This is a genomic window from Streptomyces sp. NPDC086519, assembly GCF_040686075.1.
Taxonomy (GTDB): Bacteria; Actinomycetota; Actinomycetes; order Streptomycetales; family Streptomycetaceae; genus Streptomyces; species Streptomyces shenzhenensis.
In genome coordinates this window covers 286787-344457 of the sequence record NZ_JBFBJL010000002.1, presented here as the reverse complement: position 1 = coordinate 344457, position 57671 = coordinate 286787, and the positions used below count along the sequence as shown (strand labels likewise).

Annotated in this window: 44 protein-coding genes, 1 tRNA gene and 2 pseudogenes (2 of these 47 running past the window's edge); 19 read left to right on the top strand and 28 right to left on the bottom strand. The window is 71.7% G+C overall.

From position 1 onward, the window contains the following. Window positions 1–135, bottom strand: partial view of a hypothetical protein gene (locus AB0P24_RS03785; RefSeq protein WP_365790555.1) — the 5' end (the start) only. It extends 1311 nt beyond the left edge of the window; 135 of the gene's 1446 nt are visible here — the first part of the coding sequence; it begins with the start codon at window positions 133–135; the stop codon falls past the left edge of the window. A gap of 160 nt (window positions 136–295) precedes the next feature. Here AB0P24_RS03785 and AB0P24_RS03780 point away from each other — a divergent pair, with 160 nt between their 5' ends. From AB0P24_RS03780 to AB0P24_RS03770, 3 genes are all read left to right on the top strand, one after another. Then, a complete protein-coding gene (locus tag AB0P24_RS03780) occupies window positions 296–2407 on the top strand; it encodes a hypothetical protein (protein ID WP_365790554.1) in 2112 nt (703 codons plus the stop codon). A gap of 70 nt (window positions 2408–2477) precedes the next feature. After that, window positions 2478–2771 carry a WXG100 family type VII secretion target gene (locus AB0P24_RS03775; protein ID WP_062036124.1) on the top strand — a complete coding sequence of 98 codons (294 nt, stop codon included), beginning with the start codon at window positions 2478–2480 and terminating at the stop codon, window positions 2769–2771. A 71-nt stretch (window positions 2772–2842) separates the two neighbouring features. Then, window positions 2843–7249: an FtsK/SpoIIIE domain-containing protein gene (locus tag AB0P24_RS03770; RefSeq protein WP_365790553.1), complete on the top strand. Its 4407-nt coding sequence runs from the start codon at window positions 2843–2845 to the stop codon at window positions 7247–7249. An 81-nt stretch (window positions 7250–7330) separates the two neighbouring features. On the opposite strand, the gene AB0P24_RS03765 is transcribed toward AB0P24_RS03770, so the two are convergent. Continuing rightward, window positions 7331–7981: a hypothetical protein gene (locus tag AB0P24_RS03765; RefSeq protein WP_365790552.1), complete on the bottom strand. Its 651-nt coding sequence runs from the start codon at window positions 7979–7981 to the stop codon at window positions 7331–7333. A gap of 31 nt (window positions 7982–8012) precedes the next feature. Next, window positions 8013–8333: a hypothetical protein gene (locus tag AB0P24_RS03760; protein ID WP_365790551.1), complete on the bottom strand. Its 321-nt coding sequence runs from the start codon at window positions 8331–8333 to the stop codon at window positions 8013–8015. A 113-nt stretch (window positions 8334–8446) separates the two neighbouring features. On the opposite strand from AB0P24_RS03760, the gene AB0P24_RS03755 reads away from it, so the two are divergent. The 3 genes from AB0P24_RS03755 to AB0P24_RS03745 all read left to right on the top strand — a co-directional run bounded on the left by AB0P24_RS03755 (window position 8447) and on the right by AB0P24_RS03745 (window position 14860). Then, window positions 8447–9130: a hypothetical protein gene (locus AB0P24_RS03755; RefSeq protein WP_365790550.1), complete on the top strand. Its 684-nt coding sequence runs from the start codon at window positions 8447–8449 to the stop codon at window positions 9128–9130. Window positions 9131–9268: 138 nt separating this feature from the next. Further along, window positions 9269–11983, top strand: coding sequence for an AAA family ATPase (locus AB0P24_RS03750; RefSeq protein WP_365790549.1), 2715 nt, complete (start codon window positions 9269–9271; stop codon window positions 11981–11983). A 93-nt stretch (window positions 11984–12076) separates the two neighbouring features. Further along, a complete protein-coding gene (locus tag AB0P24_RS03745) occupies window positions 12077–14860 on the top strand; it encodes an AAA family ATPase (protein ID WP_365790548.1) in 2784 nt (927 codons plus the stop codon). Between the two features lie 18 nt (window positions 14861–14878). Here AB0P24_RS03745 and AB0P24_RS03740 read toward each other — a convergent pair whose 3' ends face one another. From AB0P24_RS03740 to AB0P24_RS03710, 7 genes are all read right to left on the bottom strand, one after another. Next, a complete protein-coding gene (locus AB0P24_RS03740; protein WP_365790547.1) occupies window positions 14879–15427 on the bottom strand; it encodes a sigma-70 family RNA polymerase sigma factor in 549 nt (182 codons plus the stop codon). Window positions 15428–15765: 338 nt separating this feature from the next. Beyond that, window positions 15766–18579 (bottom strand): BTAD domain-containing putative transcriptional regulator, encoded by a 2814-nt coding sequence (locus AB0P24_RS03735; protein ID WP_365790546.1) that lies wholly within the window; start codon window positions 18577–18579, stop codon window positions 15766–15768. A gap of 190 nt (window positions 18580–18769) precedes the next feature. Beyond that, the gene (locus AB0P24_RS03730; protein WP_365790545.1) at window positions 18770–19669 is read right to left on the bottom strand and encodes an alpha/beta hydrolase; all 900 of its coding nucleotides are present in this window, start codon (window positions 19667–19669) and stop codon (window positions 18770–18772) included. A 215-nt stretch (window positions 19670–19884) separates the two neighbouring features. Further along, window positions 19885–20364, bottom strand: coding sequence for a cupin domain-containing protein (locus tag AB0P24_RS03725; protein WP_365790544.1), 480 nt, complete (start codon window positions 20362–20364; stop codon window positions 19885–19887). A gap of 14 nt (window positions 20365–20378) precedes the next feature. Continuing rightward, window positions 20379–21401 (bottom strand): alpha/beta hydrolase, encoded by a 1023-nt coding sequence (locus tag AB0P24_RS03720; RefSeq protein WP_365790543.1) that lies wholly within the window; start codon window positions 21399–21401, stop codon window positions 20379–20381. A gap of 71 nt (window positions 21402–21472) precedes the next feature. Continuing rightward, a complete protein-coding gene (locus tag AB0P24_RS03715; protein WP_365790542.1) occupies window positions 21473–22303 on the bottom strand; it encodes an oxidoreductase in 831 nt (276 codons plus the stop codon). Next, on the bottom strand, window positions 22300–23109 hold the full coding sequence (locus AB0P24_RS03710) for an alpha/beta fold hydrolase (protein WP_365790541.1): 810 nt from the start codon (window positions 23107–23109) through the stop codon (window positions 22300–22302). The genes AB0P24_RS03715 and AB0P24_RS03710 overlap by 4 nt, the downstream gene beginning before the upstream one ends. A 584-nt stretch (window positions 23110–23693) precedes the next feature. Here AB0P24_RS03710 and AB0P24_RS03705 point away from each other — a divergent pair. Next, a complete protein-coding gene (locus tag AB0P24_RS03705; protein WP_365790540.1) occupies window positions 23694–26714 on the top strand; it encodes a S53 family peptidase in 3021 nt (1006 codons plus the stop codon). 427 nt (window positions 26715–27141) lie between these two features. Here the strand turns inward: AB0P24_RS03705 and AB0P24_RS03700 are convergent. The 4 genes from AB0P24_RS03700 to AB0P24_RS03685 form a co-directional block, all read right to left on the bottom strand. Continuing rightward, window positions 27142–27217: transfer RNA gene (locus AB0P24_RS03700), tRNA-His, on the bottom strand. A gap of 114 nt (window positions 27218–27331) precedes the next feature. After that, window positions 27332–27934, bottom strand: a complete 603-nt coding sequence (gene orn, locus AB0P24_RS03695; RefSeq protein ID WP_365790539.1) for an oligoribonuclease — start codon at window positions 27932–27934, stop codon at window positions 27332–27334. Window positions 27935–28190: 256 nt separating this feature from the next. Further along, on the bottom strand, window positions 28191–29363 hold the full coding sequence (locus AB0P24_RS03690) for a helix-turn-helix domain-containing protein (RefSeq protein ID WP_365790538.1): 1173 nt from the start codon (window positions 29361–29363) through the stop codon (window positions 28191–28193). A gap of 377 nt (window positions 29364–29740) precedes the next feature. Next, the gene (locus AB0P24_RS03685) at window positions 29741–29995 is read right to left on the bottom strand and encodes a hypothetical protein (protein WP_365790537.1); all 255 of its coding nucleotides are present in this window, start codon (window positions 29993–29995) and stop codon (window positions 29741–29743) included. Window positions 29996–30520: 525 nt separating this feature from the next. Between AB0P24_RS03685 and AB0P24_RS03680 the strand changes: the two genes are divergently transcribed. The 7 genes from AB0P24_RS03680 (at window position 30521) to AB0P24_RS03650 (ending at window position 39095) form a co-directional block, all read left to right on the top strand. After that, window positions 30521–31048, top strand: coding sequence for a universal stress protein (locus AB0P24_RS03680; RefSeq protein WP_089105170.1), 528 nt, complete (start codon window positions 30521–30523; stop codon window positions 31046–31048). 153 nt (window positions 31049–31201) lie between these two features. After that, window positions 31202–31768 (top strand): GPR1/FUN34/YaaH family transporter, encoded by a 567-nt coding sequence (locus tag AB0P24_RS03675; protein ID WP_365790536.1) that lies wholly within the window; start codon window positions 31202–31204, stop codon window positions 31766–31768. 310 nt (window positions 31769–32078) lie between these two features. Next, the gene (locus AB0P24_RS03670) at window positions 32079–34112 is read left to right on the top strand and encodes an Hsp70 family protein (RefSeq protein ID WP_365790535.1); all 2034 of its coding nucleotides are present in this window, start codon (window positions 32079–32081) and stop codon (window positions 34110–34112) included. Then, on the top strand, window positions 34109–35458 hold the full coding sequence (locus tag AB0P24_RS03665; protein WP_365790534.1) for a GTPase: 1350 nt from the start codon (window positions 34109–34111) through the stop codon (window positions 35456–35458). Before AB0P24_RS03670 ends, AB0P24_RS03665 begins: the two co-directional genes overlap by 4 nt. 14 nt (window positions 35459–35472) lie before the next feature. Continuing rightward, the gene (locus tag AB0P24_RS03660) at window positions 35473–36024 is read left to right on the top strand and encodes a hypothetical protein (protein WP_365790533.1); all 552 of its coding nucleotides are present in this window, start codon (window positions 35473–35475) and stop codon (window positions 36022–36024) included. Next, on the top strand, window positions 36021–37928 hold the full coding sequence (locus AB0P24_RS03655; protein WP_365790532.1) for a dynamin family protein: 1908 nt from the start codon (window positions 36021–36023) through the stop codon (window positions 37926–37928). The genes AB0P24_RS03660 and AB0P24_RS03655 overlap by 4 nt, the downstream gene beginning before the upstream one ends. Window positions 37929–38009: 81 nt before the next feature. Further along, the gene (locus AB0P24_RS03650; RefSeq protein ID WP_365790531.1) at window positions 38010–39095 is read left to right on the top strand and encodes a 5'-methylthioadenosine/S-adenosylhomocysteine nucleosidase; all 1086 of its coding nucleotides are present in this window, start codon (window positions 38010–38012) and stop codon (window positions 39093–39095) included. Between the two features lie 51 nt (window positions 39096–39146). On the opposite strand, the gene glmS is transcribed toward AB0P24_RS03650, so the two are convergent. Both glmS and AB0P24_RS03640 read right to left on the bottom strand, forming a co-directional pair. Continuing rightward, complete coding sequence (gene glmS, locus AB0P24_RS03645) at window positions 39147–40964, bottom strand: glutamine--fructose-6-phosphate transaminase (isomerizing) (protein WP_365790530.1); 1818 nt, start codon at window positions 40962–40964, stop codon at window positions 39147–39149. A 30-nt stretch (window positions 40965–40994) separates the two neighbouring features. Next, window positions 40995–41252: a hypothetical protein gene (locus AB0P24_RS03640; protein WP_089105178.1), complete on the bottom strand. Its 258-nt coding sequence runs from the start codon at window positions 41250–41252 to the stop codon at window positions 40995–40997. Between the two features lie 165 nt (window positions 41253–41417). Between AB0P24_RS03640 and AB0P24_RS03635 the strand changes: the two genes are divergently transcribed. Further along, window positions 41418–42983, top strand: coding sequence for a metallophosphoesterase family protein (locus tag AB0P24_RS03635; protein WP_365790529.1), 1566 nt, complete (start codon window positions 41418–41420; stop codon window positions 42981–42983). A gap of 70 nt (window positions 42984–43053) precedes the next feature. Here the strand turns inward: AB0P24_RS03635 and AB0P24_RS03630 are convergent, their stop codons facing one another. Next, a complete protein-coding gene (locus AB0P24_RS03630; protein WP_365790528.1) occupies window positions 43054–43932 on the bottom strand; it encodes a DUF4429 domain-containing protein in 879 nt (292 codons plus the stop codon). Window positions 43933–44101: 169 nt separating this feature from the next. Here AB0P24_RS03630 and AB0P24_RS03625 point away from each other — a divergent pair. Further along, a pseudogene (locus tag AB0P24_RS03625) lies at window positions 44102–44353 on the top strand (family 20 glycosylhydrolase); the annotation flags it as partial. Between the two features lie 67 nt (window positions 44354–44420). On the opposite strand, the gene AB0P24_RS03620 reads toward AB0P24_RS03625, so the two are convergent. The 7 genes and pseudogenes from AB0P24_RS03620 to AB0P24_RS03590 form a co-directional block, all read right to left on the bottom strand. Then, window positions 44421–46190: an IucA/IucC family siderophore biosynthesis protein gene (locus tag AB0P24_RS03620; protein WP_365790527.1), complete on the bottom strand. Its 1770-nt coding sequence runs from the start codon at window positions 46188–46190 to the stop codon at window positions 44421–44423. Beyond that, window positions 46187–46750, bottom strand: a complete 564-nt coding sequence (locus tag AB0P24_RS03615; RefSeq protein WP_365790526.1) for a GNAT family N-acetyltransferase — start codon at window positions 46748–46750, stop codon at window positions 46187–46189. The genes AB0P24_RS03620 and AB0P24_RS03615 overlap by 4 nt, the downstream gene beginning before the upstream one ends. After that, window positions 46747–48024, bottom strand: a complete 1278-nt coding sequence (locus tag AB0P24_RS03610) for a SidA/IucD/PvdA family monooxygenase (RefSeq protein ID WP_365790525.1) — start codon at window positions 48022–48024, stop codon at window positions 46747–46749. Before AB0P24_RS03610 ends, AB0P24_RS03615 begins: the two co-directional genes overlap by 4 nt. After that, the gene (gene desA, locus AB0P24_RS03605) at window positions 48008–49450 is read right to left on the bottom strand and encodes a lysine decarboxylase DesA (RefSeq protein WP_365790524.1); all 1443 of its coding nucleotides are present in this window, start codon (window positions 49448–49450) and stop codon (window positions 48008–48010) included. The genes AB0P24_RS03610 and desA overlap by 17 nt, the downstream gene beginning before the upstream one ends. A 178-nt stretch (window positions 49451–49628) precedes the next feature. Next, window positions 49629–49727: pseudogene (locus AB0P24_RS03600) on the bottom strand (siderophore-interacting protein); the annotation flags it as partial. 62 nt (window positions 49728–49789) lie between these two features. Beyond that, window positions 49790–50836 (bottom strand): ABC transporter substrate-binding protein, encoded by a 1047-nt coding sequence (locus AB0P24_RS03595; protein ID WP_365790523.1) that lies wholly within the window; start codon window positions 50834–50836, stop codon window positions 49790–49792. Window positions 50837–51104: 268 nt separating this feature from the next. After that, window positions 51105–51473 (bottom strand): VOC family protein, encoded by a 369-nt coding sequence (locus AB0P24_RS03590; protein ID WP_365790676.1) that lies wholly within the window; start codon window positions 51471–51473, stop codon window positions 51105–51107. A gap of 63 nt (window positions 51474–51536) precedes the next feature. Between AB0P24_RS03590 and AB0P24_RS03585 the strand changes: the two genes are divergently transcribed. Continuing rightward, entirely contained in the window at window positions 51537–51998 is a 462-nt protein-coding gene (locus AB0P24_RS03585) for a MarR family transcriptional regulator (protein WP_365790522.1), read from the top strand. 140 nt (window positions 51999–52138) lie between these two features. Here the strand turns inward: AB0P24_RS03585 and AB0P24_RS03580 are convergent, their stop codons facing one another. From AB0P24_RS03580 to AB0P24_RS03570, 3 genes are all read right to left on the bottom strand, one after another. Continuing rightward, complete coding sequence (locus AB0P24_RS03580) at window positions 52139–53014, bottom strand: hypothetical protein (protein ID WP_365790521.1); 876 nt, start codon at window positions 53012–53014, stop codon at window positions 52139–52141. Window positions 53015–53278: 264 nt separating this feature from the next. Then, window positions 53279–53923 carry a dihydrofolate reductase family protein gene (locus AB0P24_RS03575; protein ID WP_365790520.1) on the bottom strand — a complete coding sequence of 215 codons (645 nt, stop codon included), beginning with the start codon at window positions 53921–53923 and terminating at the stop codon, window positions 53279–53281. Between the two features lie 343 nt (window positions 53924–54266). Continuing rightward, window positions 54267–54647 (bottom strand): hypothetical protein, encoded by a 381-nt coding sequence (locus tag AB0P24_RS03570; RefSeq protein ID WP_365790519.1) that lies wholly within the window; start codon window positions 54645–54647, stop codon window positions 54267–54269. A gap of 428 nt (window positions 54648–55075) precedes the next feature. Here AB0P24_RS03570 and AB0P24_RS03565 point away from each other — a divergent pair, with 428 nt between their 5' ends. Both AB0P24_RS03565 and AB0P24_RS03560 read left to right on the top strand, forming a co-directional pair. Then, on the top strand, window positions 55076–55795 hold the full coding sequence (locus AB0P24_RS03565) for a peptidoglycan-binding protein (RefSeq protein WP_365790518.1): 720 nt from the start codon (window positions 55076–55078) through the stop codon (window positions 55793–55795). 27 nt (window positions 55796–55822) lie between these two features. After that, the gene (locus tag AB0P24_RS03560; RefSeq protein ID WP_365790517.1) at window positions 55823–56713 is read left to right on the top strand and encodes a helix-turn-helix domain-containing protein; all 891 of its coding nucleotides are present in this window, start codon (window positions 55823–55825) and stop codon (window positions 56711–56713) included. 39 nt (window positions 56714–56752) lie between these two features. On the opposite strand, the gene AB0P24_RS03555 is transcribed toward AB0P24_RS03560, so the two are convergent. Then, window positions 56753–57671 carry the 3' portion of an acyl-CoA dehydrogenase family protein gene (locus AB0P24_RS03555; protein ID WP_365790516.1) on the bottom strand. It continues 242 nt past the right edge of the window, so 919 of the gene's 1161 nt are visible here — the last part of the coding sequence; the start codon falls outside the window, past its right edge — the gene reads right to left on this strand; it ends in the stop codon at window positions 56753–56755.

Genomic DNA, 57671 nt, shown 5'->3' with positions numbered 1-57671 from the left:
GGAACCGGCCGCGCCGGCCGCCGCCAGGAACGCCGCCAGCAGAGCTGTCAGGGCGTACCGCAGTACCTGCCGGAGGCGGTGTGCCGTGACCGTTCTCGGCCGATGGTCGGGCACCTGGCCCGCGCCGTTGCTCATCGTGTCCACCCATGTCGTCCGGTGTTGCGTTGCACCGACTACACGGGGCCGCCCGGCCGGAAAGTTCGAACCTGACGCGGAATTTGTTGAACGTTCCGCGAGTCCGGCCCCGTGTACCTCGCGATCGCACGTCACACGCACCGGACCGGGGGGCATCGCAATGGCACGTCGGCACTCCAGCCCCGAGGACTTCCAGCTTCTCGGGATGGACTCGGACCCGGCACCGGGCGACCCCGACATCATCTTGAAGATCGTGCAGCGCTACCAGGGCATCGGAGACGACGCGGAGCGGGCGCTGAACATCGTCAAGCAGGACGGGGCGATCTCCGAGGGCACCGGTGACGCGATGGACGCGCTCCGGGCGAAGGTCGGCGACGACCTGCCGGACAAGCTGACCAGGACCAGGACGTCGTACCACGACGCGGCCGAGGCCTACCGCGAGTACGTTCCCCGGCTGGAGGAGGCGCAGGGCGTCTTCGACCAGGCGGTGGACCGGGCACGGGCCGCCGCGCCGCAGGCGAACCAGACCGCGCGGGTGTTGGGCGCCGACGCGACCGACGAGGAGAGGGCGCAGGCGCGTTCGGCCCAGGACTCCATCGACGCGGGCCAGGCCGAGATGGGTGCGGCCCGGAGCCTGGCGGAGCAGGCGAGGACGCTGCGGGAGAGCGCGCAGCGCAGGCTCGCGCAGGTGCTGGACCAGGCAGCGGAGGAGGCGATCCCGGAGCGGAACGTCTTCCAGAAGATCGCCGACTTCTTCAAGGAATTTCCGTTCGTGCAGGTCCTGGTGGCCGCCTTCGTGGCGATTCTCGCGGTCTTCTTCCCTGTGGTCGGAGCCCTGCTCGGTGGCCTGTTGTTCGTCTTCAACCAAGTGGTCGCAAGTCAGACAGGCGGAATCAAGGCCGGTGACTTCGTGACCGGCCTGCTGGGCATCATCCCCGGTGGCGCACTCCTCAAGTTCGGCGGCCGGCTCGCGGAGGCCATCAGTCCCGCCCTCGCCGCCACGGTGAAGAACCTCCCCTTGATCAAGAAAGCCACGGGCAGCATCGGCGACATCGGCGAGTCGCTCGCCGGCAACAAGGTCGTCGGAGGCTTTCTCGGCAGTCCCATCGGCAAGTTCATCGGCGATGCCCTCGTTGACGCCGGCAAGAAATTCGTCGTCGACGCCGGCATCGAGGCGGCCGCCAAGGGTGCCAACCACGACCCGCTCACGGCTGCCGGCGTGCTCGGCGGTGCCGCGGCCGGTGCTGTCGCCGGGGCCGTCTTCAAGGGCGCGGTGGGCGCCATCGGCAAGGGCCGAGGCGTCCCGTCGGTGGAAGAGGGCCAGAGCGGCCGGTTCGGCAACACGACGAAGCCGGCGCTGGGCGACTCCCGCGGCAAGACGGTGTCCGACCAGCTGGGCAGCTTCTTCGAGGAGGGCGCAAGCGTCGGGACGAAGATCGGGGTCGGCGTCGCTCAGGGCGGCGACCCCGGGGAGGTCGCGGCCGGGGAGATCGCCAACGGCGCCTCGAAACTCGCCGTCGGCGCGGTCGGCAAAGCCGGCCTGGGCCGTGGCGTCGACGGCCTCACCGACAAGATCCCCTTCAAGGGCCACCCCCGACCGAACACCGCCCCCGCGACACCTCCGCCCGACCCCACCCCGCCGCCGTCCCCGACCACCCCACACCCTGCGACGCCTCCTCCGGGGTCGCCGGTGGATACGCGGCCTGGGAGTCCGGTGGTTCCTCCGCCGTCGCCGGTGGATACGGGTCCCGCGAGTCCGGTGGCTTCTCCGCCGTCTCCTGTGGATGCGCGGCCGACGAGTCCGGTGGCTTCTCCGCCGTCGCCGGTGGATACGGGTCCCGCGAGTCCGGTGGTTCCTCCGTCGTCGCCGGTGGATGCGCGGCCTGGGAGTCCTGTGGTTCCTCCGTCGTCGCCGGTGGATGCGCGGCCTGGGAGTCCGGTGGCTTCTCCGTCGTCGCCGGTGGATGCGCGGCCTGGGAGTCCGGTGGCTTCTCCGTCGTCGCCGGTGGATACGGGTCCCGCGAGTCCGGTGGTTCCTCCGTCGTCGCCGGTGGATACGGGTCCCGCGAGTCCGGTGGTTCCTCCGCCGTCGCCGGTGGATGCGCGTCCCGCGAGCCCGGTGGTTCCTCCGCCGCCCCCCGCGGAGCCGCGGCCCGCCAGTCCGGTCCCGGTGAACCCTGTCGACGTCCCGCTGCCGCCGTCGCCCACCGTCCCGGACGGTGCGTCCGCGGTGCGGCCCGTCGGCCCCCCGGCCGACGGCGAAGCCGGCTAGGCCGCACGCACTTCCAGTTCTCCATCCCTGAACGGATGGACGGCACCAACCACCAGCGAGGAGTACTTCCATGCCCAACTACAGCGTCAACTCCGACACCACCTCGTCGACGTCGCAGGCTCTGCTGAACGACTTCTCCCAGCTCCAGGACAAGCTGAACGAGGTCCGGGGCAAGATCACCAACCTGCTCGCCGACGGTTACAGCACCCCGGCCGCCCAGCAGAAGTTCTCGCCGTTCTTCGACGAGTTCGCCAAGGGCTTCGAGCAGGTCAACCAGGGCCTGCAGGGCATCGGCCAGTACGTGAAGACCGTCGGTGAGGCCTTCGACCAGACCGACAACCAGCTCGGCTCCGCCCTGTCCTGACCCCTCCGGCCCGGTCCGCCGCCCCGGCGTGCGGGGCCGCACCCACCACTAGTCGAGAAGGACGATGAGTAGTGCGACTGACCGTCAGCGTTCGTGACGCACGGGCCGAGGGGGTGTCCACCACCGTCTCCGTGCAGACCGAACCCACCGCCACCGCGGGGAGCTTCGCGTCCGAGCTGGCACGCGCCGTCGGGTACGCGGGGGCCGACGGCACCGCGCCGCCGGAGCCGGCCCTGTACATCGGCTCGGCGCTCGTCGACCCGCGCAGCACTCTGCAGGTGGCGGGTGTCCGGGACGGCATGGACCTGGGGCTCGGCGCTCCCGTTCCCGGGGAGGCCGAGCCCGAGGGCCGCACCGAGGTCCGGATCGTCTCCGGGCCGGGCGCGGGCACCACCTACCGCCTGGTCCCCGGCGACTACGTCATCGGCACCGCCCCGGGCTGCCGTATCCGTCTGGCCGAGGGCGCCCCGGCGCTCGCGGCACGGGTCCGCGTGCATCTCGACGGCCGCGCCGAACTGTTCGAGACCGAGAACGCGCTGCTCGACGGCAGACCCGCGCGCCGTCCGTCGCCATGGCGCGAGGGCAGCCAGCTCGCCGTCGGCGACATCCTGCTGGAGCTCACCTCCAGGCGAACGGCGCGCGCTCCGCTGGTCGCGGCGGAGGACGGGCTCGGTCTGGAGTTCAACCGGCCGCCGAGGTTCCTGCCGCCGGCGGCGGGTGCGAAGTTCCGGCTGCCCACGCCTCCCGTCAAGCCGGACAAGCGGCCCGTTCCGCTGCTGCCGATCCTGCTGCTGCCGGCCGGCAGCGCCGCGATCGCCATCTTCGTCACCCACCGGTGGTCGTTCGTCTTCATCGCCCTGCTCTCGCCGATCGCCGCCCTGGTCACCCAGTTCGGCGGGCGCAAGCAGGCGATGCTGAAGTACCTGGAGAAGAAGGAGGAGTACGACCGGGCCGTGGCCGGCGTCCGCGCCGACATAGACGCCGCCGTTCTGGACGAACAGCACAACCTCCGTCTCTCCCTGCCCGATCCGGCCGCACTGCTGCAGATGGCCGCCCAGCCGTCGGAGCGGCTGTGGGAACGCCGCTGGCAGGACCCCGACTTCCTGTCCGTGCGCGCGGGCACCGCCGATCTGCCGTCGTCGGTCGGCGTCGACGACCCGGAACAGGACGAGCACCGCCGCAACACCGTGCCCTGGCTGAACCAGGTACCGGTGGCACTGCCCCTGCGCCGGGCCGGTGTCGCGGGCGTCGCCGGACCGGGCGCGTCCCGGCTGGCGGGATGGCTGACCGCTCAGGCCGCCGCCCTGCACAGCCCCACGGACCTGCGCATCGTCGTCCTCGCCGGACCGGCCGGCGAACGCGACTGGTCCTGGACCCGCTGGCTGCCGCACAGCCAGGCGCAGGGCGAGGACGCCTACGCCCTGATCGGCAGCACCGCGGACTCGCTGGCCCGCCGTATCGGCGAACTCGGCCAGATCGTCGCCGCCCGCGGCGCGGCCGGCCCCGACATGACGCGCGGCGGCGCGGCCGGCTACCCCGACATCCTCGTCGTCCTGGCGGAGGCGCGCCGGGCCCGCTCCCTGCCCGGCGTGATCGCCCTGCTGCGCGACGGCCCGGCGGTGGGCGTGTACACCGTCTGCATCGACCGGGAGGAGCGACTGCTGCCCGAGGAGTGCGGCGCCGTCGTCGTCACCGAGGCCGGCAGCGGCACCGCCAAGGTCCGCACCGGTTCCGCCACCGCACTGGAGAACGTACGCGGCGACTCCCCGGAGCCCGCCTGGTACGAGGACTTCGCACGGGCGCTCGCCCCGTTGCGAGGTGTCGGCGACAGCGACGAGAGCGCGCTGCCCGGATCCGTACGGCTGCTGGACCTGCTGGGGATCGAGCCGCCCACCGCACCGGCGCTGGCGGCGGGCTGGTCCCTGGGCGGCCGCTCCACGAAGGCGGTGCTCGGCGTCGGCTACGACGGTGAGTTCGCCGTCGACCTGGTACGGGACGGCCCGCACGCGCTCATCGCCGGCACCACCGGCTCCGGCAAGTCCGAGCTGTTGCAGACCCTCGTCGCCACCCTCGCCGTGGTCAACCGGCCCGACGAGATGACGTTCGTCCTCGTCGACTACAAGGGCGGCAGCGCCTTCGCCGAGTGCGCCGACCTGCCGCACACCGTCGGCCTGGTCACCGACCTCGACACCCGGCTGGTGGAGCGGGCGCTGGTCTCCCTCGGCGCCGAACTGCGCCGCCGTGAGACGCAGCTGGCCCAGGCGGGCGCCAAGGACATCGAGGACTACCTCGACAAACGCGCACGGGGCGGCAACGTCCTGCCGCCCCTGCCACGACTGCTGCTCGTCATCGACGAGTTCGCCTCCATGGTGCGCGAACTGCCCGACTTCATCGCCGGCCTGGTGAACATCGCGCAGCGCGGCCGGTCCCTGGGCATCCATCTCGTGCTGGCCACCCAGCGGCCGGGCGGCGCGGTCACCCCGGACATCCGGGCCAACACCAACCTGCGGATCGCCCTGCGCACCACCGACACCGGCGAGAGCCGCGACATCATCGACGCTCCCGACTCCGGTGACATCTCCCCGGCCAACCCCGGCCGCGCCTATGCCCGGTTGGGTCCGTCGGCGCTCCTGCCCTTCCAGGCCGGACGCGTCGGCGGCCGCCGGCCCGGCGGCCTCCCCGCCGCAGAGACGGAGGCGGCCGTCAGCGCGACGGCGGTGTCCTGGAACGACCTCGGAGGCCCGCTGCCGAACCCGCGCGCACGCGCCGGGTCCCCGGCGGCGCGGACCGAGGCCGTCACCGATCTCGCCGTGCTCGTCGCGGCCGTCGCCGAGGCCGCCGCGCTCGCCGGGGTGCCGCGCCAGCCCAGCCCGTGGCTGCCGCCCCTGCCCGCGGTGCTGCCGTGGACGGCGGCACCCGCGCCGAAGCCCGCCGCCGAACGCCCGGCAGCGCTGCCCCCGGTCGCGTACGGCATGGTCGACCTGCCCGCCCGGCAGAGCCGGGCGCCGCTGACGTTCGACCTCGACCGGACCGGCCATCTGCACATCATCGGCTCGCCGCGCAGCGGACGCTCCCAGACGCTGCGCACCCTGGCCGCGGCGATCGGCCAGGCCCACGGGGCCGACGACGTGCACCTGTACGGCATCGACTGCGGCAACGGCGCGCTCAACGTGCTCACCGAACTGCCGCACTGCGGTGCCGTCGTCGACCGCACCCAGATCGAGCGGCTGGGCCGGCTGCTGGACCGCCTCGGTGCCGAACTCACCGCGCGCCAGGGCATCCTGGGCTCGCGCGGCACCGCCGACCTGGCCGAACTGCGCCGCGCCCGGCCCGCGCACGAGCGCCTCGCGCACATCGTGCTTCTGGTCGACCGGTTCGAGGTCTTCGAGCGCGAGTTCACCTCGTACGACAACGGCAGTTACCTGGAGCGCATGCTGCGTCTGCTGCGCGACGGTGCGGGCGTGGGCATCCACGTCGTGCCGGCCGGTGACCGGGTGCTCGGCGGCAGCCGCTTCTCCGGCACCACCGAGGACAAGATCGTCCTCAGGCTCAACGACCGCCAGGACTACTCCGGCGTCGGAATCCCCACCAAGTCGGCGCCGTCCGACCCCGCGCCCGGCCGGGGCATCCGCCCTCAGGACCTCAGCGAGGCGCAGATCGCCGTGCTCGGCGAGGACCTCGCGGGCACCGCGCAGGCCGAGGCCCTGGCCGCGCTGGGGCGGCGGCTGACCGAGCGTGAGGCCGCGGTCCCCGCCGCCCGCCGCGCGCTCCGGCTGGACGTCCTGCCCGACCGGATCGGCTACGCCGACGCCCTCGCCCTGCACACCGCGGGGGGACCGATGCGCCCGCTGGTCGCCGTCGGCGGGGACACCCTCACCTCGCTCGGCCCCGACCTCACGGACGTGCCGACCTTCGTGATCGCCGGGCCGCCGCGCACCGGACGCAGCTCCGCCCTGCTCACGGCGGCACAGTCGCTGCTGGCGGCCGGCACGGGCCTGATCGTGCTGGCGCCGCGGCGCTCACCCCTGCGCGAGCTGCGAGGACGGCCGGGCGTGGTCGGCGTCATCACCGACGCGGAGGTGCCGGTGGGTGACTTCCGGCAGGCGCTCAACAACGTCTCGCAGGAGTACGGCGTGATCGTCGTCGACGACGCCGAACTCCTCATGGGCGCCGAGATCGACCCCGACCTCGCGCTGCTCGCCCGCGGCGGCGCGGGAACCGGCTGGGGCGTGCTCGCGGCCGGCAACGCCGAGTCGCTGTCGCTGAGCCTGGCCGGATGGATGGGCCAGGTGAAGCGCAACCGCACCGGCATGCTCCTCTCCCCGCAGGGACTGAGCGACGGCGAGGTCATCGGCGTGAAGCTGACCCGCGGTGTCGTCGGCCGGGCCCCGCAGCCCGGCCGCGGCCTGCTGCACCTGGGCGACGGGACGGTGCGCACCGTGCAGGTGCCGTACCCGGAGCCGGAGCCGGACCGGTAGCAGGCGGGGCGCGTCCCCACCGCGGGGCGGCCGTCCGTACGACGGTCCCCCCGCGGTGACGTTCAGGGCCCTTCCGGGGATTCAGCCGGAGGGGCTCTCGCCGGTGCCGCGCGCTCCCGCGGGTACCTGGACGCCGTCGTCGGTGACGAACCGGAAGGTGCTGGTGATGGCGTCGAAGAGGTCGTACACCGCGTCCTTCAACGGCAGGTTGGGGCTGGCGAGGGAGACGCAGAGGTAGTCCCGGGCGGTGCCGGGCACCGGCATCATCGTGTGCATCGTCAGCAGCTTGACGGAGACGTCCGCGGTCACCCGTGTCACCTCGGTGCCCGTCACGCGCGCCGCCGGGCCGACATGGGGCACCTCCACCGAGGTGATCACACGGTCCTTCGGCGCCGCGCCGGTGCCGGAGGAGACACCCAGTTGCGCGGACAGCACGGGCAGCGTCAGCTCCTGGCCTTCGGGCGTGGTGACGGCGAACACCATGCCGTACGCCATGAAGAGCCCCTCCGGGTACATGGTCGCCGTGCCCGAGGCCAGCAGCGCTCCGTAGCGGCGTGCCGCGCGGGTCACCTCACGGCCCTGCCGGAACATGTCGTTGATCTCGGCCTTCTGCCGCGGGTCGTCGGTCGAGGCGAGAGCCTGTGCGCGGACCCGCGCCATCTCCTCGCCGCTCAGATCGACCTGGTCCCATCCGTCGGGGATCTCCAGCAGGAATCGCTGTGCCGTGTTCATCGGTCACCCTTCGCCGTGTCCGTCGGGGAGGTCAGTCGCCCCGGCCGTCGTCGAGACTCGCCGCCGAGCGCCGGTCCGCCTCGTCGAAGGCGTCGGAGATCTGGGTGATGGCGTCGATGATGCCGCTCACCTGCTTCTGCAACTGGTGCTTGCCGTCGTTCCACCGGTCCTCGAAGTTCTGTGCGGCGCCGCGGGACAGCTCGCGTCCGAAGGCGGCATCGAAGTCGAACGTGGTGTGTCCGATGTCGATGTTGTCGTGCACGAGGCGCATGCGCTGCGCGCCGTCCTTGAGTGCGTCATCGGGGATGTGGACGTCCGTCACTGCCGGCTCCCGGTCCTGTGCGCTGGCCATCGGTCTCTGCGAGGGACACGAGGCCGGCGGGCCGGATCGTTCAACCGGGCCGGGTGCGAGGTGATCCGGGCACGCCGTTGAACCCTCGGCGGGCGCTGTGCCGTGTCTCTCGCATGACCTCGTTTCTCAGCGGCCTGCTGTCCTCCGGCGCCGCCAAGCGCCGTGCCACCGTCGCCGCCGCCCTCGCGGTGTGCGGTGTGGCGAGCCTGACCGGCTGCGGCAAGACGATCCAGATCGGTGACAGCAGCGATCCGTCCACCCCGGCCCCCGCCCCGGCCACGTCCTCGGCGGCCCCCACGACGGCCGCGCCCGGCCAGGGCGGTGCCGGCAACTCGGCGCTGCAGGTGGTGGACTCCACGGCACAGGACGCGGGCCTGAACGGTACCGGCGGCACGGTGGTCGGCGCGGCGGTGCAGGAGGCTCCGCCCAAGTGGGTGCAGTTGTCGGCGGTGACCTCGCCGCAGCTGCCGGTGGCCCACCTGATCAACGTCAACCAGGCCGCGCTCTACCGTTTCGACGGCGACACCGCCGGCCCGTCCCGGTCGAACTGCAACGACGCCTGCGCCGCGAAGTGGCCGCCGGTGACCGTCGAGGAGGGCGGCAACGTCTACCTGGCGGGGGTGAACCCGAAGGAGGTCGGGGCCGTCCGCCGGCAGGACGGCCAGGTCCAGGTCACGGTGGGGGGCTGGCCCGTCTACCGCTTCTCCGGCGACGCCGGGGCCGGCGACCTGAACGGGCAGGGCGTCGACGGCAGGTGGTTCGCTGTCGGCCCCGCGGGGCAGAAGGCGGTGCGCTGACGCCGCGCTGTCTTCGGGGGACGCGGCGCGGGGCGGCAGTCCGTCACATCCTTGTTTCCCGTTCTGGACGTCGGGCCCGGCGCAGTACCCTGAGCTTCCAGACAGACCGAGTCCGGGGACCCGGCTGATGGGGGGAACGTGGAGCTCATCGGTCGGGACGATCAGTTGGCTCTGCTGCGCCGGCTGCTGGCCGAGCCGCGCGGCCACGGGAGCACGGTGCTGGTCCGCGGGGCCCCAGGCATCGGGAAGACGGCGTTGCTCGCCGAGACCGCCGCCCTCGCCGAGGGGCTCGGCTACCGGGTCCTGCGCACCAGCGGTGTCGAGGCCGAGAGCGACATCCCCTATGCCGGTCTGCAACTCGTCCTGCGCCCGTTGGCCGCGGAGGCCGCCCAGCTGGCCACACCGCACCGGCAGGCGCTGGACACCGCTCTCGGGCACGCCGAGGCCGGTGTCCCCGACGTCTTCCTGGTCGGCCTGGCGGTTCTCAACCTCCTGGCCGACGCGGCCGCCGCCGCGCCGGTGCTGCTCCTGGCCGACGACGCCCAGTGGCTCGACGACGCCACCGCCAGTGTCCTGGCCTTCGTGGCGCGCCGGGTCGGTACGGAGCCGGTGGTCGTCGTGGGAGCCGCACGCGAGGGCTACCGGTCGCGTCTGAACTCCGACGAACTCACCTCCGTGACCCTGGGCCCGCTCACGGACGGCCAGGCCGCCGAACTCCTGGCGGACCGCGCCCCGGACCTGCGGCCGACCGCGCATCGCCGGCTGCTGGCCGCGGCTGCCGGGAACCCCCTGGCCCTGACCGAACTCTCCCGCACCCTCAGCGCGTCGGCCGATCCGCACATGTCCCGGCTGCCGCTCACCGAGCGGCTCGAACGGGCCTTCACCGACCGCCTGGAGACCCTGCCCGACATCACCCGCAGCCTGCTGCGGATCGCGGCCCTCGACGACAGCTCGTCGCTCCCCGAGATCTACCGCGCGACCCGGCTGTTCACCGGCGCCACGGCCGGGCCCGCGGAACTCGACCCGGCCGTACGCGCCCAGCTCGTCGAAGTCGTCGGCGGCGACCTGCGGTTCGGGCATCCGCTGATGCGGTCGGCGATCCACCAGACCATGCCCACCGGCGTCCGCCACGCCGCACACGCCGCGCTCGCCGCGGTGCTCTGGGAACACCCGGACCGGCAGCTGCGGCACCGGGCCGCCGCGGCCGACGCCCCGGAGGAGACGGTCGCCGCCGCACTGGAGGACGCCGCTCACCGGGCCGCACGCCGGGGCGGCATCGCGGCGGCCGTCACGGCCCTCGAACAGGCCGCCGCGCTCAGCGAGGACACCGACCGCCGCGCGGAACGGCTGCTGCGCGCCGCCGACTTCGCCGTCGAACTCGGCCGCCCCGAGACCGTGAACCGGCTGCTGGACCAGGCGCTCACCGGGCCGCTGTCGCGACGCCAGCACGCCACGGTCGTCTGGCTCCGCGGCAGCTTCGACGAGGGACTGCACAGCCATTCGTCAGGCGCCAACTCCCTGACGGCCCTCGCCGAGGAGATGGCCGCGGAGGACCGCGCGCTGGCGCTGCGGATCCTGTGGAGCGCCGCGCAGCTGTGCTTCTGGTCCGACCCGGGCCCGCGGGGCCGCTCCACGGTCCTGCGGGCCGTGGAGCGGATGGAACTCGACGAACTCGATCCGTGGCGGCTGGCCATCTGCGCCTACGCCGCCCCGGTCGACCGTGGCACCTTCGTCCTGGAGCGTGCCCGGCACGTCGCCCTGAAGGAGGGCGACGACGGCCGCGCCTACCGCATGCTCAGCACCGCCGCGCTCCTCGTCGGCGGTTTCGACCTGGCGCGGGCGTTCTCGGCGGCCGGCGGCGCGCCGCTGCGGGCCCAGGGACGCCTGGGGCTGCTGGCCCGGACGGTCGGCGCGGACGCGTGGAGCGCTCTCGTGGTCGGCGACCTCGGCGCGGCGATCGCCGCGACCGGGGAGTCACGAAGGCTGGCGCGCGAGACCAGCCAGACGATGATGTACGCGCTGATGACCGCCACCGCGGCCAAGCTGGCCGCGTTGCGCGGTGAGGTGGATTCCGCCCTGGCGCTGGCCGAGGAGGCGGAGGAGATCGGACTGCCGGCCGGGGCACGTCCGGTGCTGGCCACCGCGTCGATGGCACGCGGGCTGGCGGCGTTGGGCGCGGGCCGGTTCGAGGAGGCCTTCGGCCAGTTCCGCCGGCTGCACGATCCGGCCGATCCCGCCTTCCAGGTCGCCCTGCGGCTGACGGCCGTGGGTGACCTCGTCGACGCGGCGACGCACTGCGGGCGACTGGAGGCCGTACTCCCGGTCGTGGCGGAACTGGAGGAGATCGCGACGGTGACCTCCGCGCCGGTGCTGCACGCCGAACTGCGTCTGGTCCGGGCGCTGCTGGCCGCCGACGAGGCCGCCGACCCGCTCTTCGCGGACGCCCTGAGCGCCGACCTCGGCGCCTGGCCGCTGATCAGGGCCCGTACCCACCTGGCCTACGGCGAATGGCTCCGGCGCCGGCGGCGCAGTGTCGAGTCCCGCGACCACCTCCGTGCCGCCCGCGACATGTTCGACGCGCTCGGCGCGATCCCCTGGGGGGAGCGGGCCCGCCGGGAACTGCGCGCCGCGGGCGAGACCAGCCGCCGCCGGGCCCCGGACGCCCGGGACCAGCTGACCGCCCACGAGCTGCAGATAGTCCGGCTCGCCGCCGACGGGCTGACCAACCGCGAGATAGGCCAGCGGCTCTACCTGTCGCACCGTACCGTCAGCTCGCACCTCCACCGGATCTTCCCCAAGCTGGGCGTGGTCTCGCGCGCCGAGCTGCGGGCGGTGGTCAGCGCACTGCGCTGACCGGCACACCACCGTCACATGACGCTCGCTTCCGCCCGCGCGGCGTTCCTAGCGTTCCCCATGTCAGCACATCGGCAAGAGGGGAGCGGTCCCATGGTCTGGAACGGCGTCCAGCAGGCATCCGGGCCGCCGATGGTCGGCCGCCACGCCGAACGCGAAGCCATCGCACGACTGCTCGACGCGGTGCGCGACGGCCTCAGCGGAGTCCTCGTCCTGACCGGCGAACCGGGGATCGGCAAGACCCGGCTGCTGGAGTACGCCGCGGCCGGGGCCGCGGAACTGCGCGTGGTCCGGCTGACCGCGGTCGAGTCCGAGACCAGTCTCGGCTTCGGCGCGCTGCACCGGTTGCTGCGGCCGTTCCTGAACCGGACGGACCGGCTGCCCGGACCGCAGCGGGCCGCGCTGGACGCGGCCCTGGGACGGGTTCCGGGGCCGCCCGCGGACCGCTATCTGGTCGGCCTCGCGACGCTGACGCTGCTGTCCGGGGCCGCCGCCGACCAGCCGCTGCTGTTCCTGCTGGACGACGCGCAGTGGCTGGACCGGGAGTCGGCCGAGGCGCTCGCGTTCACCGCCCGCCGGCTGCACGCCGACTCCCTGGGCCTGATCATCGCCGTCCGCGACGGGCTCGGCGACAACGGCCTGTTCGACGCGCTGAACGTGCACGCGGTGACCGGTCTGCCGGAGTCGGAGGCCAGGGCCCTGCTCTCCTTCGGCGCCACGAGGGTGGACACCACGGTGGCCGACCGGATCGTCGCCGGTACCGGCGGCAATCCGCTCGCGCTGCTGGAGCTGGCCGACGCCCTGGCCGCCGAGCAACTGTCCGGTATCGCCCCGCTGCCCGATCCGCTGCCGGTGAGCCGGCTCCTGGAGAGCCACTTCCGGCGCCTGGTCCAAGCCCTGCCGCCGGAGACCGGAACCCTGTTGCTGCTGCTGGCGGCGGCCCCCTCGGACGACTCGGGGATGATGTGGCGGGCCGCCGGCCGGCTGGGCCTGTCCGCCCGCGCCGTCCAGCCGGCCATCGCCGCGGGCATCCTCGGCCGGGGCACGCCGACGGCCTTCCGGCATCCCCTGATCCGATCGACGGTCTATGCCGGAGCCGAACCCGGCGAGCGCCGCCGGGTGCACACGGCACTGGCCGCGGTCTGCGACGCGGTGCGGGACGCCGACCGGCGCGCCTGGCACCGGGCCGAGGCCGCCGAGGGCACGGACGACGGCGTCGCCGACGACCTGGAAGCCGCCTCGGAGCGGGCCCGCTCCCGCGGCGGCTACTCCCAGCAGGCCCTGTTCCTGTCGCGTGCCGCCGATTTCACCGGCGACCCGGAGAAACGGGCCGAGCGGCTGCTCGACGCGGCCCAGGCCCATCTGATGTCCGGTGACGCGCCGGCGGCAGGGACCGCGCTGGACCTCGCCGTTGCCGGTGTCCGCGGCCGGGCGATGCGCACGCGCGAACTGCGGATGCGGGCGACCGTGCTGATGTTCCAGGTGGTCGTCGCCGACGTCCCGGCGATGCTGATGGACGCCGTGACCCGGCTCGGTACCGAGGACCCGCGGCTGACCTGGGAGCTGCTCCGGGAGGCGCTGCACGCCGCGCTGGTCGCCCACGACACGGTGCGGGGCACGTCGCTGACCGAGGTCGCGGCGGCCGCCGTCGCCGCGCGGCACGACCCGGACCCCGCCGTACGCGGCCGCGACCTGCTGACGGAGGGGCTGGCCCGCCGCGTGGCCGAGGGCTACGAGCACAGCGCGCCCGTGCTGCGTACCGCCCTGGACGAGCTGCGACGCGGCGGTGGGATCGAGGAGGCGACCAGTCCGTTCGCGGTGATGCTGTTGATGGCCTGCGACGATCTGTGGGACGTCCGGGCCGCGCGTGAACTCGCCGGCCGCCTGGCGGCGGCGGAGCGCGCCGCCGGCGCCCTGTACGCGCTGAGCATGACGCTGCTCGTCGAGGCGCGCTACGACCTCTTGGAGGGACGGTTCACGCAGGCGGAGGTCCGCTACGCCGAGTTCGACGAGATCGTGGCCGCCACCGGCTTCCCCGGCGGCGGAGACATCAACCGGCTCCACCTGTTCGCCCTGACCGGCCGGGAGGCCGAACTGCGGGCGGCGGTGCGGCGGACCGCGGAGATGAGAAGCATCGGCATCGGCCTGCACCAGTTGATCGCGCAGCATGCGCTGACTCTGTTCGAGCTGGGGCAGGGCCGCTACGGGCAGGCGATGAGGCACGCGCGGGCGGTTTTCGAGGAGGACCCTCCGACCTGCGGCAACCTCGTTCTGCCGCTGCTCGTCGAGGCCGCGGTGCGCACCGGTGACCGGGACGGCGCGGCCGCAGCCCTGTCCCGGCTGGAGGAACGCGCCCCGCTCGCCGGTACGCCCTGGGCCCTGGGCACCCTGGCCCTCGGCCGGGCGCTGACGGCGGACGGCGACGACGCCGAGAAGTTCTACGACGAGTCGGTCGAACTGCTGGGGCAGGGGCCGCTGGCCCTGGAACAGGCCCGCTCGCGACTCCTGTTCGGCGAGTGGCTGCGCCGCCGCAAGCGGCGTTCCGACGCCAGGAAGCAGTTGCGCGCCGCGTACGAGAGCTTCGACGCCTTCGGCGCGGTGCCGTACGCCGAGCGGGCCCGGATCGAGCTGCTGGCCACCGGCGAGAAGGCCCGCAGGCGGACCGAGGAGACCAGGTTCGATCTCACACCGCGGGAACGGCAGGTGGCCGCCATGGCCGCCGCGGGGCAGACCAACGGGGAGATAGCGACGCGGTTGTTCGTCACCGCCTCGACCGTCGAGTTCCACCTGAACAAGGTGTTCCGCAAGCTCGGCATCACCTCCCGGAAGCAGATCCCCCGCGCGATCGGCGAACCGGGCCCGGTGACCGATGACTGACCCCCCGCAGGGACCGGTTCAGGCGGCCGCCGTCCCGGCCGTGACGCCTGGGCGGACACGGCTGCGGAGCTGGCGCAGCGCGTAGTGCTGGCGGGATTTCACGGTGCCTGGGGGGATGCCCAGCAGCCGGGCGGTCTCCTGCACGGTTCTGTCGTGCAGGTAGATGTGCACGAGGACCTCTTGGTGCTCCGGTGAGAGGTTCCGCAGCAGGGCCCTGGTGTCGACCGCGGCCGCCACGGTGTCGGCGTGGTCGTTCTGCGGCGTGCCGGGGTGGTCCGTGCCCGGGGACTCGTGGCGCGAGTAGGCGCTGCGTACCCGGTCGATGGCGAGGTTGCGGGCCACGGTGAGCAGCCAGCCGCGCATCGAGCCCTCGGTGGCGCACAGCCGTTCGCAGTGGTGCCAGGCGCGTATCAGCGTCTCCTGCACGATGTCCTCCGCCAGGTGGCGGTCGCCCAGTATGCGTTCCACGTAGGCGAGGAGCGGCTTGGCGTGGTCGGCCGCCAGTGTCCGCGGGAGGTGTTCGCAGCGTGTGGGCAGCGGCTCACTCGGTACGACTGCGCAGGTCATGTCGATCTCATTCAGGCTGGGTCGTGCCCGTCGACGCTGCTCGCACGAGCGGTTCCGGCCGTACGAGGGCAGGGCTGGGTGCGGGATCGCCGAAGGACGGGGCAGGGCGGTACGCCGGCCCAGCCCGGTGTGCGGCCGGCGGCCGGCGGGCACGACGCGTTTCGTGCCTGCTTCGGCGAAGTTCCTGTCGGAAGCAGCGCGTTCGGGGATCGTAGGCAGGCGTCGAAGCCCGAATTCTGACGAGATTCTGACGCAGGGCATGCCACCCCGCCGGACCGCCAGGCCGCCGATCCGTGACCCGCCACCGCGCGATACACGGTTCCGCGCCGCTCCGGGGTTCAGCCGGTCCCGAGAAGTCTCGCGCGGACGCCCTCGGCGTCGGGGTGACCGATGTCCTCAAGGATGTCCAGCGCCAGCCGCAGCGCCGTCGCCGCGCTGTCCGTGCGGTCCGCGGCGAGGTGCGTGTCCGCGATGTGGACCAGGGTGTCCGCCACCAGATAGGAGTCGCGGAGCTGCCGGTACATGCCGAGAGCGCGGTGGAGACTGGCGAGAGCCTGGTCGTAGTGGCCCAGTCGCCGGTGGGCGACCCCCAGGCTGTCCCACGCCGCGGCCTCGCCGTTGCGGTCGCCGGTCTCCCGGTGGATCGCGAGGGAACGGCCGCACTCCTCGACCGCCTTGCCGTACTCGCCGAGCAGCAGGTAGGTCCACCCCACCTCGTTGTGCACGCTCGCCACGCCGTTGAGATGTCCGGCCGCGCGGTACAGGTCACCGGCGAGGCGGTAGTGCTCCAAGGCCTCGGTATGGCGGCTGTTCCGGTTGGCGATGAAGGCCCCGTAGCGATGGACGCGCGCCTGGCCGGGCATGTCACCGAGTTCCCTGAACAACCGCAGGGCGCGCTCAAGGTGCTCGCCGGCGCCTTCCCACTGCCCGAGCCGGCTCAGGGCGAAGCCCAGCGCGCGGTGCCCGTGCGCCTGCCCCAGCAGGTCGCCTTCCCGCTGCGCCGCGGTGATGGCCGTGCTCTGCACCGTCCGCTGCTGTTGCCAGCGCCCGTTGCGGTCCAGGTACATCTCCAGCACGGAGGCCAGCTGCCAGCTGAAGGCGCCGTCACCGTGCCGGCCGTGCTGCGCGGCGGCCGCCAGCAGCACGGGCCGTTCCCGCTCGAACCAGTCGGCCGCGCCGCGCTGGTCGGAGAACCGCTCGGGCAGGGTGTGTGCGGCCGGGCGGCGCAGGGTGATCCGTTCGCGGTGGGGCGCGAGGACGGCTTCCGCGGCGTGGGCGCTGTGCAGGTAGTGGTCGAGGACGCGCGTGGTGGCCGCTGCCACGTCGTGCGCGGTCTCGAACTCGGCGGCCAGCTCCGCTGCGTAGGCCCGCAGCAGACTGTGCGAGGTGAAGCGGCCGGGCTCGTTCTCGAAGAGCAGATGCGCCCTGACCAGCTCCGCGAGGCAGGACCGGATCTCCCTGACGCCGGTGGCCGCCAGGCTTGCCGCGGCGGCTACGGAGCAGTGCGGGCCGGGGTGCAGGGCGAGCAGCCGGAACAGCTCGGCCGCCCGTGGGGTCAGTGCCTGGTAGGACCAGGAGAAGACGCAGCGCGCGTCGGCGAGCGGAGGCTCGCCGACGAAGGCGTCGAGGCTGCCCTGGCTGGTCCGCAGTTCGTCGGCGATGGCGGCCAGCGGGTGGCCGGGGTTGAGTGCGGCTCGCGCGCTCACGATGGCCAGCGCCAGCGGAAGCCGCCCGCACAGGGCGACGATCTCGGCGGCCGCGGCGGCCTCCCGGGTGACCCGCGCGCTGCCCAGCCGGCGGGAGAGGAGCGCGAGCGCCTCGTCCTCGTCGAGCGGATTCAAGGTGACCGAATGCGCGCCCTCGACAGCCATGAGTCCCTGTAGCTGGTGGCGGCTGGTGACGATGGCGAGACAGCCGGGCGGGGCGGGCAGCAGGGGACGCACCTGCTCGGAGTCGCGGGCGTTGTCCAGGACGACCACGACCCGGCGACCGGCCAGGAGGCTGCGATACAGCGCGGTCTGCGCCCGCAGTTCCGCCGGGATGCGGCTCACGGCCACGCCGAAGGCGTCGAGCAGCGCACGCATCGCCTCGGGGCCGCTCATGGCAGGCCCTGTCAGGTGGAAGCCCCGAAGGTCGACGTAGAGCTGTCCGTCGGGGAAGCGGTCGGCGAGCCGGTTCGCCCAGTGCACGGCCAGGGTGGTCTTGCCGACTCCGGCCATGCCGCTGATGACGACGGCCTGGGCGGGGTCTCCAGGCTCGGGCACCAGCGTGTCCAGGAGGCCGAGTTCGCCGCTGCGCCCGGTGAAGACGCTCAGGTCGCACGGCAGTTGGGCGGGAGGCGGGGCACCGGTGGCCGCCGCCGGGTCAGGACCGGGCGCCGCGGGGACCTGCGCCCGGGGCCGGTGCAGCGCGGTGCGCTGTGCCTCCCGCAGCTCGGGACCGGGATCGAGGCCGAGCTCGTCGGCGAGCCGCGCCCGTACGACCCGGTAGGTCTCCAGTGCCTCGCCCTGACGGCCCGCGGCGGCGAGCACCTCGATGAGCCGGGCCTGCAGGCCTTCGTCGAGCGGATGGTGGGCGGCGGCCTGGCGGAGGGTGACCAGGACGTGCTCGGTGAGGACGGCACCCGCGGTGGGCACGTACCCGGCCGCCTCCTTGACGGCGGCGACATGCTCGTCGTCGACGGCGGTGAAGACCGGCAGCGCCCGGACCTCGGGCGGAATGCCGGAGCCCGCCGGGCCCCGCCACAGATCCAGTGCTTCGACCAGCAACTCCACGGCCTTCGCCCGGTCGCCCTGCCGCGCCGCCCGGCGCGCGTCCTGGCGCAGCGTTCTGAAGCGCAGCAGGTCCAGTTCGTGCGGTGCCACGTCGACGCGGTAGCCACCGGAGTCGCGGACCAGACGGTGCGAGGCGGTGCCGGAGAGCAGGCCGGGTTCGAGCAGCCGGCGCAGCGCCGCGACGTGGCGGTGGATCACGTTCACCGCGGTGGCCGGTGGGTCCTGGTGCCACAGTGCGTCCACGATCCCGTGCAGGGGGACGGGCTGGCCCGCGTGCGCCAGGAGCAGCGCCAGCAGGGCCCGCTGTTTGGGCGGGCCCAGTTTCACGTCGGTGGTGCCCTGCATGACCCGGACGGGTCCAAGTATCTGAAAACGCATGGCCGGTTGGTTCCATCGGTCTTGGGGCGCCGGGCGCGGATCCGGCGCTTTCCAGCACAGGGGCTGTCGGGGCGGGGACGGGGGAGGGCTGTGGGCGTGGCGGGTGCCGGTCGAGCCGTCGTCCGCGACCGGACCGAGGTGACGCGGCGACCCTCGCGGGAGCAGCGTCACGGCCGTCCTCGCCGAACTGTCATTTCTCCGCCGCCGCGAAGAAGTCGAGGTAGCGGCGCGTGAGTTCGGCGGGCGCCTCCAACGGGATGTTGTGCCCCGCCCGCTCGATCACCACAGGTGTGACGTCGACCGCGACGTGAGCCATCTGCTCCCCGGGCTCCGCCGCGAGGTAGGCGCGGCCCCCGACGGCCAGCACCGGGCATTCCAGCGGGACGGCGAACTGCGGCCGGTTCTGGTCGGCGTCGGTCCCGGTCGCCCGGTAGAGCTCGAACACCGCGTGGTTGCCGCCCGGTTCTTCGAGCCCCCGGGTGTATTCGTCCTCGTCCGCGTCCGTGTACGCGCTCGGGTCCCACATGATCCGGCGCATGAAGTACGTCCAGAAGGCACGTTCCCGGCCGGTGATCAGCAGTTCGGGGTAGTGCGGCAGGCCGAACAGCGAGCGATGCCAGCCGGTGCGGGGATCCTCGGCGTCGAGCGGCCCGAGGTCGGGCACCGGGAGGCCGGGCAGTCTCGTCTCCTGGAAGACGAGTTGGACGACGTCCGGGCGGTGGAAGGCCGCGACGGCGTAGGCGACGGCCGCACCCCAGTCCTCGCCCACCACGCGGTACCGGTCGTGTCCCAGCGTCGCCATGAGCGCGGCGATGTCGGCGGCCAGGGTCCGCGTGTCGTACCCGGTCGCCGGACGCCCGGAGCCGCCGAATCCCCGCAGGTCCACCGCGACGACCGTGTAGTGCGGGGTGAGCAGCGGGATGACATGGCGCCAGAAGAACATGGTCTTCGGCACGCCGTGGATCAGGACGACCGGGTCGCCGCTGCCGCCCGTCGCGTAGTGCAGATCGACCCCGTTGACCCGTGGCCGGCCGTGGGTGAGCGGGACGCCGGCGTGATCCGTCATCCTCAGTGCTCCGGATTCCGTCATCGCCGCCTCCTCGTCACCGGTCCCCGTCGGCACCAGGAGCGCCGACGGTTCGTATTCCACACCGGCCGACGTTCCGCTCGCACTGGGGGGCCACCCCGGTCCGAGGGCGCGCCACCCGTCAGCCGGAGGACGCCCAGGACGTGGCGCTGTCCGCGGCCACGGGCATCAGCGCCGGGAGCATCAGCTTTCTTCCTGTCCTTCCGGGACGGTGCGGCTCACAGGGACGGCGGCGGTCCGGTGACGCGCAGGTGGAAGGCCTCGGCGGAGGCCACGACCGCCGCGAGATCGAACTCCGGCGGCAGGTCCCCGGCCTCGGCCACCGGGGTGCCGTTGGCCCTGAAGTACTCCTCGATGCAGGCCGGGCTGAACAGCACCGCTGTCCGGGCCCCCTCGGGCGAGCGCACCAGATAGCTGTGCGGAACCCCGCGCGGCCCGTACGCGACCTGTCCGGGCACCAGGTCGTGGCGCTGGTCGCCGACGAAGAACGTCACCTCGCCGTCGAGGACGAACCAGACCTCCTCCTCGTCCTCGTGGACGTGGTGCGGGGGTGCGTGGCCGGCCGGGTCGGCGAACTCCATCAGACTGAGCCGGTTGTCGGTCGCGGTGCCGGGAAGCAGGATCCTGGCCTGGCCGCCGAGGAACCAGAAGGGTTCGCGCTCGGGCGCCGGGCCGAAGGTCGGGAAGAACCTGGTCATTCGCGCTCCTGACGTCATCGGCGGCCGCCCAGGAAGTGCAGCAGCATGCCGGTCATCTCTTTCGGGTGTTCCTCGTAGATCCAGTGGCCGGAGTCGGGGACGACAGCCGGGGTGACGTCGGTGGCGTAGTGGCGCACCTGCTTCCCGACCGACGAACCGAGGCTGCTGGAGGCGCCGATCGCGAGCACCGGCATGGTCAGGGGCGTCTTCTGGAACCGCGCGTTGTCGGCGATGTCCTGCGGGAACGTCCGGAACCACGCGAAGCTCGCTTCCAGGTGCGCGTGGTCGCGCAGGTACGAGGCGAAGACCGCGAGGTCGTCCGGGGTCAGAGCGTCCTTGTGCACGGCGATGCCCCGCATGAAGCCCGACGTCCAGGTCAGCTCGCGGCCCCGGATCAGGCTCTCGGGCAGGCCGGTCCGCAGGGAGAAGAAGCCGAAGTGCCACGCCCCGGGGCCCTGGGCCGTCAGCGACGGGAACCGGTAGATGCCCGGGTCCGGGATCGGGGCCTCGCTGAGCACGAGTTTCCTGACGCTGTGCGGGTACTGCGCCGCGTAGGAGTAGGCGACCATCGTGCCGATGTCATGGCCGACGACATTCACGTCGCGGTCCTTGCCGAGCGACACCAGGAGCGCGTGCAGATCGGCGGCCATGGTCTTCTTGTCGTAGCCGGACGCCGGGGCGTCGCTTTGGCCCGCGCCGGGCAGGTCCGGCGCGATGACGGTGTAGTGCCGGGCGAGCGCGGGCATGATGCCGTGCCACTCGTACCAGGTCTGCGGGTAGCCGTGGATCAGGACCAGGGTCGGGCCGTGACCGCCGATCACGTAGTGGATGCCGATCCCGGCGACCCGCGTCCTGTGTTCGCTGAAGCCGGCGGGTATCCGCTCGCCGGCCGGTGACGCAGGCTTGGCCGAGGCCGCGGCCGTGAGGGTGGTCGAGCCGAGGCCGACGGCCAGGGCGAAGACCGCGGCCACCAGGCGGCGGGATCCGGGCAGGCGGAGTCGGAGTCCGGGGCGGGATGCGGGCAGGCGGAGGCTCACTGGTCTCTCCAGGGGACGCGAAGGGGAGCGGGGCGCGGCGGGCTCGGCGCCCGCCGTGCCGTGACGGCAGGTCAGAGGGAGTCGACCAGGCCGCCGTCGATGACGAAGTCGGCGCCGGTGATGTTCGCCGCCCGTGGACCGGCGAGGTAGACCACGAGGTCGGCCACCTCCGACGGCCGGGTGAAGCGGCCGGTCACCGACTGGTCCGCCGCGCCGCGGGCCACCTCCCGGGGATCGAGGCCCCGGGACTGGCCGACCGCGGCGGCGACACCGTCGGCGCCCTGCCACAGCGCCGTCTCCACCGGGCCGGGACCGATGGTGTTCACCCGCACACCGCGTGGCCCCACCTCCTTGGACAGGGCCTTGCAGAAGTTGGTCAGCGCCGCCTTCGCCGCGCCGTAGTCGATGACCAGCGGGTCCGGCAGCCGGGCGTTGACCGAGGAGACGGTGACGATACGTCCCGCGCCGGCGGCGAGCAGGTGCGGCAGCGCGGCCCGGGTGGTACGGACGGCGGCCATGAGGTTGACCGTGAACGTCCACTCCCAGTCCTCGTCCTTCACGCCCAGGAAGCCGTCGACCCGCGGCCGCACCGCACCGACGTTGTTCACCAGCACGTCGACACCGCCATGGAGCGCCACGGCCTCGGCGACCAGCGCGGCCGGACCCTCGGGCGTCGCGAGGTCGACCTCCACGACGGTGAGCTCAGCCCCCTGCTTCACGTGCTGGTCGAGGGCGTCGGTGCGCTCCCTCGAACCCGCGACGACGCGGGCACCGGCCGCGAGGAAGGCCTCGACGACGGCCAGCCCGATGCCGCGCCCGGCGCCGGTGACCACGACGGTCCGCCCGGCCAGACCCGCGTCGGCACCGGATGTTCCGGCGGTCCGGGACGCGCGGGAGGTCATCGCCCGGCCTCCGGGCTCTGCTGCCGCAGCCAGGTGAGGACGGTGTCCGCGACCTCGCGCCAGCCGCCGTCGATCGTCAGGGAGTGCCCGCGGTCGGGGAAGTTGATGATGTCGGTGACCGCGTCGGAGTGCCGGTACTGCTTGAGGGTGGCCCGGGTGACGACCTCGGGCACCGTGTGGTCCTTGCCGCCGGAGATGAGCAGCAGCGGGCCGCGTCCGCTGTTCTTCGTGTCGACCTTCGCCGGCGAGTGGGGGTTGAAGTTGGCGGAGGCGGCCTCGTACAGCGGCTTGCCCGGCGCGGGGATGGTCCAGCGCTCGTACAGGGCCGCCGACTCCTCCTCCGCGATGGCGTTGCCGAACGCGAACCGGAACTGCTCCGCGGTCAGGGAGACCGACCGGCGCTTGTTGGCCGGGTTCTTGAAGACCGGGAGCGTCGCCTTCAGGGCGGACAGCGGCAGCGGCAGCACGCCCTTGATCTGCGCGGCGTCGATCGCGACCGCCGCGGCGGCGCGGTCCTGGCCGAGCAGCTTCTGCGCGATCATCCCGCCGAACGAGTGACCGATCACGATGGGCCGCACCGGCAGGGCCGCGATCAGGGCCGCGTAGTGCTCGACGACGTCGTCGATGCCGTGGCCGGCGATGCTCTCGGGGTTCTGGCGCGCGTCCTCGACGGTGTCGGGGTCGCCGGGCCACCCGGGCGCGGACGGGTCGTAGCCCTCGTCACGGAACAGCTCGATCCACGGCTGCCAGGAGGTGCTGTGCAGCCAGAGTCCGTGGATGAAGACCACGGGAAGGGGGACGGTCATGGCGGGGCCTTTCTTGTCGGTGTCCTGACCCGGCATGCGGACACGTAACCGGGAACCCCGCTGCTCTCGCACCGGGGAGGCACCCCAGTGGTTCAGGGGCGGACGCCGAACGGCCCGAGGACACCCGCGTCGATCCGCGGGGACTCCAGCAGCGTCCACGCGTTGTCCCGCGTGAAGACCTCGGGCGCCCCCGGTGACGTGGTCCTCGGCGACCACCGGGCCGGCGACGGTCACCCGCCGCTCGACGCCTTCGCCCCTTGCTCCGGCTGAACTCCCCGCCCCGTGTCCGTCTTTGTCCCCGAAGCGGAAGGCGCGGGGCGCGGGCGTCCTGAAAAGGCCGGCCGACGTACGACGTGACGGCGGTCGTGGGCTCGCGGTGATCCGCGGCGTAAAGATCCGTTCATGGTTCTCGGGCGAACAGGGACAGTAACCGTCGTGATCTGATAAGAAATGCGCACACTTCGGTTAAGAGGGATAGCTCCTGCGCGCCTCGTGACGTGGACGCACCTGTAGGCCCGAGTGACGCTTCGACCGCCGTCACGGCCACAGATGTGACGGCGCGTCAGTTTCTAGGAGATTTCTGCATGGCCAAGAAGGCCCACGCCGCGCCGGGACGTCCCGGACGCGCGGCAGTCAAGACCGGCAGACGGGCCAGGGCGATCACCGCGGCTTCCACCGCTGCCATCGCTCTCGTCGCCGTCACCGTGACCGCCACTGGAGCGGTCGCCCAGGGGGGAGCGGCCGGATCGGGCGGACCCAGGCGAATAGGGACGGCCCCGCGGGTCCCGGCGGGTGCGACGGTCACCGGCGCGACCGCGTCGGGAACCACGCTGCACCTCAGCGTGAACCTGGCTCCGCGTGATCCGCAGTCGCTGGCGGACTTCGTCACCGCCGTGTCCACACCGGGGAACGCCCAGTACCACCACTACCTGGCCAAGGGGCAGTTCGCCGCGGTCTTCGGTCCCACGCGGGCCACCATCGCGGGAGTCTCGCAGGCGTTGAAGGCGGCCGGCCTCTCTCCCGGCAGGGTCAGCCCGGACGGCCTGTCCATCCCGGTCACCGCCACCGCCGCGCAGGCGTCCCACGCCTTCGGCACCGGCTTCCGCGACGTCCGGCTCAAGGACGGCACCACCGACTACCTCAACACCTCGGCCCCCTCGCTGCCCGCGAACGTGGCGTCCTCGGTGACCGGGATCGTCGGCCTGAGCAGCATCAACACCGTCAGCAGTCACCACTCCGCGGTGCGTCGCGCAAGCAGGCACAGCTCTGCCACCGCCACCGCCACCGTCTCCGGACGCAGTTCGCGCACGGTGACCCCCCACACGTACACCCCGGCACTCTGCGCCGACTTCACCGGCTCCGGCCTGACCGACGGCACCGACTACTACAGCCCTGGCAAGCTGGCCGGCGCCTACGGGATGACCAGCTCCGCCACCGCCGGTGCGGGGCAGACCGTGGCCGTGTTCGAGCTGGAGAACGTCGACGCCGGCAGCATCGCCGCGTACCAGTCCTGCGTCGGTACCAGCACCTCGGTGTCCCGCGTGTACGTCGACACGACGGCAGGGGCCGGCGCACCGGCCACCGACGGATCGGTCGGCGTGGAGTCCGCGCTCGACATCGAGGACCTGATAGGCCTGGTGCCCGGCGCCGCCGTCATCGACTACCAGGGGCCGGACGCCGCGTCCGCGACCGACCAGAACGTGCTCGACGTCTACCAGCGGATGGTCACCGACGACCAGGCGCAGGTCATCTCCACCAGTTGGGGCGAATGCGAGGCGGTCGAGAGCAGCGCGACCGCGAATGCCGAGAACACCGTCTTCGCGGAGGCCGCCGCCCAGGGCCAGAGCGTCGTCGCCGCCTCGGGCGATGACGGCTCCAGCGACTGCTACCGCGCGACCGGCTCCACGGCCAAGGCCGTCGACGACCCCGCGAGCCAGCCCTACGTCACCGGTGTCGGCGGCACCACGATGACCACCTCGGGCAGCACCACGACCCAGACGACGTGGGGCAACGCCTCCGGCGGTACCGGTGGCGGCGTCTCCTCGCGCTGGGCTCCCGTCGTCTACCAGGGCGGTGTCGCCACCACCACCAAGCGCGCCGTTCCGGATGTCTCCGCTCTGGCGGACCCGGCCGACGGGTATCCGATCTACTTCCAGGACGACAGCCAGTCCGCCAGCCCCGTCCCCGGTCTCATCGGCGGCACCAGCGGTGCGGCCCCGACCTGGGCCGCCGCGATCGTCCAGGCCAACGCAGGCACGGCCTGCCAGACCAACGGCCAGGTCGGCTTCCTCAACAACGCCCTCTACAAGGCCGCACGGAGCAGCTACCCGACGAACTTCTGGGACGTCACCAGCGGCGACAACTCCGTATACGCCACCGGCTACACGGCGGCCGCCGGCTACGACGAGGTGACCGGCCTGGGCTCGCCCAAGGAGGCCGGCCTGACCACCGCACTGTGCGCGGCCAAGGGCACGGCCGCCACGGGCGCCTCCACCTTCCACCCGCTCAGCAGCCCCAAGCGCCTGTTGGACACCCGCAACGGCACCGGCTGGGGCCTCAGTTCCATCCCGACCACGAAGCCCCTGGTCGCGGGCGGCACCGCCCCGGTCAAGATCGAGGGCGCCGGAGGGATCCCCAGCAGCGGCGTGACCGCTGTCGTGCTCAACCTCACGGTCACCGGCACCACCGGCGCGGGTTCGTTGATCGCCTGGGCCGACGGCACCAGCAAGCCGGCCACCAGCAACCTCAACTGGACCGGCGCGAGCCAGACCATCGCCGCCTCGGCGACCGTCAAGGTGGCGGGCGACGGCGTGGTCGACCTCTACACGAGCAGCACCACCCACCTGATCGCCGATGTCCAGGGCTACTACACCAGCGGCACCACCGGCTCGACGTACACGGCGCTGACCCCGGCCCGCCTGCTGGACACCCGCTCCAAGGTCGGCATCTCCACCACCAGCAAGATCTCCAACGCGGTGGTCAGCCTCAAGGTCCGCGGCCATGGCGGCGTGCCCACCGCCGCCACCTCCGTGGTGCTCAACCTGACGGCCACCCAGACCGTCGGCGGGGGCTACCTGGAGGCCTACCCCGAAGGCGCCACCCGCCCGACCGCGTCCAACGTCAACTGGTCGGCCACCGGGACCACCATCCCCAACCTGGTGGTCGTGCCGGTCGGCAGCGACGGCAACGTCAGCATCTACGTGCACGGCACCAGCCACGTGATCGCCGACGTCTCCGGGTACTTCTCCACCAGCGGTTCGGCCTTCCACACGGTCACCCCGCTGCGCCTGCTGGACACACGTCAGACGACGGCGCTGGGCGCCGGCAAGACGCTGGCCCTACAGATCTCGGGGCGCGACGCCATCCCGTCCACCGGCGTCAAGGCGGTCGTGCTGACCGTCACCGTCACCGGCACCACGGGCAGTGGATACCTCACCGCCTGGGCCGACGGCGGCAGCCGTCCGACGGCCTCCAACCTGAACTGGGTGCAGGGCAAGACGATCGGCAACCAGGTCATGGTGCCCGTCGGCTCCGACGGCAAGGTGGACTTCTACACGAACAGCACCACCAACGTGATCGCGGACGTGGCCGGCTACATCAGCTGACGCCCACCGACGACACGACCGCGATGCCCCGCCGACCATTCCGGACGGCGGGGCATCGTTGCACTCAGGGATGCGTGTGCTGCGCACTTCGAGCACGCGGGCTGTCAGCCGTCGCCGTCATCCTCGTCGTCCGGTTCGGGGGGCCGCCCAGCGGGGCTGCTCCACGAGCTTCTGCCGCCAGTCGATCCCCGTCAGAGGGCGCGGCCGGCCGGCTTCCCGTCGTGCTGCCCGCTCGGGGGCCGCCCAACTGTCCACGGACCGGCACGGATGCGGGACGACTGCCGGTTGGCTTCGGCGTCAGTGCCGCGACGGCTTGCGCCGCATGTGCAGCACCGCTGCCCTCCTGATGGACGGGCCGTGGTTCTGCCGTGGCCAAACGCCAGACAGGCCCGTGATCTGCGTTTCCGCAGATCACGGGCCTGTCTCCTGGGGTGAGTGACGGGACTCGAACCCGCGACATCCTGGACCACAACCAGGTGCTCTACCAGCTGAGCTACACCCACCACGACCGGTGGTGATTCTGTGGTTTCTCCGACCGGCCGAGAAAAAGTGTACAGGGTCCGAAGGGGTGCTCGCGCACGGCTTTCCGGGAGCCGTCCCCGGGGTCTCCCGGGTGCCTATTCCGCAGGCAGGACGTGCTTGGCCGCGATCGTCCGCGCGGTGTCCGAGTCCGGGCCGGGCTGCGGTACGAAGATCGCCTCGCGGTAGTAGCGCAGTTCGGCGATCGACTCGCGGATGTCGGCGAGGGCGCGGTGGTTGCCGTTCTTCTCCGGGCTGTTGAAGTAGGCCCGCGGGTACCAGCGGCGCGCCAGCTCCTTGACGCTGGACACGTCGACGATGCGGTAGTGCAGCCAGCGCTCCAGGGCCGCCATGTCCCGGGCCAGGAAGCCGCGGTCGGTGCCGACGGAGTTCCCGCACAGCGGGGCCTTGCCCGGCTCCTTCACGTGCTCCCGTACGTAGGCCAGGACCTGCTCCTCGGCCTCGGCGAGCGTCGTGCCGCCGGCCAGTTCGTCGAGCAGGCCGGACGTGGTGTGCATCTGCCGCACCACCTCCGGCATCGTCTCCAGGGCTTTGGCCGGCGGACGGATGACGATGTCCACGCCCTCGCCGAGCACGTTCAGCTCGGAGTCGGTGACCAGTGCGGCCACCTCGATGAGCGCGTCGTCGGACAGCGAGAGGCCGGTCATCTCGCAGTCGATCCACACCATGCGATCGTTCATGCGACCACCCTAAAGCTGACGTCGGCGTTTGGGTGCCCCCGGTGCGACGCCGACGTTCTGGGGGCTGCGCCGCCCCCAGACCCGCGCACCTACGGCCTACGGTCTACGGTCTACGGCCTCGTCCTCGAACGCCGACCGGGCCGGGCCGGGTCGGCTGGGTGCCGTCGTTCTCGCTCGCCGCACGGCTGAGGGGGCGGTGGGTGGGCGAGGGGATGGGAGCGGCCCACCCGAGCTGGTCGGGTGGGCCGGTGGCGGATCAGCTGCCGGTGCGCGGGCCCGGGAGGCTCGGTGACAGGCCCACCGCCGCTGTCCTGCGGGTCTGCATCGGGAGGACGCCCTCGGGGTACGGGACCGCGAGCGGGCCCGTCTGCGTGAGCGGGGCCGGTTCCGGGGTGTCGGGGCGGTCGGACTGCGGGCGGCGTGCCCGGTAGGCCGCCCGGTACGCCGCCGGGGACGAACCCAGCTGGCGCCGGAAGTGGCCGCGCAGGGCGACGGGAGAGCGGAAGCCGCAGCGGCCCGCCACCTCGTCCACCGAGTAGTCCGACGTCTCCAGGAGACGCTGGGCCTGGAGGACCCGTTGCGTGATCAGCCACTGGAGCGGCGCCGACCCCGTCAGCGAGCGGAAGCGGCGGTCGAAGGTGCGGCGGCTCATGTACGCGCGGGCAGCCAGCGTCTCCACGTCGAACTGCTCGTGGAGGTGTTCCAGCGCCCAGGCGACGACCTCGGCGAGCGGGTCGGCGCCGATCTCCTCTGGTAAAGACCGATCGAGGTAGCGCTCCTGACCGCCCGAGCGGCGCGGCGGGACCACCAGACGGCGGGCGAGTGCACCGGCCGCCTCGTTGCCGTGGTCCGTCCGCACTATGTGGAGACAGAGGTCGATTCCGGCCGCTGTTCCGGCGGAGGTGAGGACGTCGCCGTCGTCCACGAAGAGTTCCCGTGGGTCGACGTGCACCGACGGATAGCGCTTGGCCAGCGTCGGCGCGTACATCCAGTGGGTGGTGGCCGGGCGGCCGTCCAGCAGCCCTGCGGCGGCCAGCACGAACGCGCCCGTGCACAGCCCGACTATGCGCGCACCCTCTTCATGGGCGCGGCGCAGCGCGTCCAGGGCCTCTTCCGGTGGCGGCGCGGTGATCGAGCGCCAGGCCGGTACGACGACCGTGCCGGCGCGTGAGATGGCCTCCAGGCCATGCGGCGCGGTGAGTTCCAGGCCCCCTGTGGTCCGCAGCGGGCCTTCCTCGCCTCCGCACACCAGCAGTCGGTAGCGCGGTACGCCGGCGTCCTGGCGGTCTATCCCGAACACCGACAGCGGGATGGAACTCTCGAAGATGGGGCCGCCGCTGAACAGCAGCACCGCGACGATCTCCTTGCGGCGTCGCCCGGAGAGTTTCCGGACCGCGGCTTCCGGCGCGGCAGTGGAGTCGTGGCTCATCCTGCTAAGCCCCCCTTGGTGGTCGCGGCTCCTCGGTTGTGTCGCTCCTGCACGTTTCCCCTCGGTCCTGCACGAGTCCCCCGCCGTAAGACGTCAAGATCGAATCTACTGGTTTCCGCGGTGTCGCGTTGACCAGTTCGACACGCCGCCGATTGTCGACATGACAACTTGGCGTGAAGCATTCGATCACGAAGGGTTGCACTCACGGGCCGTGCAGGGAAGTGCGCCTCGTGGCAGTGGCCAAACCGCATAGGGTGCGGAGGGTCCCGCAGACCCTTTCCGTGCAGGTGGAACGGGGGTTGGGGGGTGGTTGGGACCCCTCTTGCACAGGTCCGGGAAGTTGGCTGAAAAGAAGCGTTCGTGTACGCGGAAACCGGTCAGTCGACCGGTGTACTGCTCCGGGTGTGACGTCCACCTCTCCGGGCCGCCGCCGGGTGCCTCGCGCCGTGCTCCGAGCGGCGCAGCAGGAAGCGGCAGGCGGCGGTGACGGCGACGAGGCCGAGGGCGGTGCCGGCCGCGCCAGCCGGCGAGGTGCCGTACCAGAGGAGCACCACGGGGACGAGGGCACAGGAGAACGCGGCCCAGCGGACCACATCGTCGGCGGTGTCGGGGGCGGGGTGCGGGCCTGGCACCCGGTGCGGGCCTGGCGCTCGCTGGGGGCCCGGGGCCCGATGGGGGCCTGGCGCCCGATGGGGGCCTGGGGCCCGGTGGGCTCCGGCGGTGGGGGCGCCGGGGGCGGTGGGGGTGGTGGGGCGCGGTCGGGGCATGCTCGTATTCCTTCGTGGTTACTCGCGGTGCTCGCGGTGTTCGTGGTACTCGTCGTGCTCCCTCGTGCTCCCTCGTGACGCACTGGTACCGGGATCAACGCGTGTTCGAGCCGTCGGTCACCGTGCGTGCGGCCCTCGGCGCTGTCCGAATCCTGTGCAAACCGCCTGTACGGGGCAGCAACCATTGCGTTACGGGCGCGGCTCGTGCATGCTCCCTGGAACCCCTAACCGACTCCGGGGAAGGTCCCCCACGGAGAGTGCGCGGGATCTGGGCTGAGGAGGCGTGCCGCCGTACCCTTGGGGGTATGGGGTTGGGAAGATGTTTCCCGGACACAGCTCCGCCGCACACTGTCGTCCCTCCCACACAAGGATCACAACGCCGAGACAGCCATGGCCGGTCACGAATTCTTCGATCCAGCGGACCGCAAGCGGCCGGTCGCCGACCCCACGGCGGCCGATGCGCTGGCGGCGGAAGAGTCACGCCCTTCCTGCGATCCCGCCTTCAAGCACGGGGTGGTCGTCGGCTTCGACGGTTCCACCTCCAGCGAGCGCGCCCTCGCCTATGCGATCGGGATGGCCCATCGCTCCCGCGCGGGGCTGATCATCGTCCATGTCGCCAACCGACTGCCGACCACCGTGTGGGCCGGCTGCGAACCGCCGGTGTTCGTCGACGTACCGGACCACCGGACCGAGGTGCTCGGGCTCGAACTCGCCTGCGCGGAGTATCTGGCCGAGGTGCCCTGGATCCTCGTCGAGCGCGGCGGTGACATCTGCCATGAACTCGAAGAGGTGGGGCGGGAGTACGAGGCCGACGCGATCGTCGTGGGGTCGACCCACGGAATCGTCGGCCGGATCTTCGGCTCCGTGGCAGGCAGACTCGCCAAGCGGGCCAAGCGGCCCGTCGTTGTCATTCCGTAACTCCACGTTCTCCCAGGTGAGATGTGCCATGGGAACGGGCGGCTCTCTTTGTGCGGTGCCCGAAATTCCTGGCGTGCGGAGGTGTTTGTGCCCTTGTGAAGGGCATATATCGGTCACCGCGCACAACTGCACAGAGCATGAAGGGAGCCCGCCGTGGACAATGACGTCTCCGCGGGAAGCGGAACCACCACCGTGGCCGGTCGACTCGCCCTGGGAATAACCCTGTTGGCGTTCGGACTCGGCACCACCGGTGTCATCGACAACGTCACCACCTCTGACGCCGTGTCAATCGCCCACTACGTGGGCGGAGTCGCCCTCTTCCTGGTCGGCCTGCTGGCTTTCCGTGACCGTGACGCCGTGAACGGCACCGGCTATGTGACCCTCGGCGCGCTCTGGTTCACCTGGGCCGTCTCGTCCGGCGGCAAGTCCTCGGCCAACGGCGCCGGTCTCTTCCTGCTCCTCTTCGCCCTCGTGGCCCTGTCGTTGACCCTCGCGGGCGGCGACCAGCTCGGACAGGGCATGCACGGGCTGCTGTTCCTGGCGATGCTCGTGCTCGCCGTCGCGCAGTTCGCCGACAGCTCGTCACTGACCAAGGTCGGCGGCTGGGTCGCGGTGGCGGCGGGGGCGGTGGCCTGGTACGCCGCGACGGCCGCGCTCGCGCACTGGCCGACGGTGCTTCCGGGGCGGGCTGCCGGTCGGGGAGTGACGGCCCACGGCTGAAAAGGCAGCCGACGCCGGGGAGTTGGGCGGCCCCGGCGATCCAATGAGCGGACCCTCGCGTGGCCTTCGGCGCACGTGGGGGTCCGCTCGGTCGTCCGGCCCGTGCGGGATCGGTGCGGCGGGGGTGTACGTCTGCGGGGTGAGACCGGTCCCCCGCCGTATGGGGTGAGTGGCAGCAATCCGCATTTGGTCGTATTGACCGAACCTCGCCCCCCGTGGCTAGCCTGAAACCCGCTGTGTTCGTCCTCCTGACGAAAAATGCCGCCGGGGGCTCGGTCCGGCTCAGTCCGTCCGTGACCGGGGGTGTTGAGTGATCGCCGCCATCGACTTCGGGGCCTCGGCGACGAAGGCCGCCCTCTTCGAGAAGGGCTCCTCCAGGCCGGTTCTCATCGACGGAGCACACGAGTCCTCCAGCGCGGTGTTCCTCCACCGGGACGGGCGGCTCCTCTCCGGTGTCGGTGCGCTCGCCAGCGCCCGACGCCGCCCGCACCGCATGCAGGCCGCGCTGAAGAGACGGATCAACCGTCCCGACGAGATCGAGCCCGTCCACCAAGAAGTGGAGTTCGACGCGGTGGTCCTGCGCCCGCTCGTGCGCTGCGCGGCGGCGGTGATCGGCCATGCCTGGCAGGCCGTGCTCCAGGAGACCGGCGGCGTGGAGGTGCCGCTGTTACTGACCCACCCCGTGGGCTGGAACGAGATCCAGCGTGCGGCCATCCTCGAAGCAGCGGCGCTGGCGGGGGTCCGGCCCTCCGGTCTGCTGAGCGAGGCGGAGGCCGTCGGGTGGCACTTACGTGCTGCCCGGCAGTCCACGGGCACCCTGCTCGTGGCGGACGTCGGGGCATCCACCCTCGACATCGCCGTCCTCGGCCTCGAACCGTCCGGCGGGATCACCGTCCGGTACGCCGACGGCGACAACTACCTCGGCGGGGACGACTTCGACCGGGAAGTCCTCGCGCTCGTGGCGGCCGCGCTCTCCGACGACCCGCGGGACGCGGTGCTCCTGACGGAGTTCACCGAGTTCTGCGACGCGTTGCCGCACCTCGCGGCCCGCGAGGCGGAACGGGTGAAACGCATGACGGCCGAGACCGGGACGGCCGTCTTCGCGCGTGGCGACATCGCGGTCGAAGTGGCCCGCGACGAGTTCTTCGACGCCACCGCACACCTGGTCGACCGGATCGTCGGCCGGGTGCGGCGTGCGATCGAGGGCGGAACCGCACGGCCGGAAGCGATGGTCGTCTCGGGCGGCGCGGCACGCCTGTCCTCCGTCCGCGACGCGCTCGCCGAGCTGGCCGAGGAGACAGGCGTCGAATACCTCGCCTGGGACGAGTCGGGCTTACCGGGCACTGCCACGGCGGCGGTGTCGCTCGGTGCGGCAAGCATGCCGCGGCCATGGGGAGGGAACACCGCCAGGGCCCGGCGGCCGGTGACCCTTGAGCATGCGGTGCTCTCGGCGGGGGCGTCGCAAGCGGTCGCGGTGCCGGGCGGGCTCGTCGTCGGCACGCCGATGCGCGGCCTGCGCGAGCAGTCGGCCGACGCTCCGGTGGAACTCGTCCGCCGCAGCACACGGCGCCCGCGTGACGACAGGCTGCTTCTGCGGCCGCACGGTGTGGCGGCCCTGGGCTACGACCCCTCCGGCGACAGGCTGGTCACGGTCGCGCAGGACCGTGGCGCGTGTATCTGGGACATCGGCGAGGACCGCCCCCTTCGGTCCTACCGCGCGTATTGGCAGAGCGGCTCCGTCAAGCCGTCGAGCAGCGTCGTGGCAGCCGCCGCACGCGGCCGACAGGTCGCATGGGCCGACTCCGACGGAGTGGTGTCGATCGTCGGCCCCGACCGGAGATCCCTGCGGCTCGGCCACCCTCCGCACCGGCTGGCCTTCACGGCGGTTCCGTACCTGCTGGCTGTGGGAGCCGACCGGATCACCCTGATCGATCCCGGAACGGCCGAGCCCCTGGACGTGCTCCAGCTTCCCGGGCCGGCTCCGCGCACCGCTGTCGCGCTCGCCGGGGAGGCATCGCTCGTGTTCACTGCCTCGGACCGGGACATACAGTGCTACGACTGCTCGCGCGAACGCTTCACCCCGGTCTGGAAGCGCGAGACCTTCGTCGCGTCGGCCCTCGCCGTCGTCCGGGTGGAATCCCGCCCGGTACTCGTCGCATACGACACGACGATCCGGCTGTACCGGGCCCTGGACGCGCGCACCGGGGTGCAGAACGCCCTGAAGGACGCCGAACGCGCCGCCGCCCCGACCGAGTTGCTGGCCGACGGGACAACCGGGGTGGCTTACGCCCGGCACGAGCGTGGCGAGGTGTCCGTCCTGACGTTCTCCGGGGTGCTGCCGTGATCGCCGGACCGGGCCCGGCCTCCGAAGCGCTGGCCGTTCTGGCCGAGTGGCTGGCGGTGCAGGAGGACCTGCGGGGCGAGGGGTTCCTGGCCGACATCGCTGCACAGTGCCGGCAGCCGTTACGGGTGATGGTCGCGGGCTATGTCTCCTCGGGCAAGTCGACACTCGTCAACGCCCTGCTCGGACGGGAGCTTGCCGGCGTGGACCGCCGCGAGACCACGGCCGAGGTGACCTGGTACCGCCACCCGGATCTCGCGGGGCAGCCGCCGCTCGGAGGCGGGCACCGCGCGGTCGAGACCGGCTTCCCGCTCGCCGACCGGCTCGTCCTGATCGACAGCCCCGGTCTCAACACGGATTCGGGAGTGCAGCAGGCCACGCTGGACCTGCTGTCCGCGGAGCACGACGCGGCCGGCACCGCTGCCGCGCTGGTCTACCTGGTCGTCGGTGAGCCCGCTGCCGGGGATGTCGAACGGTTGGCGGACTTCATCGCCCTGGGCTCGGGCGATCTGGGCAACGTCGTCCTGGTCGGCGGCAAGGCGGAGACCGTCTCGGAGACCGCGATCAAGGACTCGGTCGAGCGGCGGGAGACCGTCGAGGAATCCGCCGCGAGGACCGAGCGGCGGCTGCTGATCCGGAAGGCGTGCGTGCGCAGTGTCGCGGTGAGCCAGCACCTCGCGATGGCGGCGCGGTGCGGGCGGGTGCGGCAGGAGCACGTGGACCTCGTCCGCGTGATCGTCGCTGATCCCGAGCTGCGCCGGTTCGCGGAGAACGGATGGGCGCAACTGAGCCTGGTGTGGAGTGCGCGCGGCTGGGCGGCCGAGGCCTTGGCTCCCCTGCGTGCCCTGACACCGAGTCTCGGCTGGCTGGTGTCGGAGCTGCCGGCCGCCGGTGAGCTCGACGTGGCGTCGCTGTCGGCCTGCTGCGAACGGGTTTCCCGGCTGTCGCGCCTGGAGCAGGTGCTTGCCGAGCTGGCCGACGACGCCGACCTGCTGACCGTGACCGCCGCGACCGAGCGGCTGCGGCGATGGGCGGACCGGCGCGGGCCGTTGCGTGCGGCCGTGGTTCGCGAACAGCTCGACGACCTGTGGAGCCGGTCGGAGTTCGAGGCGTTCCCCCGACGCCGGGCCGCGCTTCTGCTCAGCACCTCGCTGCTGGCCGACATCCCGGTCGCCGACCGGGACTGGGCGATCGCCCTGCTCCGCGGCGAGCCCCATGAACTCCCCGAGCCCTTGACGGCGGTGATTCAGCGCTGGCGGCGCCGGACCGGTTCCGGGGTCCGGGGAGTGCTGGCAGCCGACGTGGCCCAGACAGTCGTCACCGCTGCGGTGCGGCAGCTGACCGGATGATGAGGAACGACACCATGGTCGACATCGTGTGGTGGGTGGGCGGCGCCCTGGTGGGCTTCTGGGCCGGATACCTGGCCCGGGGGCCTCGGACGCCGGTTCGGGACGGCCTCGCCCCGGCAGCCGATGAACGGCCCACGACGGAGGGTGCGGAGAGTGCCGTGGCACCCGAACCGGTGGTGTCTCCGCCTCCGGACAGCGGGGTGTCACCGGAGCCGCGACGGTCGGAAAGCGCCGAGCGGCCGGACGGGCCGGCTGATCGGCCGGCACCCGGAGATGTCCTGCGCACCGCCACCGAAGTACTGGACGTGGCCGATCTCGTCACCAACCCGGAGCTGAGTCGTCGACTGGCCGAAGCCGTCGTGCTACTCCCCGGTGTGGTTGCGATACGCCCCCTGCCCGGCGACGCGTTCGAGCCGCTCGAGCACGAGTGGGTGGGGAGCCGGGGCACGGATGACAGCAGCCGCTGGGACACGGTGGCCGAGGTCCGCTCTCCCGGCGCGTCCGCGTCGGGACGGCTGCTGCGTGCCGCGTACGTCGTCGTCTTCGAACCCCCGGAGGAGTCATGAGCACGACCGCGACCGGCCCCGACCCGATCGACGAGAAGATCACCTATCTGGTGGGGCGCGTCCGTTCGCTCGCCGACGACCTCATCGCACCGCCCACTCTTGACGCCCTCGACAGGCTGGTCCGCCGCCGTGGGACTCCGGCGGTCCGGGCCGTGGTGGTCGGCGAGGTGTCCCGGGGGAAGTCCACCCTCATCAACGCCCTGATCGGGCGGCGCCTGCTGCCCGATGCGGCCGCCGCGCTCACCGCGACATGGACGGTGCTCAGCCACGGCAGCCGGCTGATCGCCAGGGCCCACGTCGCCACCGCCTCCGGGCTCGAACAGATCCTGCTGGAAGGCGCGGACATCGACGCCTACATGACGGTTGTCGGCGAGCGCCTCGTTCGCCGGCGCCACGGTGCGCAGGCGCGGGTCGCATCGGTCGAGATCAGGCTCGACGCACCGGCCTTGGCCGGCGGCCTCGAACTCATCGACACTCCCGGCGTCGGCGGGCTGTCGGCATCGCACCGCTACGCGACCCTGGCCGCGCTCGGCGAGGCCGATGTCCTGATGTTCGTGATCAAGCCCGGCGAGCCGATCAGCGCCACCGAGCGCGGGTTTCTCGCCGAGGCCGTCAAACACCTCGACACGTGCGTCGTCGTGCAGTCCCAACGGGACCTGGCGGCGGACCCGGACAAGCACCTGACCGACGACGTGGAAAGGCTCCGCTCCGCGGACGCCTGGGAGAAGCTGCTGGAGGACCCGGACGAGGCCCGGGAACTGGCCGCCTACTTCAGCAGGACGAAGGCCGTCTCCGTCTCCGCGTTGAACGCCCTGCGCGCCGCGGCCGACCCCGCGGACCCGATCAGCGCGCGGCTCTACCAGAACTCCGGTGTCCCGGAACTGCTGGAGATCCTGGACGACGTGGTCACCCGCGGCCGCACCGTGCATCGCAGGAACCTGCTCCGGCTGGTGGAGTCCGTGGCCCGGGAGTCCCGCAACCGCCTGCGCGACCGGGTCGAGATGCTCGCCGGAAGCGACGCCGGGCAGCGGTTGATCGACGAGCGGGCGGAACGCGTCGCGAAATGGACGACGAACGACGGAGCGCACTGGCGGGCCGTGCTGGACGACATCCACGAGGAACTCGTCAAGGAGGTCACCCGGCACGCGAGGAAGCGGGCCGAGGAGATCGGCGACGACTACCGGCGCCGACTGCGGGACATGAAGACCGCGGAGATCGTCGAGGAGACCAAGGGGATGCTCACGCTGCCAGACTCCGTGCTCGCCGAACTGAACCGCATCTCCACGGACGCGATGACCAACGGCATCGCTCGCATACGCCAGTTGTTCGTCGACGACGAACTCGACGGCCCACTGAGCCATCTGACCGAGACCCAGGCGGTGTTCAGCCGGCTGCCGGACGACTTCGAGGCGCTCACCGGGCCGACCGATCCCAACGACCTCCGCGGCGTCCTGGCCGGCGGGGTCGTCGCGGTCAGTGTCACCGCGCTCGGCGCCGCGGCGCTGGCGAACGCGGCGGCCGTCGCCCTGGTCGCACCCGTCGTGATGCCGTTCCTCATCGGCGCCGGGGTGTTCCACGTGTTCAACCGGAAGTCCCGGCAGCAGAAGCGCACCCTTCAGGGCGCACTCGACACGCTCGGGATCGTCTGCGACGAGATCCGGAACACCGCGGCCGACGCTGTGTTGGAGAGCGCCCGGGAAACGAAGGCGAACCTGGTCAAGCTGATCGACGGGGGGCTCACCGAGCTGGCGGCGCAGATCCGACGGGACCAGGAGGACCTGCTCCGGACCGAAGGACTGACACCTCAGGAACGGCGGGAGCGGCTGGCCGAAGCGGAACAGGAACTGCGCGACGCGGAGGAGGTCATGCAGGCGGCGGCCGTCCTGCGTGGCCGACTCGACTGATCCGCGCCGGCGGACCGGACCGGGCCTGACCCGTCCGGTCGGCCGGTTCGTACCCTCTGACGATCTTTTCAGGAGCGTGCCATGACGAAAGTGCGCCGCGTCGGGGTGATCGTGCCTCTGGGCGAGGAGTTCGAGTACGTCCGCGAAGCGCTGACGCCTTCCCGGGCCGAGGTCGTGGACGGCGAGCAGTACCACGGCTTCGACCTGCCGGCGAGCTCCGTCACCGGGGTCATCCGCGTGCTGTCGGACATGGGCCAGGCGCAGGCCGCCCTGACCGCGGACCGGATGATCAACCGGCTGGGCGTGTCGCTGGTCGTGGTGATCGGGACCGGCGCCGGCCTGGACGGTGACGTCCGGCTGGGCGACGTGGCGGTGGCCGATCAGATCCAGGAACACCTGCGCAAGGCCAAGGTCGTCCCGGGCCGCGACGGATCCGGCGTCACTTTCGAGCGGGCCGCCGAGTCCTGGCGCGCCAACGCCCGGCTCCTCGACCATGTGCGCAACTTCGGCTGGCTGAGCTCCGGCGAGGCCGCGCTCACCCGCTGGCGGCAGAGCGCGGCAGGCCGCTGGCCGGGCGGCGGCGAGGGGCCGACGCCGCCGCACGTGCACGTCGGACCGGTGGCCACCGGCGATGTGGTGGTGGCGGCGGGTACGTTCGCGAGATGGATCCGCGAGGCGAACCGCAAGTTCGTCGCGCTGGACATGGAGGCCGGGGGAGCGGCACTCGCGGCGTACCGCAACGAGTCGGCGGACCTCCTCGTCATCCGCGGGATCTCCGATCATGCCGACGAGCACAAGAAGGAGTGGGACGCGGGACACGACGCGGTCCGCGAGCGGAACGCGTGGCGCCGCTATGCGGTGCGCAACGCGGTGGAATACCTCGTGATCCTGCTGTCGAGCACCGGTTTTCCGTGGCGGGACGGAAAGGCCGCCAGGACCGAAGCGCCGTCTCGCGTCTCCGCCGCGTTGAAGATCGCGCAGTCGGCGTCGCTGGCCGATGCCGCCGTCAGCCTGCTCGGCGACCAGCTCGCCCACCCCGACACCGGGCATGAAGCCGGCCGGCCCACCGTCGACCAGTACGGCGTCGACCAGTACGGCGTCGACCAGTACGAGGTGGACCAGCACCATGACTACCAGCACACGCACGACGGCGCCGGTGACATCTGAGCCAGGGATGCGACCCGGCGGAGAGTCCCGGTTCCGGCGTTCCCGGGACTCCTACTCCACCGTCACCGACTTGGCGAGGTTCCTCGGCTTGTCGATGTCCCGGCCGAGTGCCTTCGCCGTGTGGTAGGCGAGGAGCTGGAGGGGGATGCCCATCAGGATGGGGTCCAGTTCGTCCTCGTTCTTGGGGACGATGATCGTGCGGTCCGCCTTCTCCTGGTGCTGGTGGGCCACCGCGAGGATCTTGCCGTGACGGGCCTTGATCTCCTCCAGGGCCGCGCGGTTCTTCTCCAGGAGGTCGTCGTCGGGGACGATCGCCACCGTGGGGAGAGCCGGCTCGATCAGCGCCAGCGGGCCGTGCTTGAGCTCGGAGGCCGGGTACGCCTCGGCGTGGATGTAGGAGACCTCCTTGAGCTTCAGGGAGGCCTCGCGGGCCACCGGGTAGCCCCGGACCCGGCCGATGAAGAGCATCGAGCGGGCCTCGGCGTATTCCGCGGCCATCTTCTCGATGTCCGCCTCCTGGGCGAGGATCTCCGAGATCTGGGCCGGCAGCTTGCGCAGCCCCTCGATGATCCGCTTGCCGTCGCGGACCGAGAGGTCGCGGATGCGGCCGAGGTGGAGGGCGAGGAGGGCGAAGGCGACCGTCGTGTTCGTGAAGCACTTCGTCGAGACCACGCAGACCTCGGGCCCGGCGTGCACGTACGTGCCGCCGTCCGCCTCCCGCGCGATCGCCGAGCCCACCACGTTCACCACGCCCAGCACCCGCGCGCCCTTGCGCTTCAGCTCCTGGACGGCGGCGAGGACGTCGTACGTCTCACCGGACTGGGAGACGGCGATGTACAGGGTGTCGGGGTCGACCACCGGGTTGCGGTAGCGGAACTCGGAGGCGGGCTCGGCGTCCGCGGGGATGCGGGCCAGCTCCTCGATCATCTGGGCGCCGATCATGCCCGCGTGGTACGACGTGCCGCAGCCGAGGATCTTCACCCGGCGCACGGCACGCGCGTCCCGCGCGTCCAGGTTGAGGCCGCCGAGGTGCACGGTGGAGAAGCGGTCGTCGATCCGGCCGCGCAGCACGCGGTCGACCGCGTCGGGCTGCTCGAAGATCTCCTTGTGCATGTAGGTGTCGTGGCCGCCCATGTCGTACGACTCGGCCTCCCACTCCACGGTGGTCGGCTCGGCCGTCGTCCGGGTGCCCTCGGTGGTGTACGTCCGGAAGTCGTCGGCCTTGAGGGTGGCCATCTCGCCGTCGTCGAGGGTCACTATCTGGCGGGTGTGGGCGACCAGGGCCGCGATGTCGGAGGCGACGAACATCTCCTTGTCGCCGATGCCGAGGACGACCGGGGAGCCGTTGCGGGCGACCACGATCCGCTCGGGGAAGTCGGCGTGCATGACGGCGATGCCGTAGGTGCCCTCGATCAGGTGCAGCGCCTGGCGGACCTTCTCCTCCAGGGTGTCGGCCTGGGAGCGGGCGACGAGGTGGGTGAGGACCTCGGTGTCGGTCTCGGAGAGGAACGCGACGCCGTCCGCCTCCAGCTTGCGGCGCAGCTCGGCGGCGTTGTCGATGATGCCGTTGTGGACGACGGCGACCTTCTGGTCGGCCGACATGTGCGGGTGGGCGTTCACGTCGGAGGGGGCGCCGTGGGTGGCCCAGCGGGTGTGGGCGATGCCGGTGGTGCCCTTGAAGCGCGCGGGCACCTTGGCCTCCAGGTCCCGGACCCGCCCCTTGGCCTTCACCATCTTGAGGCCGGACGTCTTCGGCGCGGACACGACGATGCCCGCCGAGTCGTAACCGCGGTACTCCAGCCGCTGGAGGCCTTCGAGAAGGAGGGGGGCGACGTCGCGCCTACCGATGTATCCGACAATTCCGCACATGTATAGGTGTTCCGTATCTCTGAGCCGTAGTCAGCCGTAGACCATGCGACGCAGCTGCCGGAGGGTGAGCTCCGGCGGAGCGACCGCCCTGTACTTCAGATCCGCCGCGATCCGTTCGAAGATCTCCGCGTTCACCAGGCCTTCCGCCTGGAGCTCGCGGTGACGGCGCCGGACGTAGTCCCCGGCCGTCTCGTCGAAGTAGGCGAGCACATCCTGGATCACCCGCAGCGCCTCGCCCCGGCTGAGGGGCGTGGACCGCGTCAGGTGATCAACAAGTTCGTCGTGCACCCGGTAGATCCTCGGACACCGGCGCCGGTTTCGCAAGAATCCTGCCCGATTCCGGGCAGCGGCCTGTTGATCCTCTTGTGGGGTTCTGTTCGGACGCTGTCCACCCTGTGTCCCGCGCATCGTTGCCTGGGGGGACGATTTTCAGACGCTATGGACATTCCTCGTATGGGCGTACCCGATGAGCTCGCCGAGCGCATGAGCATGGCCGAGCAGCACGAGTACCTCCGCGCCAGATTCTCCCGGCGCTCCATGATCAGAGGCGGCGCCGTCACCCTCGGCGCCGTCACGGGCGGCTCGTTCGTCCTGGGCGGCACCGCCCAGGCCACCGTCCCCACCCAGTCCTCCGCCCCCGCCACCGAGTACGTCGACGGCGCCTTCGTCGCCCCGTTCGGCCGCCACCTGGCCTACGGCAACGACGCCAGCACGGAGATGACGATCTCCTGGCAGGTCCCGGTCGCGGTGAAGAAGCCCTTCGTCCGCATCGGCACCCACGCCTCGCACCTCTCGGTCAAGATCGACGCCGAGATCCGCACCCTCTACACCCCGGCCGGCATCGGCGCCAGCGGCAACCACACCCAGTACTACGTGCACGCCAAGCTGGCCAACCTCAAGCCCGGCCGCACCTACTTCTACGGCGTCGGCCACGACGGCTTCGACCCGGCGTCGCCCCGGTTCGCCGGCACCATCGGCACCTTCACCACCGCGCCCGCGCACAAGCAGCCGTTCACCTTCACGGCCTTCGGCGACCAGGGTGTCAGCTACCACGCCCTGGCCAACGACAGCCTGATCCTCGGCCAGAACCCCAGCTTCCACCTGCACGCCGGCGACATCGCCTACGGCGACCCGGCCGGCCAGGGCAAGTCCACCGACACCGGCTTCGACTCGCGCACCTGGGACCAGTTCCTGGCCCAGACCGAGTCGGTCGCCAAGTCCGTGCCGTGGATGGTCTCGTACGGCAACCACGACATGGAGGCCTGGTACTCGCCCAACGGCTACGGCGGCGAGGAGGCCCGCTTCACCCTGCCCGACAACGGGCCGGACAAGAAGAACCTGCCGGGCGTCTACTCCTTCGTCCACGGCAACACGGCGATCATCTCGCTGGACCCGAACGACGTCTCCTTCGAGATCCCGGCCAACCTCGGCATCTCGGGCGGCACCCAGACCACGTGGTTCGAGGCGCAGCTGAAGAAGTTCCGCGCTGCGAAGGACATCGACTTCATCGTCGTGTTCTTCCACCACTGCGCCTACTGCACCTCCACCGCGCACGCCTCGGAGGGGGGCGTGCGACAGGAGTGGGTGCCGCTGTTCGAGAAGTACACGGTGGACCTGGTGATCAACGGCCACAACCACCAGTACGAGCGCACCGACGTCATCAAGGGCAACACCGTCGTCAAGAAGCTCCCGATCGGCGAGACGGCCTACCCCGAGACCGAGGGTGTCGTCTACGTCACCGCGGGCGCGGCCGGCCGCAGCCTCTACGCGTTCTCCGCCCCGGACTCCTACGAGGGCCACCTGAACGAGGTCGACTCCGTCGCGTCCTTCGTCAACACCAAGGGCGGCAAGGTCAACGAGACCGTCGCCTGGTCCCGGGTGCGCTACCTGAACTACTCCTTCCTGCGCGTGGACGTCGAGCCCGCACCGCGCGGCCAGTACGCCAAGCTGAAGGTGTCGGGCATCGCCGAGACCGGCGACCGCATCGACCACTTCACGGTGGCGCGCAAGGCCAAGTAAGGCCGGGCCGCGAGGCCGGGGCAAGGCCGCCCGCCCGGAAAGCAGGGCGCAGGGCACCCGCAGGCGGTCCTCACATGCGTTTGAGGACCGCCTGTTTGGCCGTCGTGAACTCCTCGTCCGTGAGCACTCCCTCGCGGCGCAGCTCGCCCAGCCGGCGCAGCCGGCACAGCAACGCGTCGTGATCGGCCTCGGCCGCCTCCGGCCTCCGGGCCGCCTGCGGCTTGCGGGCCGCGTTCGGTACGACGGCCGCCGACGGATGCGGCAGCCGCGCCTGTACCGCCGCCGCGACCAGTGCCGTCAGCGGGTCCCGCCCGAACCCCCACAGCTCCACCGCGTTCGGGTCGTACGCGGCCCGCTCCCCGGCCGGCGCGCCGGCCACCCGGAACCGCAGGCAGCCTCGCTCCAGCCCGGCGGACGGCCGCCACTCCACGCCGAGGATGTCCGCCAGGGCGAGGGTGCGCGGCCCCGCGGCGGCCTTGGCGGCCTCCGTCCTCCAGTTCCACTCCAGGCGCACCCGCGCCCCGTCGAACGACGCCGTGCCGTCCCCGGCGGAGACCGAGAGCGGCAGCGGCGGCCCCGGCAGCAGGTACTCGCGCACCGGCGTGCTCGGCACCCGCTCCAGCAGCAGCGCCTCGCGCACCTCGTCCGTGAAGTACTCGGCGACCCCGTGGCGCTCAGGCTCGACGGTCAGCCGATAGGGGTCGTGGGGTTCGGTGAGGCGGCCCCCGGTGGCGTGCAGCAGCGGATCGGCGCCGTCCCGCAGCCGCAGCCTCAGCCGCCCGGACTTCCGGCCCTTCTCGAACGAGACACCGGCCAACGCGGCCAGCGGGACGACCAGTTCACCCAGGGCCCGGCGCAGCACACTGACGTTCCTGTCCCGCCCGGGAGCCAGCCGCAGAGCGTCTCCGTCGAAGGCCCAGATGCCGTCCTTCTGGATGATTTCCGCCATGCGTGGATTGTTCCACCGCGCGTGCGGGAGAGCGGTCTCGACCAATCCTGGCCGGTCTCGACCCCCGCTGAAGGGAGCGCATGTGCGATCGCACCGCAGAACGACTCCCCGTATGGCCCGCGTCCTCGGATCCCCGCTGCTGGTCGCGGCGGCCGGCTTTGTCACGGTCGGCGCCTACCTCCTGGGAGCCCCCGCCTCCTCGGCCAGGGGCGCCGAGGCGCCGCTGTGGAGCGAGACCGTCGTCACGGACGCCGACATCGACTACATGGCCTTCCCGCGGCTGCCGGGAGTCGCGGAGCCGGGCTGGTCGCCGGCCGCCACCCACTCCTGGGACGCCTACAAGGTGCGGCTGGCCGCCCAGGTCCCCCGCTGGGACGCCCTCGGCATCGCCTCCTGCCGCTCGCCGCAGGTGCCTGGCCCGCACCCTGGGGTGAAACCGCCGACGGGCTCCCCCGAGGACCGTACTCGGGGGAGCCCGTCCGCCCGGATCAGAACCCCGCGACGGGATTCCTCAGGGTTCCGACCAGCTGGAGGGCGCCCGACGGGTCCGCCAGGTCCACCATCTGCCTGTTGTCGCGCAGCTGGAGCCGGTTGAGGCAGGACAGCGCGAACTCCGGGGCGAAGATGTCGTACCGTTCGAACTTGTCGGCGAGTTCGGGCGCCGACTCCTGGTACTCACGGGTGACCTCGGCGACCGTCCGCCAGAAGTCGTCCTCCGCCAGGACCCCTTCGGCCGCGAGGTTCGCGGCGAGGAAGCGGAAGAAGCAGTCGAAGACGTCCGTGAAGACGGAGAGGAGTCTCTTCTCCTCGGGGACGTCGACGCGCAGCCGCTCGACCGCCGGCGGCAGCACCGCGTCCGGGTCCATGACCGCGATCTCCTCGGCGATGTCCTTGTACACCGCCCGCCGCACCACGCCGTCCCTCAGCACCAGGATGACGTTCTCGCCGTGCGGCATGAACACCAGGTCGTAGGCGTAGAAGCTGTGCAGGAGCGGGGTGAGGTAGGCCCGCAGGTACGACCGCAGCCACTCCCGCGCGCCCAGCCCGCTCTGCTCGGCCAGCGCGGCCGCGAAGGAGGCGCTCTCGTGGTCCACGTGGAGCAGGGCGGCCATGGTGGTCAGGGACTCGCCCTCCTGGAGGGACGCCACCGGACTCTCCCGCCACAGCGCGGCCAGCATCTTGCGGTACGGCGAGTGGCGGTCGGTCGCCTTCTCGTACTCCAGGTGCCGGTAGCCGACGGCCGCCCGCTCCCTGATGATCGACAGGCCGGTGGACTTGAGCACCGGGTCGTTCTCGATGAGCTGGGCCAGCCAGTCGTTGATGGCCGGGGTGGCCTCCATGTAGGCGGCCGAGAGTCCGCGCATGAAGCCCATGTTGAGGACCGAGAGAGCCGTCTTGACGTAGTGCTTCCCGGGGTGCGAGCGGTTGAAGAAGGTACGGACGGACTGCTGGGCCAGGTACTCGTCGTCGCCCTCGCCCAGGCAGACCAGGTGGCCGCGGGCGACCTCGGCGGCGAAGGTGACGGTGAGCTTGTTCCACCACTGCCAGGGGTGGACCGGGATGAGGAGGTAGTCGGCGGGATCCAGCCCCCGGTCGCGCAGGACACCGTCGAAGCGCTCGACGGTCCGCTCGCCCAGCTCCTCCCGCACGAAGGACTCGTACCCGATCCCCACGCCCGCCGTGAACGCGGCCCGTGACCTGTGCGCGGCCAGCCACACCAGCCGGACGGGGCTCGCGGTCTCGGGGGCGTACGCCAGGTAGTCGTGGACGCCGAAGCCGAGCCGCCCGTTGTTGGCGACGAAGCAGGGGTGGCCCTCGGTCATCCCGGCCTCGATGGCCTGGAAGCCGGCCCGGGTCAGCTCGGCGGCCGGGATCTGCGGTTTGGCGAGTTTGTAGCAGGTGCCGGAGAGCGTGGCGGAGATCTCCTCCAGGTAGACCGGCAGGATCTCGTCGCTGAGTCCCAGGGCCTGCTTCAGCTCGATGAAGAAGTCCAGCGCGGCGAGGGGGAGTTCGACGCCGTCGCGGGTACGGGAGACGGAGTCGGCGTCCACCTGCCAGTGGTCGAGGGCGCGGCGGACGGCGGTGAAGCGGTAGCGGGTGAGCCCGTCGTCGCTGCGGACGACGTAACCGTCCCCGTCCTGCTCGGGGGTGATCAGGCGCTCGTGCGCGAACTCGGCGAGCGCCTTGCGTATCAGGAGCCGGTTGGCCTTCTCCCAGCGTTCGGGGGACAGGTGGGCCACGGCGTCGGCGAGGGTCATACGGCGGCCACCGCCCTCTCGAACCGCTCCCGGGTGCAGTAGCTCAGCAACGCCTTCTTCTCCGGCTTCTGGATCTCCCGTACGGGCACGAACCCGACGGCCGCGTTCAGCGCGTGCACGGCCGTGTTGCGCACGTCCGGCTCGACGACGATCCGGCGGGTCGCCGGGTCCTCGAAGAGGCGGGCCACCACGGCCGTGATGACCGCCCTGGTGAAGCCGTGCACGGGGGTGTCGGTGGCGGGGGTGAGGAAGTGCATCCCGACGTCGCCGGGCTCGGGCTCGTACAGTCCGACCAGCTCGCGGTGGGCCGGGTCGTAGTACTCCATGAGGAAGGCGGGCCGGCCGTCCTCGCCGAGGCCCAGCAGCGCGTGGTGGTGCTCGTCGGCCGCGATCTCCAGGTACGCCCGCTCCACGTCCGCCGGCCGGGCGTCCCGCATCATCCAGTAGGCCGCCTTGGGGTGGGTGACCCAGCGGTGCAGCAGCTCGGCGTCCTGGTGGGGGTCGAGGGGCCGGAAGGCGAACGGCGTCGGCATCGGCATCGGCATCGGCATCGTGGTCATACGGCGAACTCCTGGAAGGCGATCGTCTTCTCCACCGGGTAGTAGGCGGAGCCGAGCAGCTCGCGGATGATGTACGCGTTCCGGTAGGGGCCCATGCCCAGGTCGGGGCTGGTGACGCTGTGGGTGTGCACGCCGGCGTTCTGAAGGAAGACGCCCCGGCCGGTGACGTCGATCGCGTAGTTGCGGGCCACGTCGAAGTTTCCGTGCGCGTCGTAGCGCAGCCGGTCCCGGACAGGCGCCAGGAACCCGGGCTCGGCGTACTGGTAGCCGGTGGCCAGGATCAGGCCCTGGGTCTCGATCTCGTAGTCCTTGCCCTGCTCCTCCTGGCGGAATCCGAGCGTGTACGTGCCGTTGGCGTAGGCGGCCGCGTTCAGGGACGAGTTGGTGAGGAGCCGGGTGGGGACCGGGCCGCCGAGGTTCTTCTGGTAGAGCAGGTCGAAGATCTCGTTGATCAGGGCGCCGTCGATGCCCTTGAAGAGGCCCTTCTGCTCGGCGGTGAGCCGGTAGCGGGTCGCCTCGGGCAGGGCGTGGTAGTAGTCGACGTACTCGGGGCTGGTCATCTCCAGCGTGAGCTTGGTGTATTCGAGCGGGAAGAAGCGGGGCGAGCGGGTCACCCAGTTCAGGCGGTAGCCGTGGATGTCGATCTCGCCGAGCAGGTCCAGGTAGATCTCGGCGGCGGACTGGCCGCTGCCGACCAGCGTGATCGACTCCTTGGACTGCAGTTCCTGCTTGTGCCGCAGATAGCGCGAGGTGTGGATGAAGTCACCGCCCAGGCCCTGACAGGCCTCGGGGACGTGCGGCGACGTGCCGGTGCCGAGGACCAGGTGCCGGGCGCGGTAGGTCTCCCCGGCGGCCGTCGTCACCAGGTAGACGTCGTCCTCGTACCGGACCTGTGTCACCGTCGTGCCGAAGCGGATGTTGGTCAGCCGGTGCGCGGCCCAGCGGCAGTAGTCGTCGTACTCGACCCGCAGCGGATAGAAGTTCTCGCGGATGTAGAAGGAGTACAGCCGGCCCTTCTCCTTCAGGTAGTTGAGGAAGGAGTACGGCGAGGTGGGGTCGGCCAGGGTGACCAGGTCCGACATGAACGGGGTCTGCAGATGGGCGCCGTCCAGGAACATGCCGGCGTGCCACTCGAAGTCGGGCTTGGAGTCGAGGAAGACGCCGTCCAGTTCGGCGATCGGCTCGGTGAGGCAGGCGAGGCCGAGGTTGAAGGGGCCGAGGCCGATCCCCACGAAGTCATGGATTCCGGCGGGGTTTTCAGGACGCGCGGTCAAGGGACTCTCCCAGGTACTGCTCGGCGTGGCCGGCGATCAGGTCGAGGACGGCGGCGATGTCGGCCGTCGTGGTCTCGGGGTTGAGCAGGGTGAACTTCAGGTAGTGGCGGCCGCCGACCTTGGTGCCCGCGACCACGGCGTCGCCGGAGGCGAACAGGGCCTTGCGGGCGTACAGGTTGGCGCGGTCGATCCCGTCCGGGTCGGTGACGGCCGCCGGGACGTAACGGAAGACGAGGGTGGACAGGGCGGGCGCCACGACGACGTCGTAGCGGGGGTCGGCCGCCAGGAGCTTCCAGCCCTCTTCCGCCAGCTCGCAGACCTCGTCGAAGAGTGCGCCGATGCCGTCGGCGCCCATGGTGCGCAGGGTCATCCACAGCTTGAGGGCGTCGAAGCGGCGGGTGGTCTGGAGGGACTTGTCGACCTGGTTGGGGATGCGCTCGGTGACCATGCGGCGCGGGTTGAGATAGTCCGCGTGGTAGGTCGCGTGGCGCAGGGTCGAGGCGTCCCGGACCAGCACCGCGGACGAACTCACCGGCTGGAAGAAGGACTTGTGGTAGTCCACGGTGACCGAGTCGGCCCGCTCGATGCCGGCGAGCCGGTCCCGGCGCTTCAGGGAGGCGAGCAGCCCGCAGCCGTAGGCCGCGTCCACGTGCATCCAGACGCCGTACTGCTCGCACAGCCCGGCGATCTCGGGGAGCGGGTCGATGGAGCCGAAGTCGGTGGTGCCGGCGGTGGCGACGACCGCCATGGGCACGAGTCCGTCCCGCGCGCAGCGTTCCAGTTCGTGCGCGAGCGCGACCGTCTGCATGCGCTTTTCGTGGTCGACCGGGATCGAGACCACGGAGTCCTGGCTCAGGCCCAGCAGTTTCGCGGACTTCCTGACGCTGAAGTGGCCGGCCTCGGAGGCGAAGATCCGCAGTCCGGCCGGGCTGCCTGTCTTCGCCTCCTCCCTGGCAAGCAGCAGCGCCTGGAGGTTGGACTGGGTGCCGCCGGAGGTGAACACGCCGTCGGCGGCCTCGCCGAGACCGATGCGGGCGGTCGTCCAGTCGATCAGTTTCCGCTCGATGAGGGTGCCGCCGGCCGACTGGTCCCAGGTGTCCAGGGAGGAGTTGACGGCGGACAGCACCGCCTCGCCGAGCACCGCCGGGATGACCACCGGGCAGTTGAGGTGGGCGAGGTAGCGGGGGTGGTGGAAGTAGACGGCGTCCCGGAGGTAGACGTCCTCCAGTTCGTCCAGGACCGCGATGGTGTCGTGCAGCGGCCGGTCCAGGTCGATGCCGTCGATGAGGGGGGCGAGGGCGTCGACGGTGACACCCGTGAACGGCCGGTCGGTGGTGGCGAGTCTGGCCGCCACCCGCTCTACTCCTTCGGTCACGGAGCGGCGGTAGTGCTCCGCGGTCAGGTCATTGAGCAGGTGCGAGCGCATGAGGGGGGCCTCCGGGGCGATCCGTGCGGGAGAGGGAGCGATCGACTTCAGTTAGGTTAGCCTAACCTAACTAGCGCGAGTCAAGTGCTGCCCCTCCCGTGACAGCCGAACGGCCGTCCGCCCCCGACTACTCGCCCGCGTAGCGGAGTTGTTCCTCCGTCAGGCCCTGCTGCCGGTACCCGGCGAAGGTGACCCGGACCAGAGACGGACCGAGCCGCCTCGTCCGTACGACCCGGAGGGGGAAGAAACGGAATGGGGCGGCCACGGCCGTCGTCATATGTGCTCCTGGGAGTCAGGAAGTTGTGTGACGTGCTGGATCGGGGCGGGGCGGCTTGGGGGTCAGCTGACCTTCTTCGCGGTCTCGATCGCCTTGGCGAGGTCGTCCACCATCGCGACGCACTTGTCGTAGGAGAAGATCGGCTCGGGGGAGCGGGCGATGACCTGGCCCGCCTTGACCGCCGGGAGCTTCTTCCAGGTGGCCTGGGTGATGTCGGCGGGCTGGATGGTCGCCGTACGGTCGTCCATCATGATGATGTCGGCCCGGTACTTGTCGACGTTCTCCCAGCTCAGCGACTCGTACCAGCCGCCGCTCGCCTTCAGCACGGACGCCGACGGCTCGACGAAGTTCACGCCGAGGGCCTTGAAGTACTCCAGGTCCACGGAGAGGCCGGAGCCGGAGACGTAGAACAGGTCCTGGGCGGCGGAACCGGCCATCACCGTGATGCCGGGGTGTGCCTTGGCCGCGGCGCGCAGCCGTGCGGAGGCCTCCTCGAAGCGCCTCTTGGCGTCCGTGACCTTACTGGCCGTCATGTCGGCGCCGAGCGACTCGGCGAGCGCCCAGACGCGCTGGAGCGGGACGGTGAGCTGACGGTCGTAGGCCGAGACGCCGACGCTGGGGGCGAGCTTGGCGATCTTGTCCTTGGACTCGTCCGGGACGTACCAGAGAGTGCCGGCGCCGTCGAACATGGTGGTGATGAGCACGTCGGGCGCAAGCGCCGCGTACTTCTCGACGTTGAACTGCCCCCACTCGTTGCCGAGGACGGTCAGCTTGCTGATGTCCATGTCGCCGGCCTGGACATCGGCCTTGCCGGCCTTGGTCCTGGTGGGCCCGAAGACGCCCTTGACGCTGACGCCGTAGTCGTACAGCGCGGCCGCGACCCCGACGAACGCGACGATGTTCGCCGGGACCTTGTCCAGTTTCACGGTCGTCCCCCGGTCGTCCTTGAACGTCCAGGGACCGGACTTGGCGGCCGTCGTCCCCTTGCCGGAGGAGCCGCTTTTCGTGTCGTCGTCGCCACAGGCCGCGAGTGCGGCGCCGAGGCCGAGGGCGCCACCGGCGGCGAGGATGCCGCGGCGGGTGAGGTGGGCTGCTCTGACGTTGGACATGGGAATGGCCGCTTTCGGATGTGCGGAAACACCGCCGGACAAGTCGTTGCTTAGGTTAGCCTAACCTCAGATCTTGTCCAGGCCTGGCCCTCACCGCGCCCGTTCGCGGCCGCCGGGGCCGAGAGGCGTCGGCCGGCGCCGAGATGGTGGTCCGGTCGGGCAAGGGGCCGCCGTCGCTCGGGTCCGCGTGACTCGAAGCGGCAGGCGCCGACCGGGAGTGCGGCCGGCCGTGGCGGCGCCTGCCGTGCCGAGGGCCGGGGTGCCCGGCTCAGCCGCGGTCGTGGAGGGTCACCTGGTAGCCGTCGGGGTCCGCGAAGGTGAACGTGCGGCCGAACGGCCCGTCGACGGGCGCCGAGACGATCGTCGTGCCGGCGGCGGCGAGGGCGTCGTGGATGTCCTGCGCGTCGGGGGCGTGCAGCCACAGCGCCATTCCCTGGCCCGGCTGTGCGATCGCGTCCAGGTCGACGCCCGCGACGACATCGCGGACGGCGAACGCGATCGGCTTGGTGTCGAACACGACAGCGTGCGGCGGCCCTGCGGCAGAGCGCTTCAGTCCCAGGTACTGCTCGTAGAAAGCGGCAGAGCGCTCCAGGTCGCGCACCTGCAGTGAAATGAAGTCGGGTCCGGTGACGGCCACGATTCCTACCTCCCATGCCATGTCAGTCTTCTGACATGCGAGACCGTATGTCAGACTTCTGACATGAGTCAAGGTGAACCCGGAATCGAGCTGGACACATCACTGGGGTACATGCTGAAGGCGGCCGCGAGCGCCCTGCACTCCGCCCTGGAGGCCGTGCTGAGGCCGTTGGGCATGACGATCACCCACTACTCCTGCCTGGAGCTGCTCGCCCAGCGGCCGGGTCTGTCCAACTCCGAGCTCGCCCGCGGCACCTTCGTCACCCGGCAGTCGATGAACGTGCTCCTGCGGGCACTCGAACGCGAGGGACTCGTCGTCCGCCCGGCACAGGCCCCCGTCGGCAGGGCCCTGCCGACCGAGCTGACCGCCGACGGGCGCCGCCAGCTCAAGGTGGCCAGCGCCGCGGTTCGCCGCGTCGAGCAGGACATGCTGGCCAATCTGACTGCCGGCGAACAGGACCAGATGCGGCGCCTGCTCACCGCGTGCATCGCCGCACTGACCGAGCCGCCCGCGTCGGCGACGTAACCGCCCCGGAATTCACGACTGCGCCGTGTCCCCGCGGCGCACGCGGACTGGTCCGCTGCTGACGGCTGCCCGAAGCGCCGGAACTCCGGTGGTGCCGGGACCAGGCCAACTGGGACGGCGTCCGGTCCACTGGTCCGGAACTACCTCGTCCGAGCCGGAGCCGGCCCCATTGAGCCGGGACCCTGGCCGAGCTTCCGCAGCACCTCGGTGATGGTCGCCCGGTACGTTCGCAGCGCCCGCAGCCCGGCGGCGTAGCGCTCGCGGTGCCGTGTGATGTCCACGGCCTGCTGCTGCGCCTGTGCGGCGTGCCAGATCTCGGCCGTACGGTGGCGGCGCTTGCAGGTGACGTCCGCGACGGCGGTGGCCCGCTCCCGCCGCGTATGACGGGTGTTGCCGTCACTGCCCCGTTCCCAGGCGGGGTCCGTGTACGCCGCGACGGGGTCGGGATAGCGGGTGAATCCTTGGTCTGCCACACAGCGGGACCACACGTCCCACGCCGCGCGGAGGCGCGGGTCGCGCCTGACCGCCTTGTCGACCTCGATCGCCCGTGTACGTGCGTAGAGCCAGTCCCGCCTGACGTCGATGCCGCGCATCAGCCGCCGGCTCGCCTCGGCGTTGCAGGCGGGGAAGTCCGCGTACTCGGCGTTGGTCATCCGGCGGCCCTTCGGCTGGAGGACCGGGGACTGCTCCGGGTCCCAGCCGTAGCCCCAGCGGCGGGCGGCGGCGAGATCCAGGGCGCCGTAGTCGGTGCCGACCGCAGTGGCGACGAGGGGGTCGGTGGGGTAGCGCGGGTCGAGCGGGAAGTCCGGGTGGCCGTGCTCCGCCATGCACTGCCGGACCAGCAACGCCGATGCCCGCTGGGATCGCTGGTAGTCCCGCGGTGTGTAGTCGTAGCGGTCGGCCGGCAGAGGGCCCAGGTCCGACGCCGTGCGGATGATCTCCGGGCCCCCGGCACCGGAGACGCAGATCGCCGCCAGCACCGCCATGACGCCCAGTCGCCACCCCCGCCTCGTCATGCGAAGAGATGCTAGCGGGTGGCGTGCAGCGGTCGGCCGTGGCCCCCGGCGCTCTGGCGGAGAGCTCGATCAGGCGACACCCGCCGAGCGGCTCTCCGGACCGGCGTACCGCGATCCGGGGGAAACTCCGCACTCCTTCGCGGGACTCTCCCGACCCGGAGCGCATGCTGCGCGAGGAACGCGTCGGGATCCGCGGGGAGAAGGGCGTCCGCCGGGGCGGACGCCCCCTCGCAGCCGCGGTCCGGCCTCAAGCGGGTCCTCGTGTCACCTTCGCCAGAACAGGTGGTGCGCCACGCCGCTCGGGCTGGGCACGACCTCCAGGTGGAACCGGTCGAGCAGTTCGTCGGGGGACTCCCAGAGTCGCAGTCCGGACCCGAGCTTCAGCGGCGAGACCGCCACATGCATGGTGTCGACGAGGCCGGCATCGAGGAACTGCCGGATGGTGGTGACCCCGCCGCCGAGCCGGACGTCCATGCCCCGCGCCGCTTCCCGCGCGTGTTCGAGGACCGTGGCCGGGTCGCCGTCGATGAAGTGGAACGTGGTGTCGGAGAGTGTGAACGACGGACGCTGGTGGTGGGTCATGACGAACACCGGTGTGCGGAACGGGGGTTCCTGGCCCCACCAGCCGCGCCACTCATCGTCCTGCCAGGGCCCGCGCTGGGGCCCGAACTTGTTGCGGCCCATGATCTCGGCGCCGATGTTGCGCGCGAAGTCGCGCGTGAAGTAGTCGTCGAGGCCACGGCTTCCCCCGCGATCCGTGCGCATGGGCCAGCTCGCCGTGGCTCCGGCCCAGCCGAACAGTCTCTCGGGACGGTCGAGGCCGAACGGCAGCCCGAGGCTCTGGTGCTCGCCGGCACCGATCCCGTCACTGGAGACGTTGAAGTTCATGACTCTCAGCAGTTGATCCACGTGTGTCCTCGTCAGTCCTGTCGCGTCATCGTGCGGCGAGGCGCCGCGCATCATGACGTCGAACGGGACGCGGCCGAATCGACAGCGGCACGCAACTTTTTTCCAAGGAACACCGCCTGGGACCGGCTCGCCGCGCACCACCCGCCCGGGACCGTCCTCCACCGGGGACGGCGCGCCCGGCGACGGAGCTTCGACGGGCACCAGCGGATGGGCGGGGCCGCCTCAGCTCGCCGGCCGGTGATGTCCCGGACGTGCGCCCGTCAGCCGCCCGCTGGATGCCGGGCCGACTTCACGGGTCGGCCCCGACGGCGTGGCGGCGTCGGGGCCGAGGCCGGGGGGAAGGTCAGCCTGTGGTGTCCCACTTCCACGGGCCGCAGATGTCGGGGGCGGCGGGAAGGTTGACGCAGGCCCGGTACTTGATCGTCTGGCCGTTGGTGAAGCTGCGGTTGAAGTCCGTGTGCGTACCGCAGCCTCCGCTGTGGTTCAGCCGCACCGTGCCCGCGCCGGCCCTCTGGTACTGGGCGTACACGCTGTGGCCGTCGCAGCTCGTGTCGGAGACACGGAAGTCGTCGGTGCTGGTCCAGTAGTTCACCCGACCCCGCTCCACGCTGCGGGTGTACACCGATGCCTTCCCCGTGGCCGAGGCCGGCACCGTGACCATGACCGTCACGACACCGACGGCGCAGACCGCCACCGCCGCCCTGGCGAGATTGCGAACGTACATGCGGGACCTCCGTTGTGTGGAACGATGTTCGAACGCTCTGCGCCGGTCCCGGACCGGGCCGGGACCGGCGAAACGGACAGCGGCTGATGCCGCTCGGCACGTTTCTGAGCGTGACGCCTGGCGTCACGGTCGAGCGTGGTGGATGAGCGGGGCACGTCTCCAGGGGCGGTGAACGGCCCGGGACATCTCGGGACGTCTCAGGCCGTGACCTGTGCGGACGCCGCCGCGGGACGCGTTCCCGGGAAGTCCCGTGGTGAGGTCGACGGGCCTCCGGACCGTTTGCTGGAGTGACCGGAATCGATCGCACGAAACCGGGCTGGACGGGGAATCCCTGACAGGAGCCCCCGAATGGGGCGAGAATCACGAGAGGTCCGGCAATGCGGCATCCCGGAGCCCGTGGAGGCTCCGGGAGCTGACGGGGAGGCACGGTGAGGTGGAAGGAACTGCCCGAGTCCCTTGATCCGCACGCCTGGCGGCTTGTGGTGGAGTTGCGGCGGCTGAAGGACCGCAGCGGGCTGAGCCTGAAGTCCCTTCAGGCGAAAACACCTTTCAGCAAGTCGTCGTGGGAGCGGTATCTCAACGGGAAGGCGCTGCCGCCGCAGGACGCCGTCGAAGCGCTGGCGGGTATGGCCGGCGCGGACGGCACTCCGCTGCTGGCCCTGTGGGACGCCGCACAGCGAACCTCGGCCGCCGCCGCGGTCACGTCGGCGGAGAGCGGTCCGCCGGTGCACAGGCAGGATCCGCAGCCGGAGATCCGGGTGGCGGCACTGTCCGTCGCCACGGGGGCGCTGCTGCTGTCCGCGGTCACCTCGGTCCTGCTGATCGTCGACCCGGGGCGCGGGCAGGCCCCCGCGGTCGGTGTGGCCGGCGTCGGCAAGTACGGGTGCACCTACACCCGGCACGGCGACCAGTTGTTCGCCGGGAACAGCGCCACCACCTCCCACCTGGTCATGCGGAACGGGACCGGACCTGATGTCGCGGAGGTGCAGTGCCTGCTGCTGCGTCACGAACTGTCACCCGGTGACGTGGACGGGTACTTCGGTGAGCGCACGGAGGCGGAGGTCAGACGGTTGCAGCGGCGCGACCACGTGCCTGACGACGGGATGGTCGGCGAGCAGACCTGGGCCCTGCTGCGGCACGTGGCATAGACGACCGAGGAAGGAAGGACCGGGGCCATGGTGTACTCCGCGGCTCGTCGGCGAGAGCTGCCTCCCGATCTGCCCGCTGCCTGGTCATGCCTCGTCACCGGCCTGCGCGACCTCAAGGACGGCAGCGGGCTGACTCTCGCCGAACTGGCGCGGGCGACGGCGATCAGCAGGTCGTCCTGGGAGCGGTACCTCAACGGCAAGCAGTTCCCGCCCAGGCATGCCGTCCAGGCCCTGTGCAAGGCGGCGCGTCACACCGAGGACGAACTCCTGGCGCAGTGGGCACGGGCGGACGGGGTCTGGAGCAGACGCGGGCAACCGGTGTCCGCCGGTTCCGAGGAGGCACCCCCGCCCGCGTCCGCTGTCGATGCCGCCGTGCTCCGCAGCCCGTCTCCCGCACCACGCGTCGGCCGGGTGCACCGCATGCTGATCGCGGCCTCCGCCCTGATCGACGAGCGGCCCGTGGGTACGGCGGCCGGGGTCCTGCTGCTGTGCGCGGCGATGGTGACGCCCGCCGCCGTCGTCCACGCCGCCCGCACCACTGCCTCGCAGCCGGCCGCTCGCCCGCCGGTGTGTACGTTGCGGTCGTGCGAGGGCCGGAATCCGCGGACGACGGCGTGCGAGGATCCCGTCACCACGGCTTCCCACACGGCGGCGGACGGCGCCCGGCTCGAAATCCGGCTGAGCCCCAGCTGCCAGGCCGGGTGGATCCGCGCCTGGCCCACGCACCCCGGCTTCGGCATCGAGATCACCGGCCCGGGCGCACGCCCCCAGAGCGCTGTCGAAGCGGCACGGCCGGCCGGCGACGTGGTGACGACGACCATGATCGCTGCCCCTCACCCCGGGAGCCTGCGCGCGTGCTATTACCCCTCCCTCGGGCATCCCGGAAGGGAGTGCTTCTACGGCACCCGGGCACCGTGACGTGCGACCCGGGGCGCCGCACGGAGCCCCCGGCCGGTTTCACCCCACCAGCCCCAACTCCCGCGCGATAAGCATCCGCTGCACCTCGCTCGTCCCCTCGCCGATCTCCAGGATCTTGGAGTCGCGCCACATGCGGGCCACCGGGTACTCGTTCATGAAGCCGTAGCCGCCGTGGATCTGGGTGGCGTCGCGGGCGTTGTCGACCGCGACGGTGGAGGAGTGGAGCTTGGCGAGGGCCGCTTCCTTCTTGAAGGGCTCGCCGGCGACCAGCCGGGAGGCGGCGTCGCGCCAGGCGAGGCGGGCGGTGTGGGCCTTCATCTCCATGTCGGCGATCTTGAACTGGATGGCCTGGTTGGCGCCGATGGGGCGGCCGAAGGCGTGGCGTTCCTTCGCGTACTTGACGGACTCGTCCACGCAGCCCTGGGCCAGGCCGGTGGCCAGGGCCGCGATGGCGATGCGGCCCTCGTCGAGGATGCGGAGGAACTGGGCGTAGCCGCGGCCCTCCGCGCCGAGCAGGTTGGCGGCGGGGACCCGGACGTCGGCGAAGGACAGCTCGCGGGTGTCGGAGGCGTTCCAGCCGACCTTGGAGTAGGGGGCGGCGACCGTGAAGCCGGGGGTTCCGGAGGGGACGATGATCGACGAGATCTGCGGCTTGCCGTCGGGCTTGCGGCCGGTCACCGCGGTGACGGTGACCAGACCCGTGATGTCCGTCCCCGAGTTGGTGATGAAGCACTTGCTGCCGTTGATCACCCACTCGTCGGTGGCGGGGTCGAGCCGGGCCGTCGTACGGGTCGCGCCCGCGTCGCTGCCGCCGTCGGGCTCCGTGAGGCCGAAGGCGCCGAGGAGCTCGCCGGAGCAGAGGCGGGGGAGCCATTCGCGCTTCTGGGCGTCGGTGCCGAACAGGTGGATGGGCATCGCGCCCAGGGAGACTCCGGCTTCGAGCGTGATCGCCACCGAC

Excerpts from the sequence above, each read along its gene's own strand:
- AB0P24_RS03780 (WP_365790554.1), top strand. The coding sequence starts at position 296 with ATGGCACGTCGGCACTCCAGCCCCGAGGACTTCCAGCTTCTCGGGATG.
- AB0P24_RS03775 (WP_062036124.1), top strand. The coding sequence starts at position 2,478 with ATGCCCAACTACAGCGTCAACTCCGACACCACCTCGTCGACGTCGCAG.
- AB0P24_RS03765 (WP_365790552.1), bottom strand. The coding sequence starts at position 7,981 with ATGAACACGGCACAGCGATTCCTGCTGGAGATCCCCGACGGATGGGAC.
- AB0P24_RS03760 (WP_365790551.1), bottom strand. The coding sequence starts at position 8,333 with ATGGCCAGCGCACAGGACCGGGAGCCGGCAGTGACGGACGTCCACATC.
- AB0P24_RS03755 (WP_365790550.1), top strand. The coding sequence starts at position 8,447 with ATGACCTCGTTTCTCAGCGGCCTGCTGTCCTCCGGCGCCGCCAAGCGC.
- AB0P24_RS03745 (WP_365790548.1), top strand. The coding sequence starts at position 12,077 with ATGGTCTGGAACGGCGTCCAGCAGGCATCCGGGCCGCCGATGGTCGGC.
- AB0P24_RS03740 (WP_365790547.1), bottom strand. The coding sequence starts at position 15,427 with ATGACCTGCGCAGTCGTACCGAGTGAGCCGCTGCCCACACGCTGCGAA.
- AB0P24_RS03735 (WP_365790546.1), bottom strand. The coding sequence starts at position 18,579 with ATGCGTTTTCAGATACTTGGACCCGTCCGGGTCATGCAGGGCACCACC.
- AB0P24_RS03730 (WP_365790545.1), bottom strand. The coding sequence starts at position 19,669 with ATGACGGAATCCGGAGCACTGAGGATGACGGATCACGCCGGCGTCCCG.
- AB0P24_RS03725 (WP_365790544.1), bottom strand. The coding sequence starts at position 20,364 with ATGACCAGGTTCTTCCCGACCTTCGGCCCGGCGCCCGAGCGCGAACCC.
- AB0P24_RS03715 (WP_365790542.1), bottom strand. The coding sequence starts at position 22,303 with ATGACCTCCCGCGCGTCCCGGACCGCCGGAACATCCGGTGCCGACGCG.
- AB0P24_RS03710 (WP_365790541.1), bottom strand. The coding sequence starts at position 23,109 with ATGACCGTCCCCCTTCCCGTGGTCTTCATCCACGGACTCTGGCTGCAC.
- AB0P24_RS03705 (WP_365790540.1), top strand. The coding sequence starts at position 23,694 with ATGGCCAAGAAGGCCCACGCCGCGCCGGGACGTCCCGGACGCGCGGCA.
- orn (WP_365790539.1), bottom strand. The coding sequence starts at position 27,934 with ATGAACGATCGCATGGTGTGGATCGACTGCGAGATGACCGGCCTCTCG.
- AB0P24_RS03690 (WP_365790538.1), bottom strand. The coding sequence starts at position 29,363 with ATGAGCCACGACTCCACTGCCGCGCCGGAAGCCGCGGTCCGGAAACTC.
- AB0P24_RS03680 (WP_089105170.1), top strand. The coding sequence starts at position 30,521 with ATGGCCGGTCACGAATTCTTCGATCCAGCGGACCGCAAGCGGCCGGTC.
- AB0P24_RS03660 (WP_365790533.1), top strand. The coding sequence starts at position 35,473 with ATGGTCGACATCGTGTGGTGGGTGGGCGGCGCCCTGGTGGGCTTCTGG.
- AB0P24_RS03655 (WP_365790532.1), top strand. The coding sequence starts at position 36,021 with ATGAGCACGACCGCGACCGGCCCCGACCCGATCGACGAGAAGATCACC.
- AB0P24_RS03650 (WP_365790531.1), top strand. The coding sequence starts at position 38,010 with ATGACGAAAGTGCGCCGCGTCGGGGTGATCGTGCCTCTGGGCGAGGAG.
- glmS (WP_365790530.1), bottom strand. The coding sequence starts at position 40,964 with ATGTGCGGAATTGTCGGATACATCGGTAGGCGCGACGTCGCCCCCCTC.
- AB0P24_RS03635 (WP_365790529.1), top strand. The coding sequence starts at position 41,418 with ATGGGCGTACCCGATGAGCTCGCCGAGCGCATGAGCATGGCCGAGCAG.
- AB0P24_RS03630 (WP_365790528.1), bottom strand. The coding sequence starts at position 43,932 with ATGGCGGAAATCATCCAGAAGGACGGCATCTGGGCCTTCGACGGAGAC.
- AB0P24_RS03620 (WP_365790527.1), bottom strand. The coding sequence starts at position 46,190 with ATGACCCTCGCCGACGCCGTGGCCCACCTGTCCCCCGAACGCTGGGAG.
- AB0P24_RS03615 (WP_365790526.1), bottom strand. The coding sequence starts at position 46,750 with ATGACCACGATGCCGATGCCGATGCCGATGCCGACGCCGTTCGCCTTC.
- desA (WP_365790524.1), bottom strand. The coding sequence starts at position 49,450 with ATGCGCTCGCACCTGCTCAATGACCTGACCGCGGAGCACTACCGCCGC.
- AB0P24_RS03595 (WP_365790523.1), bottom strand. The coding sequence starts at position 50,836 with ATGTCCAACGTCAGAGCAGCCCACCTCACCCGCCGCGGCATCCTCGCC.
- AB0P24_RS03585 (WP_365790522.1), top strand. The coding sequence starts at position 51,537 with ATGAGTCAAGGTGAACCCGGAATCGAGCTGGACACATCACTGGGGTAC.
- AB0P24_RS03580 (WP_365790521.1), bottom strand. The coding sequence starts at position 53,014 with ATGACGAGGCGGGGGTGGCGACTGGGCGTCATGGCGGTGCTGGCGGCG.
- AB0P24_RS03570 (WP_365790519.1), bottom strand. The coding sequence starts at position 54,647 with ATGTACGTTCGCAATCTCGCCAGGGCGGCGGTGGCGGTCTGCGCCGTC.
- AB0P24_RS03560 (WP_365790517.1), top strand. The coding sequence starts at position 55,823 with ATGGTGTACTCCGCGGCTCGTCGGCGAGAGCTGCCTCCCGATCTGCCC.